Source organism: Brevundimonas poindexterae, from assembly GCF_020524625.1.
GTDB lineage: Bacteria > Pseudomonadota > Alphaproteobacteria > Caulobacterales > Caulobacteraceae > Brevundimonas > Brevundimonas poindexterae_A.
On the sequence record NZ_JAIVLL010000002.1, the window covers coordinates 1 to 56,523 of the forward strand.

Annotated in this window: 52 protein-coding genes and 1 other RNA gene (1 of these 53 only partly in view); 28 read left to right on the plus strand and 25 right to left on the minus strand. The window is 66.8% G+C overall.

From position 1 onward, the window contains the following. The 6 genes from LC068_RS06190 to LC068_RS06215 all read right to left on the minus strand — a co-directional run. On the minus strand, positions 1-213 hold a 213-nt coding region (locus LC068_RS06190; RefSeq protein WP_226635490.1), incomplete at its 3' end, for a hypothetical protein. A 235-nt stretch (positions 214-448) separates the two neighbouring features. After that, on the minus strand, positions 449-1,156 hold the full coding sequence (locus LC068_RS06195; RefSeq protein ID WP_226635492.1) for a response regulator transcription factor: 708 nt from the start codon (positions 1,154-1,156) through the stop codon (positions 449-451). Between the two features lie 250 nt (positions 1,157-1,406). Then, positions 1,407-2,144 (minus strand): ubiquinone biosynthesis protein COQ4, encoded by a 738-nt coding sequence (locus LC068_RS06200; protein WP_226635494.1) that lies wholly within the window; start codon positions 2,142-2,144, stop codon positions 1,407-1,409. 103 nt (positions 2,145-2,247) lie between these two features. Beyond that, positions 2,248-2,694: an aspartyl protease family protein gene (locus tag LC068_RS06205; protein ID WP_226635497.1), complete on the minus strand. Its 447-nt coding sequence runs from the start codon at positions 2,692-2,694 to the stop codon at positions 2,248-2,250. Then, positions 2,676-2,936, minus strand: a complete 261-nt coding sequence (locus LC068_RS06210; RefSeq protein WP_226635499.1) for a hypothetical protein — start codon at positions 2,934-2,936, stop codon at positions 2,676-2,678. Before LC068_RS06210 ends, LC068_RS06205 begins: the two co-directional genes overlap by 19 nt. A gap of 124 nt (positions 2,937-3,060) precedes the next feature. Beyond that, positions 3,061-3,933 carry an IS1 family transposase gene (locus LC068_RS06215; RefSeq protein WP_226635502.1) on the minus strand — a complete coding sequence of 291 codons (873 nt, stop codon included), beginning with the start codon at positions 3,931-3,933 and terminating at the stop codon, positions 3,061-3,063. Positions 3,934-4,062: 129 nt separating this feature from the next. Between LC068_RS06215 and LC068_RS06220 the strand changes: the two genes are divergently transcribed. Next, positions 4,063-4,632 (plus strand): hypothetical protein, encoded by a 570-nt coding sequence (locus LC068_RS06220; protein ID WP_226635504.1) that lies wholly within the window; start codon positions 4,063-4,065, stop codon positions 4,630-4,632. A 78-nt stretch (positions 4,633-4,710) separates the two neighbouring features. On the opposite strand, the gene LC068_RS06225 is transcribed toward LC068_RS06220, so the two are convergent. Further along, entirely contained in the window at positions 4,711-4,935 is a 225-nt protein-coding gene (locus LC068_RS06225) for a hypothetical protein (RefSeq protein WP_226635506.1), read from the minus strand. Continuing rightward, positions 4,928-5,128, minus strand: coding sequence for a hypothetical protein (locus tag LC068_RS06230; RefSeq protein ID WP_226635508.1), 201 nt, complete (start codon positions 5,126-5,128; stop codon positions 4,928-4,930). Before LC068_RS06230 ends, LC068_RS06225 begins: the two co-directional genes overlap by 8 nt. Before the next feature lie 222 nt (positions 5,129-5,350). On the opposite strand from LC068_RS06230, the gene LC068_RS06235 reads away from it, so the two are divergent. The 5 genes from LC068_RS06235 (at position 5,351) to LC068_RS06255 (ending at position 8,791) form a co-directional block, all read left to right on the plus strand. Then, complete coding sequence (locus tag LC068_RS06235) at positions 5,351-5,902, plus strand: TetR/AcrR family transcriptional regulator (protein ID WP_404825198.1); 552 nt, start codon at positions 5,351-5,353, stop codon at positions 5,900-5,902. 190 nt (positions 5,903-6,092) lie between these two features. Beyond that, positions 6,093-6,362, plus strand: a complete 270-nt coding sequence (locus tag LC068_RS06240) for a hypothetical protein (RefSeq protein ID WP_226635512.1) — start codon at positions 6,093-6,095, stop codon at positions 6,360-6,362. Between the two features lie 82 nt (positions 6,363-6,444). After that, entirely contained in the window at positions 6,445-6,837 is a 393-nt protein-coding gene (locus LC068_RS06245) for a host attachment family protein (protein ID WP_226635514.1), read from the plus strand. 74 nt (positions 6,838-6,911) lie between these two features. Further along, positions 6,912-7,613 carry a ZIP family metal transporter gene (locus LC068_RS06250; RefSeq protein WP_226635516.1) on the plus strand — a complete coding sequence of 234 codons (702 nt, stop codon included), beginning with the start codon at positions 6,912-6,914 and terminating at the stop codon, positions 7,611-7,613. 128 nt (positions 7,614-7,741) lie between these two features. Further along, complete coding sequence (locus tag LC068_RS06255) at positions 7,742-8,791, plus strand: AI-2E family transporter (RefSeq protein WP_226635518.1); 1,050 nt, start codon at positions 7,742-7,744, stop codon at positions 8,789-8,791. A gap of 7 nt (positions 8,792-8,798) precedes the next feature. Here the strand turns inward: LC068_RS06255 and LC068_RS06260 are convergent, their stop codons facing one another. From LC068_RS06260 to iolG, 3 genes are all read right to left on the minus strand, one after another. Beyond that, a complete protein-coding gene (locus LC068_RS06260) occupies positions 8,799-10,589 on the minus strand; it encodes a hypothetical protein (RefSeq protein ID WP_226635520.1) in 1,791 nt (596 codons plus the stop codon). 107 nt (positions 10,590-10,696) lie between these two features. After that, positions 10,697-13,669 carry a TonB-dependent receptor gene (locus LC068_RS06265; protein ID WP_226635522.1) on the minus strand — a complete coding sequence of 991 codons (2,973 nt, stop codon included), beginning with the start codon at positions 13,667-13,669 and terminating at the stop codon, positions 10,697-10,699. A gap of 153 nt (positions 13,670-13,822) precedes the next feature. Continuing rightward, positions 13,823-14,803 (minus strand): inositol 2-dehydrogenase, encoded by a 981-nt coding sequence (gene iolG, locus LC068_RS06270; RefSeq protein WP_226635524.1) that lies wholly within the window; start codon positions 14,801-14,803, stop codon positions 13,823-13,825. A gap of 138 nt (positions 14,804-14,941) precedes the next feature. On the opposite strand from iolG, the gene LC068_RS06275 reads away from it, so the two are divergent. From LC068_RS06275 to bglB, 8 genes are all read left to right on the plus strand, one after another. Next, positions 14,942-15,820 (plus strand): MurR/RpiR family transcriptional regulator, encoded by an 879-nt coding sequence (locus LC068_RS06275; RefSeq protein ID WP_209118548.1) that lies wholly within the window; start codon positions 14,942-14,944, stop codon positions 15,818-15,820. A 93-nt stretch (positions 15,821-15,913) separates the two neighbouring features. Next, complete coding sequence (locus LC068_RS06280) at positions 15,914-17,854, plus strand: bifunctional 5-dehydro-2-deoxygluconokinase/5-dehydro-2-deoxyphosphogluconate aldolase (RefSeq protein ID WP_226635526.1); 1,941 nt, start codon at positions 15,914-15,916, stop codon at positions 17,852-17,854. Then, positions 17,851-19,686 (plus strand): 3D-(3,5/4)-trihydroxycyclohexane-1,2-dione acylhydrolase (decyclizing), encoded by a 1,836-nt coding sequence (gene iolD / locus LC068_RS06285; RefSeq protein ID WP_226635528.1) that lies wholly within the window; start codon positions 17,851-17,853, stop codon positions 19,684-19,686. Before LC068_RS06280 ends, iolD begins: the two co-directional genes overlap by 4 nt. After that, positions 19,683-20,576, plus strand: coding sequence for a myo-inosose-2 dehydratase (iolE, locus tag LC068_RS06290; protein WP_226635530.1), 894 nt, complete (start codon positions 19,683-19,685; stop codon positions 20,574-20,576). Before iolD ends, iolE begins: the two co-directional genes overlap by 4 nt. Continuing rightward, a complete protein-coding gene (gene iolB / locus LC068_RS06295) occupies positions 20,573-21,367 on the plus strand; it encodes a 5-deoxy-glucuronate isomerase (protein ID WP_264182323.1) in 795 nt (264 codons plus the stop codon). The genes iolE and iolB overlap by 4 nt, the downstream gene beginning before the upstream one ends. A gap of 11 nt (positions 21,368-21,378) precedes the next feature. Continuing rightward, on the plus strand, positions 21,379-22,881 hold the full coding sequence (locus LC068_RS06300) for a CoA-acylating methylmalonate-semialdehyde dehydrogenase (RefSeq protein ID WP_226635535.1): 1,503 nt from the start codon (positions 21,379-21,381) through the stop codon (positions 22,879-22,881). A 79-nt stretch (positions 22,882-22,960) separates the two neighbouring features. Then, the gene (locus tag LC068_RS06305) at positions 22,961-24,496 is read left to right on the plus strand and encodes an MFS transporter (RefSeq protein WP_226635538.1); all 1,536 of its coding nucleotides are present in this window, start codon (positions 22,961-22,963) and stop codon (positions 24,494-24,496) included. A 25-nt stretch (positions 24,497-24,521) separates the two neighbouring features. After that, positions 24,522-25,634 (plus strand): beta-galactosidase BglB, encoded by a 1,113-nt coding sequence (gene bglB, locus LC068_RS06310; protein ID WP_226635540.1) that lies wholly within the window; start codon positions 24,522-24,524, stop codon positions 25,632-25,634. A gap of 38 nt (positions 25,635-25,672) precedes the next feature. On the opposite strand, the gene LC068_RS06315 is transcribed toward bglB, so the two are convergent. The 3 genes from LC068_RS06315 to LC068_RS06325 form a co-directional block, all read right to left on the minus strand. Beyond that, positions 25,673-28,756, minus strand: a complete 3,084-nt coding sequence (locus LC068_RS06315) for a tetratricopeptide repeat protein (protein WP_226635542.1) — start codon at positions 28,754-28,756, stop codon at positions 25,673-25,675. Positions 28,757-28,882: 126 nt separating this feature from the next. Then, a complete protein-coding gene (locus tag LC068_RS06320; protein ID WP_226635544.1) occupies positions 28,883-30,379 on the minus strand; it encodes a right-handed parallel beta-helix repeat-containing protein in 1,497 nt (498 codons plus the stop codon). A gap of 15 nt (positions 30,380-30,394) precedes the next feature. Then, positions 30,395-31,843 (minus strand): tetratricopeptide repeat protein, encoded by a 1,449-nt coding sequence (locus LC068_RS06325; protein ID WP_226635546.1) that lies wholly within the window; start codon positions 31,841-31,843, stop codon positions 30,395-30,397. Positions 31,844-32,103: 260 nt separating this feature from the next. On the opposite strand from LC068_RS06325, the gene LC068_RS06330 reads away from it, so the two are divergent. From LC068_RS06330 to LC068_RS06355, 6 genes are all read left to right on the plus strand, one after another. Continuing rightward, the gene (locus LC068_RS06330) at positions 32,104-32,610 is read left to right on the plus strand and encodes a GAF domain-containing protein (protein ID WP_226635548.1); all 507 of its coding nucleotides are present in this window, start codon (positions 32,104-32,106) and stop codon (positions 32,608-32,610) included. 54 nt (positions 32,611-32,664) lie between these two features. Continuing rightward, the gene (locus LC068_RS06335) at positions 32,665-33,345 is read left to right on the plus strand and encodes an SDR family NAD(P)-dependent oxidoreductase (protein WP_226635550.1); all 681 of its coding nucleotides are present in this window, start codon (positions 32,665-32,667) and stop codon (positions 33,343-33,345) included. 5 nt (positions 33,346-33,350) lie between these two features. Further along, positions 33,351-34,208 (plus strand): HpcH/HpaI aldolase/citrate lyase family protein, encoded by an 858-nt coding sequence (locus LC068_RS06340; protein WP_226635552.1) that lies wholly within the window; start codon positions 33,351-33,353, stop codon positions 34,206-34,208. Then, positions 34,205-36,244, plus strand: a complete 2,040-nt coding sequence (locus tag LC068_RS06345; protein WP_226635553.1) for a capsular polysaccharide biosynthesis protein — start codon at positions 34,205-34,207, stop codon at positions 36,242-36,244. Before LC068_RS06340 ends, LC068_RS06345 begins: the two co-directional genes overlap by 4 nt. Positions 36,245-36,272: 28 nt before the next feature. Continuing rightward, a complete protein-coding gene (locus LC068_RS06350; protein WP_226635554.1) occupies positions 36,273-37,406 on the plus strand; it encodes a beta-ketoacyl-ACP synthase III in 1,134 nt (377 codons plus the stop codon). Positions 37,407-37,507: 101 nt separating this feature from the next. Further along, on the plus strand, positions 37,508-37,789 hold the full coding sequence (locus LC068_RS06355) for a hypothetical protein (RefSeq protein WP_209118521.1): 282 nt from the start codon (positions 37,508-37,510) through the stop codon (positions 37,787-37,789). Positions 37,790-37,860: 71 nt separating this feature from the next. On the opposite strand, the gene LC068_RS06360 is transcribed toward LC068_RS06355, so the two are convergent. From LC068_RS06360 to LC068_RS06375, 4 genes are all read right to left on the minus strand, one after another. Then, a complete protein-coding gene (locus tag LC068_RS06360) occupies positions 37,861-38,385 on the minus strand; it encodes an outer membrane beta-barrel protein (protein WP_226635555.1) in 525 nt (174 codons plus the stop codon). Between the two features lie 206 nt (positions 38,386-38,591). Then, entirely contained in the window at positions 38,592-39,113 is a 522-nt protein-coding gene (locus LC068_RS06365) for a porin family protein (protein WP_226635556.1), read from the minus strand. A gap of 264 nt (positions 39,114-39,377) precedes the next feature. Further along, positions 39,378-41,342 carry a M1 family metallopeptidase gene (locus LC068_RS06370; protein ID WP_226635558.1) on the minus strand — a complete coding sequence of 655 codons (1,965 nt, stop codon included), beginning with the start codon at positions 41,340-41,342 and terminating at the stop codon, positions 39,378-39,380. Between the two features lie 112 nt (positions 41,343-41,454). After that, on the minus strand, positions 41,455-42,705 hold the full coding sequence (locus tag LC068_RS06375) for a multidrug effflux MFS transporter (protein WP_226635560.1): 1,251 nt from the start codon (positions 42,703-42,705) through the stop codon (positions 41,455-41,457). A gap of 101 nt (positions 42,706-42,806) precedes the next feature. Between LC068_RS06375 and LC068_RS06380 the strand changes: the two genes are divergently transcribed. Then, the gene (locus LC068_RS06380) at positions 42,807-43,766 is read left to right on the plus strand and encodes a class I SAM-dependent methyltransferase (protein WP_226635562.1); all 960 of its coding nucleotides are present in this window, start codon (positions 42,807-42,809) and stop codon (positions 43,764-43,766) included. A 93-nt stretch (positions 43,767-43,859) separates the two neighbouring features. Then, positions 43,860-46,067, plus strand: a complete 2,208-nt coding sequence (katG, locus tag LC068_RS06385) for a catalase/peroxidase HPI (protein WP_226635564.1) — start codon at positions 43,860-43,862, stop codon at positions 46,065-46,067. Positions 46,068-46,126: 59 nt separating this feature from the next. Here katG and LC068_RS06390 read toward each other — a convergent pair whose 3' ends face one another. Further along, the gene (locus LC068_RS06390) at positions 46,127-47,269 is read right to left on the minus strand and encodes a cupin domain-containing protein (protein WP_226635566.1); all 1,143 of its coding nucleotides are present in this window, start codon (positions 47,267-47,269) and stop codon (positions 46,127-46,129) included. A gap of 75 nt (positions 47,270-47,344) precedes the next feature. Between LC068_RS06390 and LC068_RS06395 the strand changes: the two genes are divergently transcribed. Beyond that, positions 47,345-47,701: a nuclear transport factor 2 family protein gene (locus tag LC068_RS06395; RefSeq protein WP_226635568.1), complete on the plus strand. Its 357-nt coding sequence runs from the start codon at positions 47,345-47,347 to the stop codon at positions 47,699-47,701. 60 nt (positions 47,702-47,761) lie between these two features. Next, complete coding sequence (locus LC068_RS06400) at positions 47,762-48,136, plus strand: hypothetical protein (RefSeq protein ID WP_226635570.1); 375 nt, start codon at positions 47,762-47,764, stop codon at positions 48,134-48,136. A 6-nt stretch (positions 48,137-48,142) separates the two neighbouring features. Here LC068_RS06400 and LC068_RS06405 read toward each other — a convergent pair whose 3' ends face one another. The 5 genes from LC068_RS06405 to LC068_RS06425 all read right to left on the minus strand — a co-directional run bounded on the left by LC068_RS06405 (position 48,143) and on the right by LC068_RS06425 (position 50,478). Further along, on the minus strand, positions 48,143-48,964 hold the full coding sequence (locus tag LC068_RS06405; RefSeq protein WP_226635573.1) for a TIGR00282 family metallophosphoesterase: 822 nt from the start codon (positions 48,962-48,964) through the stop codon (positions 48,143-48,145). Between the two features lie 28 nt (positions 48,965-48,992). Next, positions 48,993-49,538 (minus strand): 5-formyltetrahydrofolate cyclo-ligase, encoded by a 546-nt coding sequence (locus LC068_RS06410; protein WP_226635576.1) that lies wholly within the window; start codon positions 49,536-49,538, stop codon positions 48,993-48,995. 121 nt (positions 49,539-49,659) lie between these two features. Next, positions 49,660-49,819, minus strand: a non-coding RNA gene (ssrS, locus tag LC068_RS06415) — 6S RNA. A gap of 87 nt (positions 49,820-49,906) precedes the next feature. Continuing rightward, on the minus strand, positions 49,907-50,221 hold the full coding sequence (locus LC068_RS06420; protein ID WP_226635578.1) for a cell division protein ZapA: 315 nt from the start codon (positions 50,219-50,221) through the stop codon (positions 49,907-49,909). Beyond that, positions 50,221-50,478, minus strand: coding sequence for a hypothetical protein (locus LC068_RS06425; protein WP_226635580.1), 258 nt, complete (start codon positions 50,476-50,478; stop codon positions 50,221-50,223). The genes LC068_RS06420 and LC068_RS06425 overlap by 1 nt, the downstream gene beginning before the upstream one ends. Before the next feature lie 144 nt (positions 50,479-50,622). On the opposite strand from LC068_RS06425, the gene tkt reads away from it, so the two are divergent. Together tkt and purT are read left to right on the plus strand one after the other, a co-directional pair. After that, complete coding sequence (tkt, locus tag LC068_RS06430; protein ID WP_226637035.1) at positions 50,623-52,572, plus strand: transketolase; 1,950 nt, start codon at positions 50,623-50,625, stop codon at positions 52,570-52,572. Between the two features lie 144 nt (positions 52,573-52,716). Beyond that, the gene (gene purT, locus LC068_RS06435) at positions 52,717-53,910 is read left to right on the plus strand and encodes a formate-dependent phosphoribosylglycinamide formyltransferase (protein ID WP_226635582.1); all 1,194 of its coding nucleotides are present in this window, start codon (positions 52,717-52,719) and stop codon (positions 53,908-53,910) included. Positions 53,911-53,922: 12 nt separating this feature from the next. Here purT and LC068_RS06440 read toward each other — a convergent pair whose 3' ends face one another. Beyond that, a complete protein-coding gene (locus tag LC068_RS06440; RefSeq protein ID WP_226635585.1) occupies positions 53,923-54,639 on the minus strand; it encodes an EF-hand domain-containing protein in 717 nt (238 codons plus the stop codon). A gap of 126 nt (positions 54,640-54,765) precedes the next feature. On the opposite strand from LC068_RS06440, the gene LC068_RS06445 reads away from it, so the two are divergent. Further along, entirely contained in the window at positions 54,766-55,524 is a 759-nt protein-coding gene (locus LC068_RS06445; RefSeq protein WP_226635586.1) for a response regulator, read from the plus strand. Further along, positions 55,521-56,523, plus strand: the 5' portion of a protein-coding gene (locus LC068_RS06450) for an ATP-binding protein (RefSeq protein ID WP_226635588.1). 527 nt of this gene lie beyond the right edge of the window; only the first 1,003 of its 1,530 coding nucleotides appear in the window; the start codon lies at positions 55,521-55,523; its stop codon lies off the right edge, out of view. The genes LC068_RS06445 and LC068_RS06450 overlap by 4 nt, the downstream gene beginning before the upstream one ends.

Here is a 56,523-nt window from a genome sequence, read left to right on the forward strand (position 1 = left end):
GTAGCTGCGGGTGAAGCCCTGCGACACCGATTGCAGCGTCACGGTGGCGCCGGCGATCGGCGTCTGCGCCTGCGTTTCAACCGTGCCGGAGACAGCGCCCTGCACCAGGTCCTGGGCCACTGCCACGGTCGGGGTCACCAGGGTCAGGGCCGGTGCAACCGCCAATGCGGCGAGCACCGTCGAGGCCAATAGTGTCGTCTTTGTATGCTTCATAGTTCAGCTCCCTCTCGGGCCAGGGATGGGGATCCGATATCCGCACACCCGGCACCTCTACAGGGCAACCGGTACAGTCGAGATCGAGCCCACTGAAGCGCAAACTTACTACGATACTTTCATTGGCAATTTTTATTGGTTTTTTGACACATCATTATTGTAATATATTTCATTTGTTACTTTATTTCGACTTACTTACAGACACACGGGGACGCACAAGGAACGGCGTCGATTGCTAGTCGACCTCGATCGGGCAGTCGAAATAGTAGCCGCCGCCCCGCAGGGTGCGGACGAGCTCGGGGCTGTAGCGCGACAGCTTTTTACGGAGGCGGCACAGGAGTGTGTCCGCGCTGCGCGTCCTGATCATCCGGCTATCGTAGAGTTCCTCGATCATCTGCTCGCGGGTGACGACGCCCCCCCGTGCCCGGGCAAGCACCATCGCTGCCTGGACTTCTGTATTGGTCAGCGAAACCGAGCGGCCATCGGGCGCGATGATGCGACGCATCGCCGGACGCAAGACCCATCCTCCGCTACCGCCCGCCGCAGCCCGCGCCTGTGTCAGATCCACGCGACGCGCGATGGCCCTCAATCGGGCGATCATTTCGCGGGGATTCTGGTTCATGCCGAAGACGTCGTCCGCGCCGATTTCCAGGGCCAGAATGCGGTCGATCTCTTCCACCTCATCGCAGAGGAGGACGATGGGCCGCCGCAGCCCTTCGTTCAGCACAGAGTGGATCGCGTCTCCCTGTACCGTCTGGCAGCACAGAAGATTGACCGATGCGGCGCTGCCCGCATCGATAGACGCGGCCCGCTCGCACAAGAGACCGGCCCCGAGGAAACGCTCTGCCAGTTGCTCATGGCGGGGATCAGGGGCGCGGGATACCATTTTGACCATCACCGGCGCCTGGCCGGCCTGAAAGGTGTTCGGGGTAGCGGTCTGCATGTCGGGCACCTCACTTTGATAGTGCGGTTAGCACTATCGTGAGATCCATGTTTCGCAGCTCTCTTTCGGCAGACCGACAGTTCGGACACACAAGAAGGACAGTCTGCGACCAACGCAGGGCGGGGCAAGACGAACATGCGTGCAGCTTGGCAGCGGCGGCCCGCCCCTCCCTGCGAGGATCAAGGGGTCTCCGTCGGGGCGAGGCTGCCTCGCTGCCAGGTCAGCGCCGGAAGAGGGGCCGCCCGATGTGTCAGGCGGCGTCGCGATAGGCGTTGCGGGCCTCGACCGGTACCTGATCGTACAGCGTGGGTCCCGCGAGGCCGAGGCGCGCCCGGGCCTTGTCGAGCGGTTCGGCCAGTAGCGCCTCATAGTCGACGCCGGGCAGCCACGCTGCGCGTCGCCCCCTTTGAAAGGCCTGCAGGATCGCCCGCGCGCACGGGTGGCCGGTGCGGGCGCGCATGAACTCCAGCGCAACGCCCGCGGCGATCAGGCCAAAGCCCGTGCTGCGGGTCTGGGGATACGAAAAGGCGACGACGCAGGCTTCACCCAGGGCGTCCGTCTGATAGCCCGTCAGCACGTGCCAGATGTCATGGACGTCCCGCAGGCGGCGCGCGTACCAGGCATAGGGATGGGCGGCGTCGATCTCGGTGTCGGCCACCTTGCGGCTCTCTTCGGCAAGCCCATAGGCCGAGAAATCCCGCTCCTCGATCAGCGCCAGATAGGCCGCCCCGACCGAGTCGGCCGGCAGGGCGCGCAGCCAGGTCTTGTCCTGGAGCCGGTCGGCCAGCTCGGCCATGCGGAAGGCCTGATCCCCGCCCTCGGGCGTGCGGAGCATCTTCAGATATCCGCGGCGCGCAGAATCCCCGGCCAGGGCATTCATGATCTCGAAGACCTGGGCGGTGTCCTCCTTGTCGGCCAGCAGCCGCCGAAGGGCCCGGATCGCCCGGACAGGCTGGATCCGCCGCTGCCCTGCCCGCGAGACGGGCATGCGGGCGTTCGTGGGTCGGGTTGTGGTGGGGTCTGGCGACCCGATCGCGAGTGTTGGGTAGTGTCTCAGTTTGAAAATCAGGGCGGCCCCGATAGTCGCCCGGTCAGAACGAAAGCAGCAGAAGTCCATCCGGACCGCTGTAGCTCATGCGGCAGTGGCGTAGCACATCGCGCCCGATAAGGCCGTCAATGCCTTGAGCTGAGAAGTCCGAGCCGAGAATGGGGAGGTTGGGAACGTAATGGACCTGCGATCCCGTCGGCCCCTGTCCGTGGACGACTAGGCCGATGTCGTAGAGTTGCTGAAAGACCGGCGTCGCACCCGTTGATGGGGTGTGGACTGGCACGGACCCGGTCGGGTCCAGTTCAAGCTTCTTGACCAAGGCCAAGTCAAGGTTGGTGCACGTCGCTCCCGTATCGACCAAAAGTGTCGCGGTCACGGGGGCGGCAATCGTCTTGTTCGCTGCCGAAAGAGCCTGCTGACGCGCTTGGCTAACCAACACGGTCACCTGGAGCAGCGGGCCAGCAGGAGTGATCAGGCAGGTTGTGTGCATTGAGCCCCAAAATCACGGGTGAAATAAGCGACCGTCTCAACGGCGGCCACTTTCTTCACAAGGAATGGGGCAAGCCCTTTAGCCTGATAACCGGCGGTCAGGGCGTCACTGTAGCTGTCGTAAACGCCGAGCAGTTCGCTGCCCGCGATGAGCGCGTAACGACCCTCTTCCCCTGCCAGTTCTTTATGCAGAAGACGGTTGTAGGTTTCGAGTTCGCGTTCCAGAGCCATCAAAATCACCATTGACCCCTCCCCAAGGGAAGGTCTCCCCAGTAGCGCTATATACGCTCACTTGTTCCGGTTGACGAGTGCGCCATTTACACACAGTCGGATTGCCTCACCGGAAAGAGAGTCGGTTAATGCGAAGCTACCGCCCCTTCTTATAAGGCCCGCGCTTGCCGGGCACCGGCTTAGCCGCGTCGATCCGCTCCACAATGTCCTCCAGAGACCAAAGGCGATCCGTGATGCCAGCGGCCATTGCCGGGGTTACGCGCAGCGTCTTGTGGATACGGCAGAAGTTATAGAAGGCAAAATACAGGGCAAGCGCGTGGATATGGTTATCCAGCTTCTTTGAGAAGGCATTGGTCAGGCGGGTGAAGCGGCGGTTCTGCATCCGGATCGACAGGTTCATCCGCTCAACGTGCGAAGTCGAGACGTGTGCCTTGTCTGGCCTGCCCTCAACCCGGACCTTGCGGATGCCGGAAAGGGCGGCAGGGCTATACCGGCCCGGCGCAACCGTCGTCGGGCCGTAAAGCTTGACCAATTGGGCGTAATCCACATCGCCGCCGAAGGCCCCCTCTACGGCCTCCAGATAAGCCCGATGGCCGTCCGTGGTCAGTTGCACCCGGTTGGACAGGCGCGAGCGAAGGTCGTCCATAAGGCAGATAGCGGACTCGCTGCCCCTATCCCCGACGAAGTAACTGACCATCAGCTTCGTATCAGCGTCGATGGCTGTCCACGTCCACACATCGCCAGCACCCTCCGGGGCGGCTTTGGCGTTCGGGACGTTCTTCGCCTTGGCGTAGGTGAAGGACCAGATTTCGTCGCACTGGATGCGCGAGGCCTTCACGTTGCGGACCTGTTCATCGTGAAGGGCGAGGCAGGCTTCACCGGCATCGACCAGCAGCTTAGTCACCGTGTTGATCGACACGTCGGCCACCCGACTGATCGACCGCATGGACGAGCCCTCGCACAGCATGGCGAGGATTTGGGTGCGCTTGGCGAGAGGCAGCTTGTTCATGACGTGCACAATGCATGAACATCGGAGTCCAGTCAAGCATTTTGTTCAGTATGGAGTCGTTAACGGTTGGCTTGTGGATTTTTCGAGGCGGGCGCTTGCAACTCTGCCGGATTGCGTTAACTTAGTTGCGTGAAGACGACTCAAGACTTCTTGAAGGAACGCCGCGCCGAGGTGGAGCGCGCGAAACGTGCTGCTTTGGATGAGGCTGCGCGCCCGTTTGATGTCGAGCTGCAAAAGATCGACGCCGCCCTGAAGGCTGTCGGGTCATTCACCTTGCGTAGCGATGAGCCCTCATCCGTCGGGCCAACGGACGATGCCTCGCCGAGGGCAAAAACCAAGGCCATCGGCATGACGCTCAAAGAAATGATTATTGCCGTCCTGCGCGCCCATCGAGGCGGCATGGACGCGCTCTCTATTCTAGCGGCCATCAATGACCGCTGGGAGATCGGGCTGGCTCGCACCAGCCTGAGTCCGCAACTGTCCCGGCTAAAGGCTGAAGGCAAATTGCGGTTGGTGGGCAAGGACTGGAGCCTTGTCCAAAAAGACGAAGCCCCCGACGCTGACACGTCGGGGGCCTCTTCGGTGGGGGTAGCAGGTTCGCCGGGCGGCCGTGAGACAGTTGCACCGACGGGTTCGACCCCCGTTGCCTCCACCACACCCCTCTTCACGCACGATCAAGAACGAAAGGAGGAACCGTGATTTGGCAGATCACCAGTAGAATACCGGAGGCCCGCCGCAAGGCGGGCTTCTTTTATATGCGCCCGTTTTCGTTCGGAATCAAGCTTTTGACTTCCACCGGGCCTCGGCAGCGCGCTTCGCTATCTCAACCCTTTGTTCTGAATTGAGTTTTTCTCCGCGGGCTTTTCCGCCGGACTGCCCGCCGCGCTGGCGAGCCTCATTCGCGGTGGTCTCTTCGATCTCGCCTGTGGCGATCCGACCGACCATGACCGCCGCGCCGATGGCGTCCGCTGGTCTCTTCTGTCCTTGGGGGCCTTTAGGCATCAGGCGTCTCCTCATGAGCCTTGGTGGCGTCGTAGGCCTCGATCAATCCGTCAAGCCTAGCGTTCTCACCTTTGATCCCGGCAATCTCAGACGCTGAGTAGGATCGACGGGTTTTGCCCTCGGCAATCTCTTCCAAGAGCCGGTGGTTGATCTCGCGCATTTCACGCCAAGTTTGAGTCGGGTCGTGTTCCATGCCCAGAGCATAGCGTGAGCGACCTACGCTAGCCACGCCCGTCAACGGTGGTCAGATTTCAAACTGAGACACTACCGAGTGTTGCCGTCACTTGTCACCCCTTTCTGCAGAGCCTAACCGGACAGGCTAGCGATGTAGCCATAACTGACATCAATGTCAATAAAAAACACCTCACCCGTCCGCCGCCGCCGCCGCGCGCCCGAAGAAGCCCGCCGCGAAGCCGTGGCGTCGGCGCGTGTCCTGCTGCTGGAAGGGGGGCCCACCGCAGTCACCCTGGCCGCGGTCGCCCAGGACATCGGGGTCACGCACACCAACCTGATCCACCACTTCGGCTCTGCCGCCGGACTGCAGTCGGCCCTGATGGGCTCAATGGTCGAGGACCTGACTCGGGCGCTTGATCGCGCTGTCGCGAGGCTCCGCACGGACGAAGGGGCCCCGATGGAGCTGGTCAACGCCGTCTTTGACGCCTTCGACGCGGGCGGAGCCGGCAAGCTGGCGGCGTGGATCGTCATGTCGGGTGACCTGTCGCATCTGGACCCGGTGAGGGCTGCGGTGCGCGGCCTGGTCGAGGCCATTCAGGAGAAGCTGGGCGACATCGACCCTGCGGACGCGCCTCAGGTCAGGGACGCCGTGCTGTTCATCGCCCTGAGCGCCTTCGGCGATGCGCTCATCGGTCCGCCCCTGCGGGGCATGCTGGACCAGGATGCCGACGCTGGCCGACGGGTGGTGGCGGGGCTGCTGGCCCAGTCTCTTCCCCGCGCCGCAAAAGGCTGAGCGGACGCGCGGCGCCCGGCGTCCGCAGAATGACGTGCCCGGCCGGAACTCCCCCCGCTCTGGTTGATTAACACCACACACCCTGGCGGGCACGGCCCGCCTGTCAACGACATGTGCCCCTGAGCCGGCGCCGAAGACGGCGCCCGGTTGCCCCGCACCATGATCGACCCTCGAGATGTTCGGAGACTCCATGAGCCGCGACACGCCCCTCTATCTCAACCTCGCTCCCGCCGGGGATCTGGCCGGAGAAGAAACCATCGACGACAAGGCCGACGCCATCATCCGGCACCGCCCCTACCATGACTGGTCCGATCTCAAGCGCGCGGGTCTGGACCAGGACGCCATCGACCGCATCAAGGGCGCCGGTGCTGAACTCGGCGAGCCCGCCAGCGGCCCGATCGTCGAGCCCGGCAGCGGCGGCAGTGGCGCCACGCCCGGCGGAAACCTCGGCAAGGCCTGAGGGCCGTCCCGCACTCAACTCAAACCCCAATAAAGGCGCGCCTCGTAGCAGGCGCTCCGACCTCAATTTTGAAAGGACCGCCATGTCTAACCTCCGTCAGAAAGAAGGCACCCTCGTCGTCGTCGCCACCGGGGACGGCGCCAAGACCTTCCGCGTCAAGGGCGGCTCGCTTCAGCACGACGGCAACTGGGCCACCGGCGACCTCGCCGACCAGGGACCTTCCGGCAAGACCCCGCCGGACATGTCGGATCGCGACCTCAACGAAGCGACCTTTTCGAAGATGATCGCCGAGCGGCTCTTCAAGATGGCTCACGCGGGCCAGTTTGATCACCTGATCCTGATCGCCGACCCGGTGACGCTGGGCGAGATTCGCCCCCTGCTCCATTCGGAGGTCACCGACAAACTGGTGCTTGAGCAGGCCAAGACCCTGACCAAGGCCTCGGTCGAGGACATCGAGAAGTCGATCAGCGCGTAGGCAAAGGCCCCGGACCTGTCGGGGCCACCCCGGCATGAGGGGTGCGCCAGGGGCCATGCCACGGAGGACCTTCCATGCTCATGACAATTCTCGTGGTCTGCGTGGTATCGGGCGCTCTGGTTCTTGGAGCGGTCTGGGGGATTTTCGGCCCCTTGCCCAAAAAGGTTGAGGGCTTTCTGGTCGCCCTGGCCGGCGGCGCCCTTATCGTTTCGGCGATGTCCGAACTGATCGAACCGGCTTTGAAGCAGACGTCCCTGCTGCTTGTGGCCTTGTCCGTATTCGGCGGCGCCAGCCTGTTCGTCATGGCGGACATGCTGGTCGGAAAAACGCTCGGTCGCGACAGCGGTGGCGGCCTGCTGGCGTCCATCACGCTGGATGGCATCCCGGAGAACCTGGCTCTGGGCGTGGCCCTCATCGGCGCCGGCCCGCTTCAGGTGGCCGCCCTGGCCGGGTCGATTTTCCTGTCGAATCTGCCTGAAGCCGCCGGCGGCGCCAGGGAAATGGCCAAGGACCGCTCGAAGCTGCAGGTCATGGGACTGTGGGCAGCGACGGCCGCCCTCCTCTCAGCGGCTGCGGTGGCCGGAAACCTCCTGCTGGGGGGCGTTGGAGACACCTGGCTGGCGGTTCTCCGGTGCGTGGCGGCCGGCGCCGTCATCGCCTCTCTGGCAACCGCCGTATTCCCCAAGGCCTATCGGGAAGGCAGCTACAGTGCCGGCATTGCCACGGCAGTCGGCCTGCTCCTCGCATTGGGCCTCGGTCAACTCGGCGGCGGCTGACGCGTGCCTCTGCACCGCACGCTGCAAAACCTGACGACCGGTGTCGGCCCACTATGCCAGAGCCCGGCCAGCACTCGCCCCTCGCATGTGTTCGCTCCCAGTCCCTCTCACGGCCAAGGAGACTCCTCATGACCCGATCCTCCTCCAGGACCGATGTCGACCCCGGCTTCATCCGCAAGGTGCTGTTCATCGCGGCGGTCATCGTGGGTATGGCGCTGCTGTGGAAGCTGGCGACCGTCCTGCTGCTCGCCTTTGCGGCTGTCATCATTGCGGTGCTGGTCCGCAGTCTCGCCGATCCCATCCGGGACCGCACGGGGCTGTCGACCGGGCTGAGCATCGCGGTAGCGGCCGTGGCCATTCTGGCGGTCCTGAGCGGCTCGGCCTGGCTGTTCGGCTCAACGATCAGCAACCAGGTCGCCACACTGGCGGACCGGCTGCCGGCTTCCGTGGCAGAGCTCGAGACCCGGATCGCCACCCTGCCCTTCGGCGACCAGCTGGCCAGCCGGCTGGACGGCGCAGGGTCCACCTCCAGCCTCCAGGGCATGGTCGGCCAGGTAGGCGGCTATGTGATGACCATCGTGGGGGCCGGAGCCAATCTTCTGCTCGTGGTCTTTGCCGGCCTCTTCTTCGCGGCCCAGCCCGAGCGCATGCGTGACGGCCTGCTGATGCTGGCCCCTCGCGGCCCGCGTGAACCACTGCGCGAAGCCGCCAACGAGAGCGGCCGTGCCCTTCGGCTCTGGTTGCTGGGGACGCTGGCCGACATGACGGTCGTCGGCGTGCTGACCGGCATCGGCACCGCGCTGATCGGTCTGCCCTCCCCCGTCGCGCTTGGCCTGTTCGCCGGGCTTGCCGCTTTTGTGCCGATCGTCGGGCCGATCGTGTCGGTGGTCCCGGCGGTGCTGCTGGCCCTCGATCAGGGCCCGGAGATGATCCTGTGGGCGATCGTGGTCTATTTCGTCGTGCAGCAGATCGAAAGCAATCTGATCTACCCCTTCATCCAGAAGCGCGCCGTCAACCTGCCGCCGGTGCTGACCCTGTTCGGGGTGCTGGGGCTGGGCACGCTATTCGGGCCGCTGGGCGTGATGTTCGCCTCGCCCCTGCTGGTCGTCGGTCTGGTGTGGGTGAAGCTGCTCTATGTGCGCAACACCCTGGGCGAGGACGTGTCCTTGCCGGGATGAGGCTGCCTCAGCCGAACGCGAGTCGCAGGGTATGGGTGAAGGGCGTTTCGCCGGTGATGTAGACCTTGTCGCCCGCCAGATTCAGGCGTCCGCCCGCCCAGCTGTACTGTTCGCCGGAACTGAGACGCGGCACGACATCGCTGCCGCCCGGGCCGAAGCGCAGGCGCTGCCCCTCAACCGTGTAGGTGGCCTCGCCGCCAGTCAGCAAGCCGCCAACGCCGGCGACCTCCTGAACTCCGGTCAGCGTGCCGCCCGGGCGCAGGGTGATTTCGATGGCGATGCCCACCTCGGCCTCGCCGTCCGTGCTGAACTCCAGCGCATAGCCGTCGCTCTGGGGCCGGGCCACCATCTGGATGGCCAGCCGCCGGAAGTGGGCCGGGCGGTGGCTGAAGTCGAGCGAGCTGTTGAACCGCCCGTCCACCGACTTGCTGAGCGCATAGGCCCCGTCCGGATCCCGCCGCTCGGCCGGCATCGGCAGATAGTAGGGCACGTTCATTTCGCCGCTCAGGGTGACCGTGCCGTCGTCGGCCAGGGCGATGTCGGACGGGCGGAAATGGCCCATGCTGAAGAAGTCTGGGATCACCCGGATGGCGTCGATGACCAGCGGGCCCTTCCACAGGCGCATCAGGGTCGGATTGGTCGCCAGGCCCGAGCCGATGGTGTTGTAGAAGCGCGAGGGCTCGCCATCCTCGTACCAGTCGCTGCCGGCATAGAAGCTGGCCGTCATGTCGCCGCGCCGCTCCCGCACCAGATTGACGGTCCGGAAATAGCGCTGGAAGTCGACGAAGGGCTGCACCGGCGCCGGGATGGGTCCGGCCAGTTTCGGATGGTCGAGGAAGTCAGCCAGGGCGTCGCCCAGCTGGCTGCTGTCGTTCTGTTCGATCCAGCGGACGATGCCGGCGAAGCGACGGTCATCGAAATCCTGCGCCAACTCCCGGTACTGGAGGTAATAGGGGTGCAGGGTCTGCTTGCTCTGGGCCTGATCCTGACGCCGCGAATAGATGGTCTCGACGTCGCCGTAATGCGGCTCGGCCATCTCGATGGTGGTCTCGAGGTTGCGGCGCACCAGCTGCTTCAAGCCCCCAAGACCCGGCAGGCGGGACAGGCGTAGCAGGGACGGATTGCTGACCGCCTGGGCATAGTTGGAGCTGCGCTCGGAATAGATGCCCTCGGCATTGATATCGACGCCCTCGGCCAGCCATTCGTCGATCCGCGCGCGATAGGCGGGATTGGGATCGACGCGGTCGATCCGGGCCAGCGCCGCCGACAGTTCCCAGCGATGGTTCGGGGTGTGGATGCCGCCCGTACGCAGGGCGGGTCCCGCCTTGCGCATCATGGCCGCCAGACGGCTGGAGATGTCCCGCACCACCGGATGCCGGATTCCCTCGGCCGCCTCGGTCATGGCGCCCATGTCTTCCATCAGGAAGGCCGAGTCGGGCGGCGAGTGGCGGTTGCCCCCGCTGAAGGTGCCGTCGTCGTGCTGGGCCGCCTCGACCTGGCTGAGCAGGGTCTCCATCGGCGCCTCGAGCGCCGCGCTGTGGTGGTAGCGGGAGTCCGGCCAGATGTAGGGGGTAAACAGGCGGCGCAGTTGCCGGAGCGTGCCGCGCGCCCCGCCCCGACCTGATCCCGCCCCTTCCATGCCTTCCAGCACCTCGGCCGCCAGCCGGTCCGCAGCCTCGGTCAGCAGGGCCAGGGTGCCCGCGTCCTTCGCATCACTCCGGGCAAAGGCCCGCCCGGGCCCCGACAGCGCGAAGGCGGTAGACGCCGCCGTGCCGGTGAGGAAGGTGCGTCTGTGCATGATAAGCTCCGCTGTCCGGATTTACTGGGTCTTCGGGGTCTGCCCCCTCCTAGGCCCGGCCGACACCGCCCGAAGGCGAACATCGACCGGGCTTCCGGGGAGGAAGACTAGAAGGTTGCCCGCAGGGTCATGGTCACGGTGCGACCGTCATAGTCGGCGCGTCGCGGCATGTTTTCCTGATTCTCATACTCCACCCGGATCTCGTCGGTCAGGTTGTAGGCGTCCAGGCCCAGCGAGATGGTGTCGTTGATGTTGTACGAGGCCGACAGGTCGATCTGGCCGCGCGAGCGAACCTGACGCGCCGCGCCGGTGAAGCTGGCGGTCGAGGCCAGGTCGTATTCGCTGCGCAGGTTGTAGACCAGCCGGATGCCGTAACGCTCGGTCTCATAGTAGCCGATGACGTTCAGGTTATGCTCCGACACGCCTGGCAGGGTGGCGTCCTCGCCCGTCGTCGTCTTCCCGCTGACGGTTGTGTAGGCATAGTTGAAGCCGCCGCCCATGTTGGACCAGAAGCCCGGCAGGAAGTCGAACGACTGCTGCAGGTTGAACTCGGCCCCGCTGACGGTGATCGGATTGTCCTGGTTGGTGAAGCCCGAGATGTTCACCTGATACGGGAGGGTCACCCCGCCCTGGGTATAGGTCAGGCTGCTCAGGCACTGGTCACCGCTGACGGTAAAGGTCCCGATACCGAGACCGCCGCCATCCGCCGGACACAGCACATTGATGTCGGTGATCGGTCCGATCAGGCCGGTGATGCGCTTGGTGAACAGCGCCAGCGAGATGATGCTGTCGGGCCGGTTGTACCATTCCGCCGAGAAGTCGAACGACGTGGCGTCGTAGGGCTCCAGCTCCGGATTACCCAGGGTCACGGTGTAGGTGCCGTTCGTCGAGGGCGCGCTGACGACCGTGCTCGGCGAGAACTGCAGCGGCTGGGGCCGAACGTAGCTTTGATAGGCGGCCGCGCGCAGCACCACGTCGGGCGTCGGCTCGGCGATCACGATGAACGACGGCAGCCACTTGTCGTAGTCCTGCTGGTACCGCTGGGGTACGAAGTCGGACGGGGCACCGATATTGTTGGTGACCGTGACACGCGTCAGGGCATCGACGGTGTTCTCGGCGGCCTCGTAGCGCAGGCCGACATTGCCGTGGACCGGCATGGTGCCGATGTCGAACGCGTACTTCAGCTGGCCATAGGCCGCGAAGATGTCGGTGCCGTTGGTGAAGTTGTCCCGCGCATAGGCGTTGTTGGCGTAGTTGATGTTGTAGCCTGACGGCGACAGCTCGGCCCCTGGATAGACCGTCACCGGCCGCAGGGCCGTGATGGCGCGATCCAGATCGACGACCTGCCAGTTGTCGGTCGGCTGACCGCCCTGACCGTTGAAGAAGTCCGAAGCGAAGGGCGCGGTCACCAGGAAGTCGGAGGTGACGTTCTGGATCGGCAGGCCATAGGCCATGATCCGGTAGCCCTCGGCGATGAACTTGACGCTCTCGTAGACGCCGCCGAACTGGAATCCGCTCAGGATCCCGCCGTCGTACAGGTCGCGCTCGATGTCGATGCGGGCCGTCTCGGCTTCACTGGTCCCCATGGTCTGGGTGCCCTGGAAGTTGAAGCGGTTGGTGCGCAGCGCCGGGTTGGCGTTGTCGAACCAGGCTCCGGACGCGCCCACGCCGCCCCAGACGCCCGTGCTGATCCCCGCCGTGGTCACGGCCGGGGTCGGCTGAAGGATCTGGACGTGGTTGTCGATATTGTCGCCGCCGGTGACCAGACGACCGTTGATGCCGTTGCCGCCTGCGGTCTGGAGCGTCTCGAAGTCGACCGAAATCTCGATCGAGTCATTCTCGGCTCGCGACAGGGCGGCGGTACCGCTGACCGTCCAGCCGTCGTCGCTCTGCCATTCACCCGTCAGGTTGAAGCCCCAGACCTTCTGCGTCTGGCTGAAACCGCGGGTCGAGGAGGTGATGTCGGCGTTGGCGAAGCTGAAGTCCTCGACCACATAGCGGCCGTCGTCCATCTGCACCGGAGCGCTGTTGGCGGTCAGCACACTGGACGCGTTGTTCGAGGTGATCAGCAGATACTGCGTGGTCATCGGCAGATCGCGATCGGAGTAGAAGCCCGAAATCCCGATGCGGGTCTGATCGTTCAGCCGGTATTCGGCGCCGATAGCCCCCGTGACCAGATCACCCTCGTTCAGGCGCACATACTGACGGTGCTGGGCGTCATACAGAACGCCGGCGGTCGAGCTGCTGCCGGTGCACGACGGACAGGCCGCCGAGGTCGCATAGTACGGATACAGGGCCGGGTTGAGCTCGGCCTGGGCCGGCGTGAAGGCCGCGTAGCTGTTGAACAGGATGGTGTCGCGGCGGAAGTCTTCATGGCGCCAGGCCAGGGTGCCGAAGACCGCGAAGTCATCGCTGAAGTGGTGGTTGTACCCGATGGTTGCGGCCGGCGACCAGGTCTCGCCCAGCTCATTGTACTCGGACGCCACCTTCATGAAGCCGCCATCGGTGCGGCCGAGCGCCGGTGCGATGCGCAGGTCGACGTTGCCGGACAGGCCGCCACTCTGGGCGTCCGCCAGCGGCGACTTGTTGACCACAATGGCGCTGAAGATGTCGGAGTTGAAGGCCCCCAGCGGCGCAGATTCCCGCAGGATCGGTTCGGCAAAGGCCACGCCGTTCAGGGTCAGGCGCGAGAACTCGCCCGGCAGGCCGCGCAGGTTGATGGTGGCGTTGCGGCCTTCCGCCTCGCGATTGATCTGAACGCCCGGCACCCGCTGCAGGGCCTCACCGACGTTCAGGTCGGGGAAGCGACCCAGACCGTCCGACGAAATGCCGTCGGTGATGGAATCCTCATCGCGCTTGGACGCGATGGCATTGGCGTAGCTCTGGCGGAAGCCGGTGACGACGATCTCGTCGACCTGGGTCTCCTGCCGGGGCTGGGCGTCCTGTTGGCGGTCAGGGTCCTGCGACGACGACTCATTGGCCGGAGCGTCCTGCGCCATGGCCAGAGTGGGCAGTCCTGCGAGGGCGGTGGCCCCCAGCAGGACAGTAGCAAGCATGCGCATGTTCGGGCGATACGCCATTCGTTCATCCTCCCCGTTCGCCCTTTGCGGGCCTCTATGATTGCCCCAAGTTAGAATATGTATTTCAGAAAGTGTCAATCCTGTAGTTTCGATTTCATTTTATGGGGAGGGAGCGGTTGAAAGACCCGTTCTCTCTCGCGTCAGGGCAGCAGGCTAGAGACGGACCACTGCGCCTTCGGCAGCCGAGCGGGCAGCCGCCTCGGCGAGTTCGAGGGCCGCGACGCCGTCGTTGTGATCGATCAGCGGGTTGGCGCCGTCCAGCACATCGGCGAAATGATCCATCTCGCGCGCATAGGCCACGCGGTAGCGGTCGAGGAAGAAGTTCTGGAAACGGTCGGCGGCAGCGCCGTTTGCGGTCCAGGTCTCAACCGTCGTCTCAAGCTGATTCTGCGCGCGGATCATGCCGCCCGACCCATAGGCCTCGATCCGCTGGTCATAGCCATAGCCGCTGCGGCGGCTGCTGGAGATCACGCACAGGCGCCCGCCGGCGGTCTTGAGAATCGTCTTGGCCGTATCGACGTCCCCGGCCTCGCCGATCGCGGGGTCGACTAGCACGGAGGTGGTCGAAAACACTTCCACGACGGGCTCGCCCAGCAGCCAGCGGGCCATGTCGAAGTCATGGATGACCATGTCCTTGAACAGGCCGCCGGAGGTGCGGACGTAGTCGGCAGGAGGGGGAGCCGGATCGTGACTGATGATATGGAGAGTCTCGAGCTCACCCACGACACCCTCTACCAATCGCGCCTGCAAGGCGGCGAAATTGGCATCGAAACGCCGGTTGAAGGCCAGCAGGATCGGCTGCCCCAGCGAATCGAAGGCTGCCGCGGCCTCTTTCGCGCGGTCGAGATCCTGATCGAGGGGCTTTTCACAGAACACGGCCTTGCCTGCCCGGGCGGCGGCCAGGCTGTAGTCCAGATGGGTGTCGGTCGAGCTGGCGATGATCACGCCCCGGATCGATGGGTCGGCGAACACCTCTTCGACGCTGCGGGTGGCCGCGCCATACTGATTGGCCAGTTCGGCTCCGGCGGGCGTGGGATCGGTGACGCTGACCAGTTGCAGCCGGGCGTTGGCCGCCGCATTGGCCGCGTGAATTCGACCGATGCGCCCCGCGCCGATCAGTGCCACAGTGTGCATAGTCATTCCCTCGAACACGAATATCGCAGGGACGATCCCCTGGAAAAGTCGTGACATACCGGCTTCCTTCGCGACACGCGAGAGTTGCCAGTGAAAAATCGAACGGATATTCCGTCAGATGAAACTTGAGGTCGAGATATGGAACAGACGCCGCCCGCGCCCGCCTCGGCTGAAGAGCTCAGGGCCCAGATCGTCCTTCGCTATGAGGGGCTGAGCAAGCGACTCAAGCAGATCGCCCGGCACATTCTCGACGAGCCGAACGACTTTGCGCTCGAAACCCTGTCGGTCATCGCCTCGCGGTGCGGGGTCCAGCCCTCGACCATTGTCCGTTTCGCCAAGACGTTCGGTTTCGAGGGCGCCAGCCAGATGCAACGGCTGTTCCGCGATGGCCTGCTGAACAGCCACGCGGCGCTGGGATATTCCGAGCGAATCCGCCAGCTGAACGAGACGACCCACGACGAGGCGACCAAGCCGGCCGACCTGCTGTCGGAGTTCGTCGAGGGCAATATCCTGGCCCTGCAGAACCTGACCCAGACCGTCAGCCGCCAGGAGATCGAGGCGGCCGTCCAGATGATCTCGAAAGCCGCGACCGTGCATGTCACGGGATTCCGGCGTTCCTTCCCGGTGGCCTCCTACCTCGTCTATTCCTTGCTTCAGGCGGGCAAGCGGACCGTTTTCATCGACGGGGTGGCGGGCCTCGCCATGCCCCAGGTCAAGTCCATCGCCCCCGACGATCTGCTGATCGCCATCAGCTATCACCCCTATGCGGCCGAGACCGTGGCCGTGGTCGAGGCCGCACGGGAGGGTGGCGCGCGGGTTCTGGCCATCAGCGACAGCGCCGTCAGTCCGATCTCGGCGCCGGCCGATCTGGCCCTGCTGACCCGCGAATCGGAGGTGCGGTCGTTCCGGTCGCTGTCGGCCTCCATGTGCCTGGCCCAGGCCCTGGTGATCAACTTTGCGTTTGCCGCCACCCAGCCTGACGAAAAGCCCGCGCGCAAGCGCCGGAGCGCGTCCTGAAATACCCGTTCCGTTCGCCGGAATTGTGAAACGGGTATTGCGATTTTGGAATTGATGAAATAGTCGTTTTGGACACCGGGGCGTCTGAAACGAATGATCACAAGCACTTCCAGAAACGAAAAACGCCGCCCGCTCGACCTGCTGACGCTGGGTCGGGCCGGCATTGATCTGTATGGCGAACAGATCGGCGGACGCCTGGAAGACATGGCGACCTTCGCGAAATATGTGGGCGGCAGCCCGACCAACACCGCCGTCGGCGCGGCCCGGCTGGGCCTGAACGCCGGCCTGATCACGCGGGTTGGCGACGATCATTTCGGCCGTTTCCTGCGCGAGGAACTGGGCCGCGAGGGGGTCGATACGTCCGGCATGACGACCGATCCGGACCGGCTGACGGCGCTGGCCGTGCTGGGCATCCGCGACCCCGACACCTTTCCGCTGATCTTCTTCCGCGAGAACTGTGCCGACATGGCCCTGTCGGTGGACGACATCGACCCGGCCCTGATCGGTCGGGCCGGGGCCCTGCTGGTCAACGGCACCCATCTGTCCCAGCCCGGCGTGTTCGACGCCAGCCTCAAGGCCGCGAAGCTGATGAAGGCCCAGGGTGGTCGCGTCGTGTTCGATATCGACTATCGCCCGGTGCTGTGGGGGCTGACGTCCAAGGCCAATGGCGAGGACCGGTTTGTCGCCAGTGCGCGGGTGACCGAGCGCCTGCAGCAGGTGCTGCCGCTCTGCGACCTGATCGTCGGCACCGAAGAGGAAATTCATATTCTTGGCGGCACGGACGACACCCTGGCCGCCCTGCGCGCCATCCGTGACCAAAGCCCGGCGCTGCTGATCTGCAAGCGCGGCCCCGACGGCTGTGTCGCCTTCCCGGGCGCCATCCCCGACTCGCTCGACGACGGCGTGGCCAGCCGGGGCTTTCCTATCGAGGTCTTCAATGTTCTGGGGGCGGGTGACGCCTTCATGGCCGGTTTCCTGCGCGGATGGCTGCGCGACATGCCGCTGGAAAGCTGCTGCGAGATGGCGAATGCCTGCGGGGCGCTGGTCGTGTCGCGCCACGGCTGCGCGCCGGCCATGGCGTCATGGGACGAGCTCCAGACCTTCCTTGCAGGCCAGTGGCCGCACCGCCTGCGCGAAAGCGCCATGCTGGAACAGATCCACTGGTCGACCAACCGTCACGGAGACCATGCCGACCTGACCGTGCTGGCCATCGATCACCGCAGCCAGTTCGACGACCTGATCAAGGACCTGGGCGTCGGCGACGAACAGGCGGTTGCCCATTTCAAGGGGTTGGCGCTCAAGGCCGTGGATCGGCTGGCACAGGGCGACGGCCGCTATGGCATGCTGCTGGATGGCCGATTCGGCGCCCGTGCGCTTGAGGCCGCTGCCGACCTTCCCTACTGGATCGGACGTCCGATCGAGTATCCGGGCTCGCGGCCGCTGGCCTTCGAGGGCGGTCCCGATGTCGCGGCCACCCTGCGGGAATGGCCGATCAATCACGTGGTCAAATGTCTGGTCTTCTACCACCCCGATGACGACGCCGAGCTTCGCGCCAGACAGGACCGCCAGATCCTGCGCCTGTACGACGCCTGCCGCTCGACCCGGCATGAACTGCTGCTTGAAATCATTGCCTCCAAGCATGGTCCCGTCACCGGCGACACGGTGGCGCGGGTGATCAACCACGTCTACGACCTCGGCGTCTATCCGGACTGGTGGAAGCTGGAACCCACCAGCGACGCGGCGGCATGGGCAGCCAGCGAGGCCGCCATTCTGGAGCACGATCCGCGGTGCCGGGGCATTGTCCTGCTGGGCCTGTCGCAGACCCAGGACCAGGTGCTGGCCGGGATTTCCGCCGCCGCCCCCTTCCCGCTGGTCAAGGGCTTTGCCGTCGGGCGGACGATCTTCCACGACGTCGCTGCCCAGTGGCTGAAGGGCAAGCTGGACGACGAAGGCGCCATTGCCCAGCTGACCGAGAACCTGCGGGTGCTGGCCGAGGCCTGGCGCCAGGCGCGACGCGCACGGGCCGCAGCATGAGCCACACTGTGCGCCTGACCATGTCCCAGGCCCTGACGCGCTGGTTGTCGGTCCAGCACGTCGAGATCGACGGACAGGTCCTGCCCTATTTCGCGGGTGTCTGGGCCATCTTCGGGCACGGCAATGTCGCGGGCATGGGCGAGGCCCTGGCCTGGATGGAAGACACCCTGCCGACCTTCCGGGCGCACAACGAACAGGGCATGGCCCACGCCGCCATCGCCTTTGCCAAACAAGCCCGGCGCCGCCGCGCCATGGCCTGCACCACCTCGATCGGGCCCGGTGCGACCAATATGGTGACGGCGGCCGCCCTGGCACACGTCAATCGCCTGCCGGTGCTGTTCCTGCCGGGCGACATCTATGCCTCGCGCCGTCCCGACCCCGTGCTGCAGCAGATCGAGGACTTCGCCGACGCCACCGTCAGCGCCAATGACTGTTTCCGGCCGGTGTCGCGATGGTTCGACCGCATCACCCGGCCCGAACAGATTCTGGACGCCCTGCCCCGCGCCATGGCGACCCTAATCGACCCGGCGACCTGCGGTCCGGTCACCCTGGCCCTGTGCCAGGACGTTCAGGCCGAGGCCTATGACTATCCCGCAGCCTTCTTCGCGCCGCGCACCTGGCGCACGCCGCGCCCGCGTCCCGACACGCAGGATCTGGCCGATCTGGTCGCGGCAATCCGGTCGGCGAAGGCGCCGCTGATCGTGGCTGGCGGCGGGGTTCTGTATTCCGGGGCCGAAGAGACCCTGTCGGCGCTTGCGGCCGCGACCGGCCTTCCGGTCGGCGAGACCCAGGCCGGCAAGGGCAGCCTGCCGTGGGATCATCCACAGGCGCTTGGCTCGATCGGGGTGACCGGCACCAGCGCGGCCAATGACGCCGCCGAGGCTGCCGATCTGATCGTCGCGGTCGGCACCCGGCTACAGGACTTCACCACCGGCTCGCGGACGATGTTCGCGGGCAAGCGGTTGTTCCAGATCAATGTCGCGGGCTTTGATGCGACCAAGCATGGCGCCCACCGGGTGCAGGGGGATGCCCGCGAAGTCCTGACCGAGCTGTCGGAGGCGCTGGGCGATTGGACGGTGTCAGCTGACTGGCGCGGGCGCTGCGCCGACGGCGTCGCGGACTGGAACACGGCGTGGGAGACGGCCACCGCCGCTTCGGACGCCCTGCCGTCGGACGGTCAGGTGATCGGGGCCGTCTGGCGTCAGGCGAATGAGGATGCGGTCGTGGTGTGCGCCGCCGGTGGCCTGCCGGGTGAGTTGCACAAGCTGTGGCGGACGCACCGGTCCGGCGGTTACCACGTGGAGTACGGCTTCTCGTGCATGGGCTATGAGATCGCCGGCGGCGTCGGCGTGAAGCTGGCCGAGCCGGACCGCGAGGTCTTCGTCATGGTTGGCGACGGCAGCTATCTGATGATGAATTCCGAGCTGGCGACAGCGGTGATGCTGGGCCAGAAGCTGACCGTCGTGCTGCTGGATAACCGCGGCTATGGCTGCATCAACCGGCTGCAGCAGGCCACGGGCGGACGGCCCTTCAACAATCTGCTGGACGATGCGCGCCACGCCGCGCCGGCCGACATCGACTTCGCCGCCCACGCCCGCGCTCTGGGCGCGGAGGCCGAAAAGGTCAACGGCATTGCTGAACTGGAACAGGCGCTCGCGCGGGCCGCGGCCAGCGACCGCACCCATGTCATCGTCATCGACACCGACCCGGTGGTGACCACAGAGGCCGGCGGCCACTGGTGGGACGTCGCCGTGCCGGAAGTCTCAACCCGCGCCGAGGTCCGCGAGGCCCGGCGCATCTACGAAGCCCGGATCAAGGGAGAGGGTGAATGACCATCCGCTGGGGGGTCAGCCCCATTGCCTGGGCGAACGACGACATGCCCGAACTGGGCGGCGACATCACGCTGGATGCGCTGCTGACCGATGTGAAGGAGATCGGGTTCGAGGGCGTCGAGCTGGGCAACAAGTTTCCGCGCGATCCGGAGTCGTTGAAGCCGATCATGGGGCGCTACGGGCTCGACATCGTCGGCGGCTGGTATTCGTCAAATCTGCTGGTGCAGGACGCCGAGGCCGAGATCGCCGCCATGGAATCCCATATGGCGCTGTTGCAGGCCATGGGCTCCAGCGTCTTCATCCTGGCCGAGACCTCGAACGCCGTGCATGGCGACCGGGAGGGCGGTCGGCTGGATTCTCCGCCTCGCCTCGCGCCCGGCGACTGGGCCATGTTCGGCCAGAGACTGAACCGGGTAGCCGCCCACGCCAACGATCAGGGCATGCGGTTCGCCTACCACCACCATCTGGGCACAGTGGTCGAGACCCGTGAGGACCTGAACCGCTTCTTCGGCGCGACCGGGGATCACGTGGGTCTGGTGCTGGACACCGGCCACGCCGTCTATGGCGGCATCGACCCGATCGAGGTGGCCACTACCCGGCCTGAGCGCATCAGCCACGTCCACTGCAAGGACGTCCGCACCGAGCGGCACGCCAAGTTCCGGGCGGCCGGCGACAGCTTCCTGAACGGGGTGGTCGGCGGCATGTTCACCACGCCCGGCGACGGCGACTATGACTATCCGGCCTTCATGGCCGCGCTGAAGGCCGTCAACTATTCCGGCTGGATCGTCATCGAGGCCGAGCAGGACCCGGCGGTCGCTGACCCGCGCGAATACGGCCAGCTGGGTCTGGATACGCTGAAGCGTCTGGCCGGCGATGTGGGGCTGGTCTGATGACCCTGCTGGTCCGCCCCCATGCCGCCGATGACGCCGGAACCGTACTTGAGGTCACGCCGGAGAGCGCGGGCTGGCGCCATGTCGGCTTTCGCGTGGTGAAGCTGTCGGCGGGACAGTCTCACAGCGGGGGCGAGGCCGGGCGCGAGGCCTGTCTGGTGGTGCTTTCCGGCACGGTCACGGTCGCCGCGGATGGCGAGACCCACGCCGGACTGGGCGAAAGGGCCGATGTCTTTTCCGGGGCTCCGGCCTCGGTCTATCTGCCGGCGGGCGTGGACTGGTCGATCACGGCCGAAAGCGAGGCCGAAGTCGCCGTCTGTTCGGCCCCCGGGACCGGCAAGGGCGCCGTGCGTGTGCTGCGCCCGGAGGCGGTCGAGGTGCGCGGCAAGGGCACCAACACCCGCCATGTCCGCAACATTCTGTCTGACGCCGACGATGTGGCCGAGAGCCTGCTGGTGGTCGAGGTGATCACCCCGGGCGGCAACTGGTCCAGCTATCCGCCGCACAAGCACGACCGCGATGCCGCGCCGGACGAGACCCTGCTGGAAGAGACCTATTACCACCGGCTGTCGCCGCCACAGGGCTTCGCCTTCCAGCGCGTCTATACCGAGGACGGGTCGATCGACGAGACCATGGCGGTCCACGACGGCGACGTCGTCATGGTGCCGCGCGGCTACCACCCGGTCGGGGCTCCGCACGGGTACGACCTCTACTACCTGAATGTCATGGCCGGACCGGTGCGCAAATGGGTCTTCCAGAACGACCCGGCGCACGACTGGATCGTGCGGTGACGGAGACTTCCATGCGACAGATTTCCCACGTCATTGCCGGCGAGACCGGCCCCGCTGGCACGCGCACGGGCGAGGTGTTCGACCCCGGTTCCGGTCAGGTGCAGGCTCACGTCAGCCTGGGCGTCGCGGCCGATCTGGAGCGGGCCATCGTGGCCGCACGGGCCGCCCAGCCGGCCTGGGCACGGGTCAATCCGCAGCGCCGTGCCCGCGTCCTGTTCCGGTTCAAGGAACCGGTCGAGGCGAACATGGACGCGCTCGCCGAACTGCTGTCGTCCGAGCACGGCAAGGTCGTGGCCGATGCGCGCGGCGACATCCAGCGCGGTCTGGACGTGATTGAATTCTCGTGCGGCATCCCGCATGCGCTGAAGGGCGAATACACTCAAGGAGCCGGCCCGGGCATCGACGTCTATTCGATGCGTCAGCCGGTCGGCATCGGGGCGGGCATCACCCCGTTCAACTTCCCGGCCATGATCCCGATGTGGATGTTCGGGCCGGCCATCGCCTGCGGCAACGCCTTCATCCTCAAGCCCTCCGAGCGCGATCCGTCGGTGCCCAACCGGCTGGCTGAATTGATGCTCGAGGCCGGCCTGCCGGAGGGAATCCTGCAGGTCGTGCACGGCGACAAGGAGATGGTCGACGCCATCCTCGACCATCCCGCCATCAGCGCCGTCAGCTTCGTCGGCTCGTCCGACATCGCCCAGTACGTCTATGCCCGGGGCGCCGCCGCCGGAAAGCGGGTGCAGGCCATGGGCGGCGCCAAGAACCACGGCGTGGTCATGCCTGACGCCGATCTGGACCAGGTCGTCGCCGACCTGTGCGGGGCCGCCTTCGGCTCGGCCGGCGAACGGTGCATGGCCCTGCCGGTCGTGGTGCCGGTCGGCGACCGGACGGCCGACGCCCTCCGCGAGCGTCTGATCCCCGCCATCGATGCCCTGCGCGTCGGCGTACCCGGCGATCCGGACGCCCACTATGGCCCTGTCGTCACGGCCATCCACAAGAAGCGCATCGAGAACTGGATCCGCATCGGCGTCGAGGAAGGCGCCGAACTGGTCGTCGACGGTCGCGACTTCACCCTGCAGGGGCATGAGAACGGCTTCTTCGTCGGGCCGTCGCTGTTCGATCATGTGACGCCCGCGATGGAATCCTATCGCGAGGAGATCTTCGGCCCCGTCCTGCAGATGGTCCGGGCGCCCGATTTTGAGAGCGCCCTCGCCCTCGCCGACCACCACCAGTACGGCAACGGCGTCGCCATCTTCACGCGCAACGGCCACGCGGCGCGCGAGTTCGCCAGCCGTGTCCAGGTCGGCATGGTGGGCATCAATGTGCCGATCCCGGTGCCCGTCGCCTACCACAGCTTTGGCGGCTGGAAGCGCTCCGGTTTCGGCGACCACAACCAGCACGGCATGGAGGGCGTCCGCTTCTGGACCCGCATGAAGACCGTGACCCAGCGCTGGCCCGACGGCATGGCGCCGGGCGCCGCCGCTGATGCCTTTGTGATTCCGACCATGGACTGAGCGTGCCGCGCGCCACGCGAGTCCGGCGCGCACAAGAACGACTTCCCCGGCACTGACCGGGGCAGCAGGAGGACAAGCCGTGACCGACCCCATCGCCGCCCGGCCCGCGATGCCGACGCACCCGACCCGTCCGGTGCGCTGGTACAATATGACCGCCTACGGGCTGAACGATGTGCTCGGCGGCGGCTCCATGACCGTCATCGGCACGTGGATCCTGTTCTTCTACACCACCTTCTGCGGGCTCTCGGTGGCCCAGGCGACGCTGATCTTCGGAGTGGCGCGCATTCTGGATGCGGTGGCCAGCCCGGTCATCGGCCACCTGTCCGACAGCCTCGGCCGTGGGTGGATCGCGCGCACCTTCGGACGGCGCCGGTTCTTCATCCTGGCCGCCATCCCCCTGCTGCCGTCGTTCGCCCTCATGTGGCTGCCGGGCCAGACGTTCTGGTACTACCTGATCACCTACGTCCTGTTCGAGCTGGTCTATGCGATGGAGATCATCCCGTACGAGACCCTCGCCTCGGAAATGGCCACCGACTACAAGACCAAGGCCCAGATGGCGGGCGCCCGCATCCTGTGCGGACAGCTGGCCTCGGCCGGGGCCGCCTTCCTGCCGGGCTGGCTGATCACCCAGCTGGGGCCGGATGATCCCAACACCTATTTCTACATGGGCATCATCTTCGCGGTGCTGTTCATGATCGTGGCCGGCCTGCTGTACGCCTTCAGCTGGGAACGCCAGCGTCCGCCGGGCCTGGAAGAGGCCGAGCGCAAGGGGCGGCCCACCCTGCTGAACTCGATGGGATCGCTGTACCGCAACCTGTTCTCGACCCTGCGCATCCGGGCCTTCCGGCTGCATCTCGGCATGTATCTGGGCGGCTATATCAGCCAGGACATCTACAACGCCGCCTTCACCTATTTCGTGGTGTTCGCCCTGAGCGGCTCGGCCGCCATCGTGGCCGGTCTTGTCGGCGTGACCTCTCTGGTGCAGCTGGTCTCGGTGACGCTGGCGATCAACTTCGCCATCCGCCTGTCGCCGGCGTCCGCCTATCGCTTTGCCGCCCTGTGCTTCGGTGCCGGGGTGGTGATCTTCATCGGCATGTATTTCGCCGGCCTCAACGCCGCCTCGGTGCTGCTGTGGCTGCCGGTCGTGGTGGCCGGCCTGGGCCGCGGCGCCCTCTATTATGTGCCGTGGGCGACCTATAACTACATGGCCGACGTCGACGAGATCGTCACGGGTCGCCGCCGCGAGGGTGCCTTTGCCGGCGTCATGACCTTCGTCCGCAAGATGAGCCAGGCCGCCGCCGTCATGCTGGTCGGTCAGGTCATGCAGGCTGCAGGCTTCGTCTCCGGTCAGGACATCCAGAGCCCGCAGGCCATTATCGCCATCGTCGCGGTTCTGGGTGCCGGCACCCTCGCCGTCCTGCTGTTCGGCGTGTTCGTCTCGACCCGTTTCAAGCTGAACCCGGCCAGCCACGTTATCCTGCTGGAAGAGATCGAGCGCTTCCGCTCGGGCGAGCGCACGCCGTCCGATCCGAAACACCAGGAGATCGTCGAGGATCTGTCCGGCTGGAAGTACGACCGCCTGTGGGGCAACAACCCCGTCGGCAACACGCGCTGACGCCCCGAGTGTTCAAGGAGTAACCATGGTCGCCCTTACCCATGACGTGCCGCGCGATCAGGTGGTCGAGACCATCGGCCGCCTGATCGACAACCTGGTCAACATCAAGGATGAGACCGGCGAGTTCCTGATGACCCTGGAGGATGGCCGGGTCATCGACACCAAGGGCTGGAACGACTGGGAGTGGACCCACGGCGTCGGCCTGTTCGGCCTGTGGCGACTTTACGAGCAGACCGGCGACGCCGAGGCCCTGCGGGTGATGACCCAGTGGTTCGAGGACCGGTTCGCCATCGGCACCCCGACCAAGAACATCAACACCATGTCGCCCATGCTGGCGCTGGCCTATCTCTACGAAGAGACGGGTGAGCCGCGTTACCGGCCCTATCTGGAGAGCTGGGCCGAATTCCTGATGGCCGACGATGGCCTGCCGAAGACCGAGGAAGGCGGCTTTCAGCACATCACCTATGACACGGTGAACTATCAGCAGCTGTGGGACGACACCCTGATGATGTCGGTCCTGCCGCTGGCCAAGATCGGCCTGTTGCTGGATCGCCCGGCCTATATCGAGGAAGCCAAGCGGCAGTATCTGCTGCACATCAAATATCTGGCGGATCGCAAGACCGGTCTCTGGTACCACGGCTGGACTTTCGATGGCCGGCACAACTTCGCCGGCGCCCTGTGGGCCCGGGGGAATTGCTGGGTCACCATCGCGATTCCCGAGTTCATCGAGATGCTGGACCTTGCGCCCGGCGACGCCCTGCGGACCTTCCTGACCGATGCCCTGCTCGCCCAGGTCGAGGCGCTGGCCCGGCATCAGGATGACAGCGGTCTGTGGCACACCCTGATCGACGACCCGACCAGCTATCTGGAGGCCTCGGCCACCGCCGGCTTCGCCTACGGCATCCTCAAGGGCGTGCGGAAGGGCTATCTGCCGCGCCGGTTCGAGTCCGTCGGGATCAAGGCCGTAAAGGCCGTGCTGGCCAATATCGATGACGCGGGGGAGCTGAAACAGGTCAGCTTCGGCACCCCGATGGGCCACGATATGCAGTTCTACAAGGACATCCCGCTGACCTCGATGCCCTATGGCCAGAGCCTGGCCATCGTCGCCCTGACGGAATTCCTCAGAACCTATCTCTAGGCGGTGCGGGCGGGCCGACAGGGCCCGCCTGCTCTTTCCTAGTCTTCGGACGGGGACGGCATGTCGGCGATGACGACCGTGGTTGCCGTCTCGAACGAACGGGCCACATCGGGATCGATGGACAGGGCCCTGGCGACGTCCTCCTGCCAGTCCTCCCGGTCCAGCGCCCATTTGGCGACGCCGCGGCCATAAAGAGAGGGCGCGAGCGTGGGGGCGATCTCCAGCGCCCGGTCATACTGGGCCAGCGCCTCCTCGAAGCGTCCCATGCGCAGCAGCACCATGGCGCGGCTGTCCATGACGTGGGCCCCTTCCGGTTCCGCAGCCAGCGCGGCGTCGCAGTCGGCCAGGGCCTGTTCCAGTTCGATGTTGTCGAGGGCAGCGTTCCAGCACACGCTGTTGAGCAGGTCCGGATCGTCCCCCGCCGCTTCCCTCGCCCTGGCAAAGTCGTCAGCACCCTGGACCGGGTCGCCGAGACGATAGTAGGCGGTACCGCGCATCGAGAGCAGCAAGGCGTCCGTCTCAGGCATTGTGCCGATCAGCTCATCGATGGTCGCGATGGCGGCCTCGTTCCGGCCCGCCGACAGCTGCAGATCTGCCAGACCCCAGCGGAGCCCCGTATCGTCGGGACTGGCCGCGATGACCTCTTCCAGAAGGGCGAGGGCTTCGTCCTCCTGATCCATGCGGCGCATCAAGCCGATCTTGGTGAACAGGACCGACTGGTTGTCAGGCTGGGTCGCCAGGATCGAATCCAGATCGGCGATCGCCTTGTCGTACTGCTCGAGCCTCGCATAGGCCTCGGCCCGCTGCCACAGCGCCCAGACGTTGTTCCGCGAGTATCGGATGGATCGCGAGAACTGGATGACCGCATCCTCATAGTCCTCGGCCCGCATGGCCAGGAGGCCCCGGCCATTCATGGCGACGACTTCGGAGGGATCGAGGTCGGCAGCCCGCTCGAAGTCGGCGGCCGCCTCGGTCAGATTGCCGGCATCGATGTGGGCGATGCCCCGGTTGGCGTAGGCGTTGGCATTCTCGGGCTCGAGCTCGACCGCGCGCTCGAACTCGACCAGGGCCCCTTCCACGTCCCCGCCCCGCAGAAGAATATCGCCCCGGGTGACGTGCTCGCGCGCCGTCATATCGTCAGCCGGCTGGCGAAGTGCCATATCCGCCTCGGTCGGTTGATAACCGCGAGGCGCCTGAACGACGGCCTTGTCGGCCATCACGGCCTGAAGGTCCTCGCGCCCTTCCTCGGCCTCGACGTAGTCAAGCTCAGACACCAGAGCCCGCACGACCAGGTCGACGACTACGGTGTCGCCCGTCATCTCGACGCTCCGGAAAATCTGATGGCCGGCCACGGTCTGGTCCAGCGCACCCGACTTGATCGTATAGCCGGCCCCGTCTTCCGGCAGGATTACGGTGGTGTGGGTGCGGGTGTAGTAAGGAAACTCGGTGGCAAGCGGGGCTTCTGCCAGCGGCCCTTCATCCCGCTGCGTTACGATGTACAGCTGCGGCTGGCTTCCAGGAACGGTCAGGGCATAGGGCGTCCCGCCCCCCCGCCCCCAGTCGAGAACGCTGGTGCCTTTCACCCGGAACGTCAGCTCGGCGGCGTCCGCGTCGAAGACAACGTCCGTTTCGGTGTAGTCCACGCCTCCGACATCTCCGAACCAGAGCAGCTGGACCATCTGATCGCGCTCGTCGATCGCGAGCGTGTCGAGACCCGCGCTCCACACGGCGACTTCGGGGCCCCGAACGACCAGCTCGCCCTCGATCTTTGCCGGCGCGTAGATGCCCGCCGAAGCGTCGATGCGCAGGGTGCGATTTGACAGGGGGCGAGACAGATAGCGGATACCGATGGGCTCCAGCCCGGCGCCTTCCGGCGCAAGCGGAAGGGTCCAGACGAAGGGCAGGACCGAGGCATCGGAGATGTTGCGGTCGCCGTTGCGGGTGCCGTCCAGCCAGTAGACCTCGCCGTCGATCTCGGACCGGACGATGACGTGATCGAAAAGGCTGAGCATGGGCAGCCGTTGATCAAGCCCGTCCCCATACTGGAAGCTGGCCAGCGCCGGTCGGGCGTCGATTCCCAGTTCGCGCAGAATGGCGATCAGCAGGACGGTCTTGGCCTTGCAGTCGCCGTAGCGGTTCCGCCAGGTCTCATCGGCCGAGGTGGGCACCAGCCCGCCGCTGCCCATCACCAGAGCGACATAGCGCACCTCGTCCTGGACCAGTCTCAGGGCGGCGGCCGCCTGCTCGGCGGGTGACCCCCCGGCGGCCCGGATCTTGTCGATCTCGGCCATCAGCGGCGAATCCGGTTCAATGACGGACGCCGCCTCGAAGATCGGGTACATGAGGGCCGAAACATCCGCCCAGGATTGATAGTCCGTCAGTTCGATCTGGCGCACATGGGCGAAGCGCGCAGGGGCCCCCTCGGGCACCTTGACGGGCTGCAGGTCGCGCTCTTCCAGCTCGACGACATACCGATCGCCGACCCGCCGGGGTGTGGGCAGGTCCAGAAAGCGGCTGCCGCGCGTCCGCATGTCCAGCTCTGCGGGCCAGCTTGCCCGGAAGCGCACCCGGTCGATGGGCACCGGAAAGTTGATGGCGGCCATCTGCTCGACGTGGCCCTGGACCAGCGGATCGTGGGTCGTGATCGTGTAGCTGAACTCGATCGTGTCCCCGACGCGCAGACCGCGGGGCTGCAGCACGGCGGTAAGCACGCCGTCCAGCATGGAGCGCTCGATGTTCTCCTCGCGGCGCAGGATCTCGAACTCCTGATCCGCCAGAACGTCGATCTTCTCGTCGCCGCGCCAGATAATGGCCTCGTGCACGGTGACGGTCTGGAAGGCCGGGTTCCAGGCCACCGAGACAGTACCCAATCCCAGCGACTGGGAGGAGCTGAGGGTATAGGCCGCCCGAATGGAGGCATGCGAACGCCCGTCCTCGAACCAGATCTGCTGGTCCAGCAGCCGGATCTGAATGGGGCCGCGCCCGCGCTCGGCGGGGCCGGTCACGGGGGACCCGGCTTCCCTCTGGACCCAGGCGGGGACCGGGCCTCTGTCCGGCGCATCCTGGGCCGCGACCGGGGCCGCAAACAGGAAGAGCCCGATCACGAGCAGAATTCTGAGCATGTCGCCCCCCGGCGTCTGGATACAGAGCCTACCGCTAGCAGAAAACAACCGCGCCACAAAAGGCAGACGCCTTATACGTGCGTACAGGCCACGGACTTTGCTCGTCTTTCAGCAGGCGTAAGGGCTCTACCAGAAGCCGCGACGGCGGGGTTCGGCCCAGCGGTCGTCGCCGTAGTAGTCGCGGTCCTGGATGTAGCGTCCGTCCCGGTCGTACCAGCCGTAGCCGTCCTGGTAGGTGTCATAGCCCTGCAAGGAATAGCCGTCGTCATAGTAGTCGAAGCCGAGCAGGCCATCCTCTTCCTCCCACCAGTCGCGCGGGTAGGAGCCATAGACGCACTCCCAGCCCTGACCGCCTGACCAGTAGGGCTCATACCGGCCGCGGGTGCGTTCGCGGAAGCGGGCGCGGCAGACGTGCTGCGACCAGACGCGGTTGCCGCTGGCCTCTACGCTGGCGCGGTTCTCGGCATAGATGACTTCGTGAACGCCGGCGAAGACGTTGTTGGTGATCACGGCCCGGCCGGACGCCACGGCCACGCCGACGCTGTCGGCCCGCACGCGGGTGTCATTGAGGGTCAGCTCGCCGTTGTAGACGACGACACCTTTGTCGGAGCGGCAGATCCGGCTGCCCTGGATGTCGACCGAGGCGCCCTCGACGGCTACACCCTCGACATAGCCGCAGATGGCGGTGTTGGTGACCTCGACCCGGCCATAGTCCCGGCCGGAGCGGATGATCATGCCGATCGAACGCGGCCCGAAGGCATTGGGGGCGCCGATGCCCTTCAGCGTGGTCGAGTCGACGCGGGCGGTCTGGCCCGCGCCCGGGATCAGCTCCATGCCGACATGGGCGCCGGTCACGACCACTTCCCAGGCCGTTAGCGAGGCGCCGTCGGCCACGATGGCCGGGGCGACCGTCTGGGTCTCCAGAACGGCATTGCGGATGTCGAGAAGACCGCCGTCCATATAGATGGCGGCCTCGTCCCCCACGTGGCGCATGCCGACGCGGTTCAGCAGGACCTGGGCGCCATAGCCGATGATGCAGGCGGCATCGCCTGCGCGCTGGGACGAGAAGACGACGTCGCGCACCTCGACACGCACGCCCTGGGCCACAGTCATGCAGGGCAGGCCGTCCGGCGCCTGCAGGGTCGCGGCGGGCTGCCGGTTCCAGTCGCGGGGATCGAAGCCCGCCTCGCCGATGATGGTCAGGGGCTTGTCGATGTTCAGCCAGCCGACGCAGGCCCCGCCCCGCGCCCGCAGGATCAGGGTGCCGCCCGGGGCGACCCGGCGAACGGCGTCCTCGATCGCGCCCGATCCCGGATTGCCGCCGCAGTCGACCAGAACGATCTGCTCGCCGCCCGGGGGATAGGGGCGTCCGTCATGCGGTCCCGGATGATAGTCCCGGCGATAGTCTCGGCCCGTCCAGCGGCGGTGGGTCGTCGCGCGGCTGCGGCGCGGCGCCGGCGGGTCCAGCAGGATGCCGAAATTGGGCCGCGTCTCGCTCTCGACGCGGGCGGCCTCCTGGGCCTTGGCCTGCGGGGCCAGAGACAGGGCGGATGCAGCGACCGCGAGACCCAGCGCGGGGGCGATCAGGGAACGGAGCCGGAGGGCAGTGCGGAACGTGATCATGTCTCAACGCCCTCCTTAACGGCGCTGCTGGGAACGGGAGACCTGGGACAGGACGGCCTGCAGGCGGGCGACGGACGGCGCGAACCCGGCGAGCGCCGAGTCGATGCGCATGACCACGGCCTCGGCCTTGTCCTGATCGGCGACGCCGGCGACGCCCAGGGCGAAGAAGGTCGACAGGGCGAACTTGGCCTCGGGGCTGCCCTGGCGGGCCGCCTCCTCGTACCAGAAATAGGCCCGGGCATAGTCGGGCGGCACGCCGATGCCCTCGGAGTACATGACCGCAAGGACCAGCTGGGCCTCGGACGAGCCATTGACCGCCGCCAGCTGGATGGCGCGCACCCGCTCCAGATAGGACAGGCGCCCTTCCATGGGATGGCCCAGCACGGCCTCCAGCGATTCGATCTCACGTTTGGACAGGTCTTCGGGGCGCGTGGCGGCACGGTCGGCGATGCCGAGATAGCGGATGGCGCGGCCGACGTGGACGAAGGGCAGTTCGGTCACCCGCGACAGGGCATATTCATAGGCGTCGCCGCGCGGGCGGCTTTCGTCAGAGAAGGGCACACCCGAGGCCGGGGCGTCATTGGGATAGAATTCAAAGGGCGGGACCCACTGACGGGCCTTGGTCTCGACGAATCCGCTGTACTGGGCGCGGCCTGGCGAGGAGCTCTCGAAGTCCTTCATCAGGACAAAGGCTCCGACATCGCCGGTCTGTACCGCCAGATAGTTGTAGAGATAGGCGTCGACCTCATTCCTCTGGAACAGGTTCAGCGCAGCGGGGTAGCCGCCCCGACGGCGGTCGCGACCCGAGCCGCGGCCGATGGCCTCGCGGGCCTGGAGGTTGTCCTGCGGCTCGCCGAAGGGGCCGTAGAGGGCGTCATGCAGACGGGCCAGGGTGCGATAGCCGTCCGCGCCTTGCGTCGACAGGACGTAGATCACGCGATCGCGCACCTCTTCCTGTTCCGTCAGGGTCATGCGCGACAGCTGGACGTTCAGCCGCTGATAGGCGTTTTGACGCTCCCACGCCCGGCAGTCGTCGTATTTGGAAAGGGGGCGCCAGCCGCCGAACATGCCGCGCTCGACGCGGTTGATGGGGGCAAAGCCGTCCTCATTGGCCAGCGCCATGGCCAGCCAGACCGAGCTTTCGATCGGATCCTCGAGGTTCTTGTCGGTGGCCCGGAGCGCCGCATATCGCCCGCCTAGTTCCAGCTGGGCGAAGAAGTCACCCCGGAAGGCCGCGCGGCGCAGCGCGCGAATGCCGGTCTCCTGGGCGTTGAATTCCGATCCGGTTAGATTGGCGGGACGGGGACAGGGGTTGGCGGTGTCGGCACGGCGGAACACGGCAGGCGCCCGCTCACCGCAGGCAGCCATCGACAGCAGGGCGAGAATCAACAGCACGGCCACAGCCGCGATCGCGACCGGTCCCGCTCCGCCCCGCATGCCCTTGCGCCCGCTGTTATCGCTCATCTTCCCCCACACCCCTCGCAGCGCCCGAAGGCTGCGCGACGTTAACCTTTTCCCAATCTGGACGATCGGTCCAGTGAACATCGCGATATGGTTAACGCGCTTGGCGCCATACCGTTGCCGTACAGTGACCACATTGTGTCCAAGCTGGACTTTTCCCCAGACAGTTGCCTGCGGATTCCCCTTTCGGGCGAGAGATTTGCCCCTCCCCGGCCGCGGCCGCGCGCCCTATATGAGCGGCTTCAACCTCTGAGGATCGCGCCATGGCCTATGTCGCCCGCAACGACCGCCCCGCAGACAAGACGGCCCGCTATGCCGAGGTCACTGCCGAAATCATGGCGGTGCTGGAGGGGGAGCCGAATCGGACGGCCCGCATGGCGACGGTGGCCTCGATGCTGCACGACGCCTTCGACAGCTTTTTCTGGACCGGCTTCTACGTCGTGGACGAGGACAAGCGGGCGGCCGGTACCGATGAACTGGTGGTCGGCCCCTATCAGGGCACGCTGGGCTGTCTGCGCATTCCGTTCGGGCGGGGCGTGTGCGGTGCGGCGGCGGCGACGGGCCACACCCAGGTGGTCGAGGACGTCCACGCCTTTCCGGGCCACATCGCCTGCGACAGCCGCTCGGCCAGCGAGATCGTGGTGCCGGTACGGGACGGCGCGGGCCAGCTGATCGCGGTGCTGGATGTCGACTCCACCGACAAGGCGGCGTTCGATTCCGTGGATCAGGCCGCCCTCGAGGATCTGCTCGCCCGGGCCTTCGCGGTTTGATCGACGGGCCGGGGGCCCTATGGTCCGGGTCCGGCAAACGAGGAGACTGAAGGCATGAGCGACAGGGTCGTGGTGATCACGGGCGGACAGGGCCAACTCGGCCAGGCCGTTATTCGCGCGGCTCTGGACCGGGGCTTGAAGGTCGCAGCCATCGACCATGCCGATGTGAAGCCGATGGGGTCGGATGCCTGTCTTGAGATCAGCGGGGTCGACCTGACCGACGCCGATGCCACCCGGGCCGCCATGGACCGGGCACAGGCCCATTTCGGACGGATCGATGCCCTGCTGAACATCGCCGGGGGCTTTGTCTGGCAGACCGTGGATGACGCCGACCCCGCCTGGGACCGGATGTACCGGATGAACCTTGTCACCGCGCTGAACGCCAGCCGGGCCGCCCTGCCCCATCTGAAGGCCTCGGATCAGGGCCGGATCGTGAATGTGGGCGCGGCCGGTGCGCTGAAGAGCGGCATGGGCATGGGCGCCTATGCGGGCTCCAAGTCCGCCGTCCACCGGCTGACGGAAAGCCTGGCCGAGGAAACGAAGTCGACCTCGGTCACGGTCAATGCCGTCCTCCCGTCCATTCTGGACACTCCCCAGAACCGCAAGGACATGCCCGACGCCGACCCGGGCACCTGGGTGAAGGTCGAGGATCTGGCCGAGGTCATGCTGTTCCTCGCCTCGCCGGCCTCGAAGGCGATGACCGGGGCGCTGGTGCCCGTGACAGGCCGGGTCTGAGACCCATGACGCCCAGCCCCTGCCGCAGCGTCCTGTTCGTACCGGCCTCGAACCCGCGCGCCATCGCCAAGGCCCGGGGGCTGAACTGCGACATCGTCATTCTGGATCTGGAAGACGCCGTGGCGCCCGATGCCAAGGAGGCCGCGCGCGAGGCCGCCTGTGAAGCCCTGCGGGAAGGCGGATTCCGGCCAAGGGTCGGGGTCAGGATCAATCCGCATGACAGTGACTGGGGCGAGGCGGACACCCGCGCCCTGGCCGAGGTCGAGCCCAAATTGATCGTGCTGCCCAAGGTCGAGCGGGCCACCCAGATCAAGGCCGTCTCGCGCGCGATGGGGGGGCACACCTCCCTCTGGGCCATGATCGAAACGCCCCGCGCCCTGTTCAATCTGGAAGAGATCGCCCAGTGCGAAGCGCCGATCGACGCCCTTATGCCCGGGGTCAACGACCTTGCCGTGGCGCTGGGGGCGACGCTGGGCCCGGACCGCGAACCGATCAAATCCTGGCTGGCGATGATCGTGGCGGCGGCGCGCGTGTCGAACAATCTGGCCATCGACGGCGTCTACAACAGCATCGACAACCTCGACGGCCTTGCGGCCGAATGTGCGCAGGGCGCGGCCTTCGGCTTTGACGGCAAGAGCCTGATCCATCCGTCACAGATCGACACCGCCAATGCCGCCTTCGCGCCCGATGCGGCCGCCGTGGCCCACGCGCGCGAGATCGTCGAGGCCTTTTCGTCGCCGGACGCCGAGGCCCTTGGCGTGGTGCGGATCGACGACCGGATGGTCGAGCGGCTGCATCTGGAGCAGGCCAAACGCCTGCTGGCGCGCCATGACGCCCTGGTGGAGGCCCAGTCGCGCGAATGAGCGACGACAGGCCCCTTGCCTGGGTTTCGGCGCCGGGGCTCTGGAAGATCCGGGGGCTGGCGGCCTTCCTGCCCGACTACCGGCTGCAGGTCGTCCCAACACCGGGCACGCGGGCCGTCGTCGGATGGGGCCGGAAGGGGACATCGCTGGTCGGTCGGACCTGGGCGGAGCAGACCGGGGTGCCGCATCTGGCGCTCGAGGACGGCTTCCTGCGGTCCGTCGGACTGGGCGAGGCGGGGGCCGCGCCGCACAGCCTTCTGGTCGACGACATGGGGGTGCATCACGACGCGCGTCGACCTTCGCGCATTGAGACCCTGATCCGCGAACCCGAGTCCTGGTTCGATTCCGACATGGAGGCCCGCGCCCGCCGGCTGATCGAGCGGCTGCGCGAGACCGGCCTGTCCAAGACGAGTCTTGGGCGCACCGACCGGACTTTGCCGGCCACACGGGGACCGCGCATTCTGGTGGTGGACCAGACGGAGGGGGATGCCTCCATCGCGGGCGGGCTGGCGACCCGGGACAGCTTCCCGGACATGCTGGAGGCCGCGCGACAGGCCGTCGGGACCGGGCAGTTGCTGGTGCGGCGCCACCCCGCGACGGTCGCGGGACTGAAGGCCGGGTGCCTGCCAGAGGCCGCCATGACCGACGCCATTGCGGTCGACGACATGGCGCTGGACACCCTGCTGCCGCAGGTGGATGCCGTCTTCACCGTGTCGAGCGGGCTGGGCTTCGAGGCCCTGATCAGGGGCCTGCCGGTGCAGTGCTTCGGCCTGCCCTTCCACGCCGGTTGGGGCCTGACCACCGACCATGTGTCGGTGCCGCGCCGAGGCGTGGCGCGGTCGCTGGAGGTGCTGGTGGCCGCCGCCCTGATCGTTCAGGCCCGCTATGTCGATCCGGTCACCGGCACGCCGACGACGGCCGAGGCCGCGATTGAGCGTCTGGTCACCCAGAGAGACCGGGCGCGCCGGCTGGCGGGCTATTCGGCCTGCGTGGGCTTCTCGCCGGCCAAGCGGGGGGCTGTGCAGCGGCTGCTGCAGTCGCCGCTGGGCCAGACCGCGTTCTTTTCGTCCACCGACCGCGCCGTCGAGGCCGCCAGGGCCCGGGGCGGGCGCCTGGTCGTCTGGGCGGGCAAGGAGACGCGCGAGGTCGCCTCGACCGCCAAGGCGGCGGGCGTGCCGCTGTGGCGGATGGAGGATGGCTTCCTGCGCTCGAAGGGGCTGGGATCCGATTTTCAACCGGCCCTGTCCGCGGTGCTCGACCCGTTGGGCATCCATTTCGACGGGAGCCAGCCCTCGGCTCTCGAGGCGGCGCTTGAGGCCGGACAGACCCCTGCCGCCGACCGGGTGCGGGCCCAGGCCTTGCGTCGGGCGCTGATCGAAGGGGGGCTCAGCAAATACAATCTGGGTGGAGAAGCCCCGCCGACCGACTGGCCGACCGACCGCCCACGCGTGCTGATCGTAGGCCAGGTCGAGAACGACCGCTCGATCCTGCTGGGCTGCGAGGACACTCGCACCAACGCCGGGCTGGTCCGGGAAGTGCGGGAGCGGTTGCCGGACGCCTTCCTCATCTATCGCGATCATCCGGACACGGTGGCCGGCAACCGCCCCGGACGACTGGACGCTCGGACCGCCAGGCTGGTGGACGCGCGGGCCGAGGGGCTGTCGATCACCGCCTGTCTCGACGCGTGCGACGTGCTGGCCACCCTGACCTCGCTGACGGGGTTTGAGGCCCTGTTGCGGGGCAAGCGGGTCCTGACCTTCGGGCGGCCCTTTTATGCGGGGTGGGGGCTGACCGAGGACGCCCTGACCTTCCCGCGCCGGACGCGCAGGGTCGACCTGGACACGCTGATCGCCGAGGCCCTGATCCGCTATCCGCTGTATGTGACCGGCGACGGCTACCCCTGCGAGGCCGAGGACCTGGCCCGCGAACTGGCGGGCGCGCGGCCGGTTTCCGGGGCTGCCCGGCTCGGCGGCATGCAGCGCTGGATCACCGGACTGCTGACCAGCCTCGACCGCGGGCGTCCCCCGGCCTATTGAGGACCAGCATCAGAATACGGACATGCCTGTGAGCGCTTCTTCCCCGACCGCCGTCATCGCTGCGACCGGCCTTTTTACCCCCGACCAGTCCATTTCGAACGCCGAGTTGGTGGAGGCCTACAACACCTGGGCCGAGCGTGAAAACGCCCGCCACGCGGACGAAATCGCCGCTGGCACGCGCGAGGCGCTGACGCCGTCTTCGGTCGAGTTCATCGAGAAGGCCTCGGGTATCAAGAGCCGCTTCGTGCTGGACAAGACCGGGGTGCTGGACCCCGAGCGGATGGTCCCCCATCTGCCCGAGCGGTCCAACGACGAACTGTCGATCCTGGCGGAAATGGCGGTCAAGGCGGCGCAGGAGGCCCTTGCGGCCTGGGGCAAGCCGGCCAGCGAGATCGGCGCCGTGCTGTGCGCCGCCTCGAACATGCAGCGCCCCTACCCGGCCATGGCCATCGAGGTTCAGCAGGCCCTGGGCATCGAGGGCTTTGCCTTTGACATGAACGTTGCCTGTTCGTCGGCGACCTTCGGGCTGAAGACGGCGGCCGACTTCATCGCCTCGGGCTCGGTCAAGGCGGTGCTGATGGTCAATCCGGAGGTCTGCTCGGCCCATCTGAACTTCAAGGACCGCGACAGCCACTTCATCTTCGGGGACGTGGCGACCGCCGTGATCATCGAGGCCGGCGATCAGGCCGGTCCGGGCGGCTGGGAGATTCTGGGCACGCGGCTGAAGACCGTCTTCTCGAACAACATCCGCAACAATTTCGGCTTCCTGAACAATGCCGCGCCCGAGGGCATCGGCAAGCCGGACAAGCTGTTCGTCCAGCAGGGCCGCAAGGTGTTCAAGGACGTGGTGCCCATGGTCTCGGAGATGATCGTGGACCATGCCGGCGAGCTGGGCCTGGACCCCAAGGGCCTGAAGCGTCTGTGGCTGCACCAGGCCAACATCAACATGAACGAGATGATCGGCCGCAAGGTGCTGGGCCGCGATCCGGAGCCCGGCGAGAACGTCATCATCCTGGACGACTACGCCAATACATCCTCGGCGGGATCCGTGATTGCCTTCCACCTGCATCAGGAGGAGATGGCGCCGGGCGATGTAGGCCTGATCTGCAGCTTCGGGGCCGGCTACTCGGCGGGAACGGTGTTCGTGCGCAAACGCGCCTGACACACGTTTTTCGATCACTTTTTACGGCGCCGCTTGCACGTGCCGGGTGTTTTTGCGAACGGGTATCTCAAGTCTTGGCGTCGTGACGGGAGCCCAGATCCATGACCCAATTTGCCGCCCCTGAATTCGAAGGCCCCTGGATGGCCCGGATCGAGGAACCGCTTGCGCGCGATGTGGCCGCCGTTCTCAAGAGTATGGGCGGGTCCTGTCATCAGACCCAGGTCGTGCAGTGTGTCGCGGCGCTCAAGCGCCAGCGCGGGGAAACCGTCGCCCAGGACTTGGCCCAGAAGATCATCGAGGTGTTCGAGCGCTATCGCGACCTGTTCTTCCGCCCGTTCGGCGAAGGCTCGATGCGCTGGGCGCTGAAGCCCGAACTGGCCTGAGACATCACGGAATGCAAAAACGGCGCGCCACCGCAAGGTGACGCGCCATTGTGCTGTCCGGATAGCCGGTATCAGAAGCGACGGACGTAGGTGATGCCGACCGAGTCGAGGCCACCGTCGATGTCGTTGTACTCGTGACGGGTCACGTCGAAGCGCACGCCATTGTGCTCGTCGAAATAGTACTGGGCGCCGACGCCGAAGGCCATGCCGTCGAAGCTCTCGGTCACGGTCGTGCCGCCGCCGAAATCGAACTCGAACTCGGTCGAGCCGTAGCCCACGCGGGCGGTCAGATCGAGGTTCGGGTCGACCGGCCAGTAGGCGACGACGTAGCCGGCGATGTTGGAGTTCATGGTGACGTCGACGCCGGCGATATCCGACGAGCCGAGGCCGACCGCGAAGTCACCCTCGACGCCGACATAGCGGTGCAGGCGCGCGGTGATGCGACCGGTGGCGGTGTGACCGTCCCAGTCCTCGCTGCCGTCCACGTAACGGGCGTAGCCAGCCGACACCGAAATCTGCGGGTCGAAGCTGGATTGAGCCGCGGCAGGAGCGGCAACGGCAGAAGCGGCCGCAGCCGCGATAATAAACAGACGCATGGGACCCCCCAAAACATTGCCGGAATGGCAACGCGGGTCCTCTTCCCGATTTCGGAAACCACGGGAAGTCGAAATCGTCAGCGTACGTCGGATGACTGAAACAGAACGGTTCCCCTGTGTCAGGAAAAGCACAACCTTCTGATCCAACTGTAGAAAAGGCCCCGGCAAGACGCCGGGGCCCTTTCGAGGTCGGGATAGGCCGATCCTTAGAACTTGCGGACGTAGTTCAGCGACCAGGCATCGGCTTCGCCGTCGTCACCAAAATCGCGGCGGGTCCAGTCGGCGCGAATGCCGTTCTGGCCGTCGAACGAATATTGGGCGCCGACACCATAGTTCCAGCTTTCGTCGCTGTCCGAGGCCGAGGTCGGGCCGCTGGACAGTTTCACCTTGGTGGTGCCGTAGCCGACGCGGCCGAACAGTTCGAAGTTCGGGCTGAGCGGCACATAGCCGACGCCATAGAGGGCGGCGTCATATTCCAGCTCGGCGGTGACCGAGGTGGCGCCGACCATGAAATCCTCGTCCTTCACGCCGACCGAGGCTTCACCTTCGATGCCGAAGTTCGGAGTGAATCGGGTGCCGAGGCGGGCCGTGATGGCGCCCACGTCCACGCCATCGGCGTCGAGTTGGGTGTAGCCGACGGTGCCGTAAACGTTCGAGGCGGGGTCCTGGGCCATGGCCGGCGCGGCCATCAGCGACAGGGCGGCGGCAGAGAGCAGAAGACTACGCATGGAGGTAGTTCCTTTTTATCGTTGATCAGTTACCAGCCATCCCGACTGGCAGAGAGGCAAGTATGCACGGGTTCGGGCAGTTCCAAGGCCGAACGATTACATCACCGTAACCGTTGGATTCTTGCCACATACGGCGTTCGGCTAATTGCGACAGAAATGCGTATACTTGTGGCCGCATCCGCCGCATTGATGGACGAACCGTAGGAAAACGGCGGCTGCCCCCGGGACAGCCGCCGTCAAACTTTCGCCTTGCTGACCCGGAGGTCAGTCGGGGATGCCGACCACCGCATCGACCGAGCCCGTGGTCACCGGGTGGTACAGGGGCCGTGCCTTGGCATAGATCCGCGTCGCGATCGGACGGCCCCAGTCGCCTTCGTTCCAGAGCGTGGTGAACAGGGGCAGGACGAATTTGCGCCGACCCATGCCCATCAGGAACTCCTCGGCGCTGGCGACAGCCGGTTCATACCGATGCGCCAAGGCGATCTGCAGCCAGCCGAAGCGCACCTCGGCATTGCCCTCCTGCGACAGGTCCAGAGTCTCGTCCAGCGCGGCCAGCTGCGCGGGCGTCAGCCAGTCCTGGCCGGCCTCCAGACCTTCGGGCCGCCATGCCAGGAAGCGCTGGCGCTGCTGGGTGTTCCAGCCGTCCCACAGGGCGCGCGGCGGCGGCGCCCCGTCGACGAACACCGCCCGGGCTGCGGTATCGACCGGCACGAAGGCATCCGATTGCGGGGCGACCGCATTCGACGGCAGGCCGGGCTGATAAATCCAGGCATCCATCATCAGGCGATCTTCCAGCGCCTGGTCGCCCTGGACCAGGTGCGTCCGGATGTCCTCGAGGAAGCGTTCGGTCGTCATCGGTCGGAAGGCGTTCCGCTCGAAATAGCCGCGCAGCCAGGCGTCGAACCGGTCACGACCGACGATGCGCTCGATCGTGCGCAGGAACAGGGCACCCTTTTCATAGGCGATGTCGGTCATGCCCTCGTCAGGGTCGCGCCCCGCGAGGTTCAGCTTCAGCCGGGTGTCTTCAGGCGGCAGGTCGGCGATGGTGTCCAGCAGATCGCCATAACCCAGCACCTGCTCCTGCATGGCGCGGTCCGGGCCGTAGACCGCCTCCATGATCCGGTTCTCGAAATAGACGGTGAAACCCTCGTTCAGCCAGAAGTCGTCCCAGGTGGCGTTGGTCACCAGATTGCCGGACCAGCTGTGGGCCAGTTCGTGCGCCACCAGCGACACCAGCGAGCGGTCACCGGCGATGATGGTCGGGGTGGCAAAGGTCAGGCGCGGATTTTCCATGCCGCCGAACGGGAAGGACGGCGGCAGGACCAGCAGGTCATAGCGGCCCCAGCGGTACGGTCCGTAGAGGTCCTCGGCCACATCGACCATGTCGGCGGTCGGCACCAGCTCATCATGCGCGGCGCGGAGTTTGGACGGCTCGGTCCAGACACCCGTGCGCTCGTCGATATCGGCAAAGGCCACGTCCCCGACGCCCAGGGCGATCAGATAGGGCGGGACCGGATTGGTCATGCGGAAGCGGTAGGCCGTCATGCCCGCTCCGGCCGGTTCGCCGTTCGGCGTCAGGCTTTCGGCGCTCATGACCGCCTTGAGGTCGGACGGCACGACGATGCGGGCGGAATAGGTCTGGCGGATGCCGGGGCTGTCCTGGGTGGGCACCCAGGTCCGCGTGAGGATCGCCTGGCCCTGGCTGAACAGATAGGGCTTCTCACCGCCGGCCGTCTGGGAGGGCGTCAGCCACTGCAGGGCCGCCGCGTCCGGCCGGGTGGCATAGGAGATCACCAGCTTGCGGGTCTCATCGGCCCGAAGAGGGGGAAGGTCGATCGTCAGGGGCTGGCCGAGGATCGGATCGTCCGCGCCCAGCCGCCACGGCAGGGCGCGCCCGGCGCCGTCGGTCACCGAGGCGATGTCGAGATTGCGCACATCGAGGATGATCTGGTCGGCGCCCGCCTGACCGCTGATGTCGAGGGTCGCCTCGCCCGACAGGACCTTGCGGTCGAAGTCCGCCGTCAGGTCCAGGTCGACATGGCCGACCCGCGCGATCTGCGGGCGGGCATAGGAGTGCACATCCTGAACCCACTCCACCCCGGACGGCGCCACGACAGCGCCGTCAACCGGCATCGCCGGCGACCCGGTCAGGGTCGAGCAGCCGGCCAGGGTCAGCCCCATGGCCGCCGCGAGGGCAAGGGTGGATGCAGACGCGAGCTTGAAGGCCATCGGGGTTTCCTCATGATTATGATCCGGGGGCGCAGGCGGACAATGGACCATCCGCGCGCTTCGTTCCGGCGAACCCAACCCCTCCGGTCGCCCGAGGTCAAGCGCGCCGGGTTCAGGCCGGGGCGCTTTCGGCTTCCTGCGTGCTGAACAGCCGCCCCCGCTCGGCCACCAGCACGGCGGTCAGGGCCAGGGTGCCGCACAGGGTGATGCCGATCGTCATGGGCGCGGCCGTACCGTTGAACTGCTGGCCGATCAGGAAACCGGTCAGCGACCCGAAGGTCGTCGAGACAAAGCCCTGCACCGACGAGGCTGTGCCGGCGATGCGGCCCATATTGTTCATGGCCAGGGCACCGAAATTGCCCGCGATGAAGCCGAAGCAGAACATGGTCAGGCCCTGCAGCACCGCGAAGCTGATCAGGCTCTCGTGCCCCGACAGGGCGACACCCGCATGGATGCCGGCGAAGCTGATGAAGCCGATCAGGGCGATATGCGACAGGCGCCGCGAGCCCAGCCGCTCGACCAGCCGGGCGTTCGTCAGCGACGCAACGGCGATGCCCCCGGCCATCAAGCCGAAGACGGTGGTGAACAGCTCGGGTTCGCCGAACACGTCGAAAAAGATCTGCTGGCTGGAATTGATGAAGGCGAACAGGGCGCCGGTGATGGCGGTCATGGCCAGGGTGTAGCCGACCGACAGCCGGTCGCTGACCACCGCGCGAAAGGCCTCGGTGATGCGGCTGACCTGGATCGGCAGGCGGTTCTCGGGTGCCAGGGTCTCGGGCAGACGGATCAGGGCCCACAGCATGAAGCCCGACCCCGCCAGCGCCAGCACGCCGAAGATCCACCGCCAGGGCGCGACCAGCAGGATCAGCTGTCCCAGGGTCGGTGCGAGGATCGGCACGCCGAGGAAGACCAGGAAGCTCAGGGACATGACCCGCGCCATGGTCCGCCCCTGGTAGCGGTCGCGCACGATCGACACCGCCAGTACACGCAGGGCGGCGGCGCCGAGGCCCGTGCCCAGCCGCGCCAAAATCAGGGCCTCAAAGGTGGTGGTAAAGGCCGCCGCCACGCTGAACAGCACATAGAGGGCGAGGCCAGCCATGAGGACGGGCTTCCGCCCATACCGGTCTGCCAGTGGCCCGTAGATCAGCTGGGCTACGCCGAACCCCAGCAGATAGGCCGTGATCACCCACTGACGCGAGTTCTCGGAGGCCACATTCAGCGCATCCCCGATGGCCGGAAGCGCCGGCAGCATGGAGTCGATCGCCAGCGCGTTCAGCGCCATCATCATGGCGATCAGGGCGACGAATTCGGGAAAGCCCGGGCCCCGGCGAGGCGCGGCATGCGGGAGGTCGGGCGTTTGCATTCAGGCCAGATGTGGCGCGGACGCCCCTTTTGCAACTGCGAACGTGCGCGCTCGGCGATTTGTCGGCTCGACCCGCCCTCCCCGTCTGCTAATCCTGACACATGACGATCGCAGACGAACCGGATCAGCAGCGGCGCGAACTCGAGGCGCTCCGGCGCCGCGTTGACCAGCTGGAACAGCAGGTCCGCGCGATGGCGGCCCTCCGGCTGCCCGAGGATGGCCTGTGGCTGGGCAAGCCCGAGCTGCGCGAAGACCGCAAGCCTGGCACGGACGTCTTCGACCAGTCGCGACCCTGTCGGCAGGCCGACTTCGAGACGCCCTGGTTCTCTTACTGGAGCGATCGCCTCGGGGAGCGGCTTCGCTATCACCGGAAGCTGTGGGAGTTCGTCTACATCGCCCAGGCTCTTCATGAACGGCGACTGCTGCGTGCCGGCGCCCGGGGACTCGGATTCGGCGTGGGGCGCGAGCCGCTGACGGCGTATTTCGTATCGCGGGGCTGCCGGATCACCGCGACCGACCTTGCCCCCGAAGCGGCTGCCGACGCCGGCTGGACGGCCACGGACCAGCACGCCGAGGGCAAGGCTGCCCTGGCCCGGCCGGATCTGTGCGATCCGGAAGTCTTCGAACAGGCCGTCGATTTCGAGGTTGTCGACATGAACGCCATCCCCTCCAGCCTTGCGGGCTACGATTTCTGCTGGTCCGCGTGCGCCCTCGAGCATCTGGGCAGCCTGGAGGCCGGCATGACCTTCATCGAACGATCGCTGGATACCCTCAAACCCGGAGGTTTCGCCGTCCACACGACCGAGCTGAACCTGACGTCCGACGTACGGACACTGGAGAGCGGTGGGACTGTCCTTTACCGCCGCAAGGATTTGCTGGCGCTGGCCGGGAGGCTCACCGATGCGGGGCATGAAGTGGCTCCGCTCGACTTCGACGCGGGAGGCGGCCCCGTCGACACCTTCGTCGATGTACCGCCCTACCTGCCCGAGCCGCACCTGAGGCTGGCGCTGGCCGGATTTGCCACGACCTCCTTCGGGATCATCGCGCGACGAAAGGAATAAGTCTTCCTTATGACGGCGATCAATAAAATAGACTAAGCCTATTTCCAGACCTTTGTTAGGGTGGACCTCCGGACAAGAAAAAGGAGGAACCCGATGGACGGCAACGCAGGCGATCCGCTCAGCAATCCGAAGAAGGAAGGCGCAGCGAAGCGTTCGCTGCTGGGGCGAACCAACCGGGACTGGTGGCCCAACCATCTGGCCATCGACATCCTCCACCAGCAGGGCAAGTCGGGCGACCCGATGGGCGACGACTTCAACTATGCCGAGGCGTTCAAGAAGCTCGACTATGCGGCGGTCAAGCGCGACCTGCATGCCCTGATGACCGACAGCCAGCCGTGGTGGCCGGCGGACTATGGCCACTATGGGCCCTTCTTCATCCGCATGGCCTGGCACTCGGCCGGCACCTATCGGACCGCCGACGGACGCGGCGGGGCCGGAGCCGGTCAACAGCGCTTTGCTCCGCTGAACAGCTGGCCGGACAACGGCAACCTCGACAAGGCCCGGCGCCTGCTGTGGCCGATCAAGCAGAAATACGGGGCCAGCCTGTCGTGGGCGGACCTGATGATCCTGGCCGGCAATGTCGCCATCGAGTCCATGGGCGGACCGGTGTTCGGCTTCGGCGGCGGTCGCGCTGACGTGTGGGAGCCGGAGAAGGACGTCTACTGGGGCACCGAGGAACAGTGGGTCGGCGAGGAGGGCAATGAGACCCGCATCCAGCCCGACAAGGACATGGCGCTGGAGGAGCCCCTCGCCGCCATCCAGATGGGCCTGATCTACGTCAATCCGGAAGGCCCCGGCGGGGTGCCCGACGCGCTCCAGTCGGCCCGTGACATCCGCGAGACCTTCCGCCGGATGGGCATGAACGATGTGGAGACGGCGGCCCTGACGGTCGGCGGCCACACCTTTGGCAAGGCCCACGGCGCGGGCGATGCGTCCAAGGTCGGGGTCAGCCCCGAAGGCGCGGACATCGCCCAGCAGGGCATGGGCTGGGTTTCGGGCCACGAGAGCGGGATGGGCGACCACACCATCACCTCCGGCATCGAGGGTGCCTGGACTCCGACGCCCATCACCTGGGACATGACCTATTTCGACATGCTGCTGGACCACGACTACGAACTGGTCCGCAGCCCCGCCGGAGCCAAGCAGTGGCAGCCGGTCGGCAATCCGGACGACACCCTGGCGCCGGCTGCTCACACGCCCGGCAAGCGCGTGCCGACCATGATGACCACCGCCGATATGGCGTTCAAATTCGACCCCGACTACCGCAAGATCATGGAGAAGTTCCGGGCCGACCCGGCCTACTTCGCGGACCAGTTCGCGCGCGCATGGTTCAAGCTGTGCCACCGCGACATGGGGCCCAAGGCCCGTTACCTCGGGCCGGAAGTGCCCGCTGAAGACCTGATCTGGCAGGATCCGATCCCGGCCCATGAGGGCCCGACGCTGAGCGATGCCGATATCCGGGACCTGAAGGGCGCCATCGCGTCGTCGGACCTGTCGATCGCCGACATGGTCCGCACAGCATGGGCCTCGGCCTCGACCTACCGCGGGTCGGACCACCGGGGCGGGGCGAATGGGGCTCGCATCCGTCTGGCGCCGCAGAAGGACTGGGACGTCAACGAGCCTGAGAAGCTGGCGCGCGTGCTCAAGGTCTATGAGGACATCAAGGCCAGCTCGGGCAAGACTGTCTCGATCGCCGACCTGATCGTCCTGGGCGGCTCGGTGGGAATCGAGAAGGCCGCGAAAGCCGCCGGCCACGACATCGAGGTGCCCTTCACGCCGGGCCGCACCGACGCCTCGCAGGAGCAGACCGAGGTCGAGGGCTTCCACTGGCTGGAGCCCCGCGCCGACGGATTCCGCAACTATCTGCAGGTCCGGTTCAATGTGCCGACCGAAGAGCTGCTGATCGACCGCTCGCAACTGCTGGGGCTGACCGCGCCGCAGATGACGGTGCTGGTGGGCGGCCTGCGGGTGCTGGGCATCAACCACAAGGACTCGAAGGACGGCGTCTTCACCGACCGCCCGGGTCAGCTGACGAACGACTTCTTCGTCAATCTGCTCGACATGGGCACGGCCTGGAAACAGGTCGACGATCACTCGGACGAGACCTTCGTCGGCACCGACCGCGACACCCACGAACAGCGCTGGACCGCCACCCGGACCGATCTGGTGTTCGGCTCCAACTCGCAGCTGCGTGCCCTGGCCGAGGTCTATGCCTCTGCCGACGCAGGCGAGAAGTTCGTGCGGGACTTCGTGGCGGCCTGGGTTCAGGTGATGAATGCGGACCGCTTCGATCTGGTCTGACCTTCGGACCAGATCATCCTTTCGGCACCCGGATGCAGGCTCTGCATCCGGGTGTTCGTCTACTGAACAGGCTTCAGAGCACCGGCCCTGACGCCCGCCTCGATTGCCGCGCGCATGTCCGTCTCCGGCACGAAATCGAACTGGGCGATCATGTCCTCGAGCGCAAACCGGGGCTGGGCCATGGCCCATTCCATGGCGACCGCAGCGGGTCCCCGTACCGCAGGCGGCAGAAGCCCCGTCGGCGCATAGGTGGTCAGCGCCGGACGCTCCGGCAGGCGATAGTCGGCGCCCCGCCCCATCAGGCGCTCCTGGGTCATGGCGATTTCCTGGGCGAAAGCCGGGCTGGCGGCCAGACGGGCCAGGCGCTGGCCCAGATCGGTCAGCTGATCCGAAAGCGGCTTACCCCCCTCCCGGCTGGCCGGAGGCAGCCATGCCCGGAAGGCCGGGTCCTGCATGGCTGCCGATTCCAGCAGGCGGAACAGGATCCGTCCATAGAGCGGCGTGATCGACAGGGTGACGTGCAGCGAGGGACCATCCACCGCCAGAGCGTCGTGATACCAGCCGCGCGGCACATAGAGGACATCGCCCGGCCGCATGCGGACCTCCTGCATCAAGGGACCGCAGGCCGAGGCGAGATATCGCCGAACCTCCTCCCCCTCCCCCGGATAGTCGACCGGATCGGGCTCGCGATTGCGGTACAGGCGCCAGACCTTTTCGCCCTCGGTCTGGACCGCAAAAACGTCGTGCGTGTCGTAGTGGGGGCCGAAGCCCTGCACCCCCTTGAACGAGCAATAGATGTTGGCCGCGACCGACGCCGCCCAGGCATGGCGCAGGGTCGCGCAGATGTCCCTGAGCGCGGGGGTCAGGGCACCGACGTCATTGGCAACAATCGTCGCCCCCATGGCAGCCATCACCTGCACACGGGCCGGTGACGGCCGGAACACCGGCCCCGACATGGACTGGACTTCCGAGCAATAGGTTTCGGGGTCGAGCGGTTGTCCGCTGTGGACCAGCTTGAGGGTCGAGTGGGTCCAGATCGAGCTCTGGTTCAACAGTCCGTTGAAGGTGTCCCAGTCCAACAGCCCTCGCCGCGCCTCCGCTGCCGCCCCCTCGGCCGGAATATGCAGGGGGACACGCCCCTCGATTTCGTTCCGGAAACGATCAGGGCTGACGGGATGGATCAGGTCGGCAAGACTGGGCATACCTGACGCTAGCGCCGCTCACTGCGCCTGTCAGCAGGATCATGGCGACGCACAGATCTCACTGGAGGCTGCCCCATGACGCTCAAGGCCCGAACCATTGTCGAGCGGTCGCTGGCGGCTATCGAGATGGGCGACCACGACGTGCTGGAAGCCTGCCTTCATCCGCAGGTGATCTACCGCCGCCCGGGCCAACCCGTTCTCTCGGGGCGCGAGGCGGTCGTCGACTATTATCGCCGTCATCGCAGCGCCAAGACCTCGCAGATCCTGATCGATGACATGGTGTGCGAGGGGGATCGGGTGGTCGCCATGGGTCTGGTCGAGGGCCGAGGGCATGACGGGGCGCCGATCCACGAGCGCTTTGCCGACGCCTATCGCCTCGAAGGTGGCCTGATCCGTGAGCGGACGACCTATTTTTTCCGGCAGGGTTTCTAGGACGGATTGCCACGGGCGCAACCGGGAGTCAGAGTGAGCCGAATATTGCGGGAGGACCCCATGCGACTGTCCCTGACCCTGACCGGCGTGCTGTGTGCCGCCGCCACCCTCGCCGTCGCCTCACCGACGCTGGCCCAAGCCGGGGGAGGCACCCCCGGCCAATCTGCCCAGCAGGCCGCTGGCGGAGCGATCGGTCGCCTCTCCGGAGCCGATCAGGACCGCCGCTATGAAAGCGAGGCCTTCCGTCGCGGGGCTCCCGAGGAAATGACCGTCGAGGAAGCCGAGGAAGCCTATGGCGCCGAACGGGTGGCCCTGGCCGAGCGGGTTCAGGCCCTCATGGACGCCGGTGAGTGCCGCGAGGCCCGCCGCGTGGCGTCGGAAGCCGGCGAGCGCGCCATGGCCCTGCGCGTCCGCCAGACCTGCCGCCGGCGCTGATCCCGCTCAGATCGCCGGCACGGCCTGGCTGAGGCGTCCGCCGACGCGGATCGGCTCGACACGCGTCGCCAGCCCGGTGCGGTCATCCGTCTCGACATAGACACCGCAAACGGTCGCGGGGCCTGACGCCGGCTGGTAGCGGCCACCGCTCAGCCGGGTGGTGAAGCGGCGCAGGGGCTCTTCCTTGTCGTTGCCGATCACCGAGTCATAGTTGCAGCAGCCGCCCGCATCGGTCTGATAGGCCGTGCCGCCCGGCAGGATCTGGCAGTCGGCGGTCGGCACATGGGTGTGGGTGCCGACGACCAGGCTGGCGCGCCCGTCGCAGAAATGGCCCATGGCCATCTTCTCGCTGGTCGCCTCGCAGTGGATGTCGACGATGGCGGCGTCCGCGACGACGCCCAGAGGGGCGGCCTCCAGCTCTCGTTCGACTGCGCTGAACGGGTCATCCATCGGGTCCATATGCACCCGGCCCAGCACATTGATCACCAGCACGCGGCGGCCATCCGATGTGGTGAACACGTCGGCGCCCCGCCCCGGAGCATCCATCAGCCGGGGATAGTTGACCGGCCGGATCAGGCGCGGCTCGCGCACGATATAGGTCAGGGCCTCGCGCTGGTCCCAGCTGTGGTTGCCGAGCGTCAGCACATCGGCCCCGGCGTCGAACAGGTCGCGGGCCGTGTTCTCGGTGATGCCGAAGCCCCCTGCGGCGTTCTCGGCATTGATGGCCACGAAGTCGAGCTTCAGGTCACGCCTGAGGCCGGGCAGATGATCGGACAGGCCGTCGCGGCCGGACTTTCCGACCACATCGCCGAAGAATGCCAGCCTCATGCGGCCGACCGGGAGGAACAGGTGCGCGTCATGGGAAGGCGGTATAGCCCGTCTCGGTCAGAACGCCATGCAGCGGAATGTCGTGATCCAGCAGCGTCAGGCGCTCGACCCGCTGCCCCGCATAGGCCACGCCCACCCGCAGGGCCTCGGGCCGGGCTGCAAACGTCCGGTCATAATAGCCGCCGCCCTGCCCCAGTCGCCCGCCCAAACTGTCGAAAGCCAGAAGCGGCGTCAGGATCAGTTCTGGCTGCATCTCGCGCGCCGACGGCAAGGGGGCCGGTATGCCGGCCGCGTCGGGCGCGAGGTCATCTCCGGGGCGCCACCAGCGGAACATCAGGGGCGTGTCGGGGGCGGTGACCACGGGCAGGCAGAGGTCATAGCCTTCATAGGCCAGCCGCGCCGCCAGCGGGCGCGGGTCAATCTCGGCCCCGATCGGGAGGTAGAGCGCATGGACCACCGCGCCCGGCAGGTCATCGGCAAACCCGGCCAGCCGGTCGGCGGCATCGGGGGCCGCAAGCGCCAGGGCCTTTCGCCGCGCGCGCATCCCGGATCGCAGAGCCTGTTTGTCGGTCATGGATTGTCCGGATGCGAACTGCCAACCCGATCCTCGGATCAAGTCCGAGGATGACGGGGATCAGCCTCGCCCTCAAGCAGTGAGCCACCGCGCGGCGAGCGATAGGACGGAGAACAAGGTTGGCGGCGCCGCAAGAACCGTGAGGAGCTTTCAATCCTCTCGACCTGGCTTACCAGGTGGGCGCCGTGTGCCCAGGCCCTCGAGCCCGAACAGGGACAGCTCCCTATGAGAGAATTAAGGTCGCAAGGATTAGTCGCCCTCGACGTGAGCCACAGCATGACCCGCCGGGGTCCAAGATAGGCGTGCCGGTGTGGCCGGACAATGGCCGCCCTCAATCTTCACTCGGGGCGCCATCAGGACGAAATCGGTCAGGTGATCGACTGGGCGATCTTCTCGATGCGGGCGGCCACCGCGTTCAGGGCCTCGGCCACGCCGGCATCAGAGGGCGCCGCCTCGGCGGGACGGGCCGGAGCCTCGCCGGAGCGGGCCTCCTGCAATTCGTCGGCGAGGATCAGCCCGGCCATCAGGAACAGGCGCAATTCCCCCACATGGCCGACCTCTGCGGCGACATTGCTGACGTGTCCCGCGAACTGGGCCGCCAGTTGCTTGACGCGGTCTTCCTGCCCGTCGGCGCATCCGACGGCATAGGGGCGTCCATTGATCTCGACGGTCACGGTGGCCATCAGGCGTCCCCCCCGCCCGCGTCATCCGCAAGGATGGCCCGGATGGCCTCGGCCGAAGCCGCCAGGGCGGCCCGGGCCTCGCGGCCGGCGTCCTCCAGCTCGGCCAGACGTCCGGCATCGGCCCGCGGCGCGAACAGGTCGTCGTCCCCGATCGGAGGGGCCGAGGCGGGGCGCGCCTTGAGATCCTGCATACGGCGTTCCAGCAGGGCGAGAGCCTTGTCGATACGGGCTTTCGCAGCCGTGGTGGCGTCGGCCATCGGTGTCACATCCTCCGGAATCCCTATAGAACCCGTCCGCGCGTCGGGGTAAAGCGGCCCCGCCCCCCTTTTTCTTCCCCGCGTCCCGAGAGGTTGCCCGTGGCCAAAGCCGATTCCACCCCGCCGAAGGCTACCCAGAAGCAGATGGCCGATGCCATCCGTATGCTGGCCATGGACGCCGTGCAAAAGGCCAACAGCGGCCACCCCGGCATGCCGATGGGCATGGCCGATGTGGCGACTGTCCTGTTCTCGAAATATCTGAAGTTCGATGCGAGCCGCCCCGACTGGGCCGACCGCGACCGGTTCATCCTGTCGGCCGGCCACGGCTCGATGCTGATCTATGCCCTGCTACACCTGACCGGCTATGAGGCGGCCACCCGCGAGGAGCTGTCCAACTTCCGCCAGTGGGGATCGAAGACCGCCGGTCACCCTGAGTACGGCCATATGCCAGGGGTGGAGACCACCACCGGCCCGCTGGGGCAGGGCCTGGCCAATGCGGTCGGCTTTGCCATGGCCGAGCGCCATCTGGCCGCGCATTTCGGCGAGGATCTGGTCGACCACCGCACCTGGGTGATCGCCGGCGACGGCTGTCTGATGGAGGGGATTTCGCAGGAGGCCATTGCGCTGGCCGGCCGCTATCGCCTGAACAAGCTGACCGTGCTGTGGGACGACAACTCGATCACCATCGACGGCGCCGTCAGCCTGTCGGATGCCACCGACCAGAAGGCCCGCTTCAAGGCCGTCGGCTGGGCGGTGAAGGCTATCGACGGGCATGACACGGCTGCCATCAAGTCGGCTTTGAAGTGGGCGACCCGTCAGGACAAGCCAACCCTGATCGCCTGCAAGACCAAGATCGGGCGCGGCGCCGCCACCATGGAAGGCAGCCACAAGACCCACGGCGCCGCCCTGGGGGACACCGAGATCGCTGCGACCCGCAAGGCACTGGACTGGCCGCACGCGCCGTTCGAAATCCCCGAGACCGTCTTGCAGGCCTGGCGCAAGGTCGGCCGCCGGGGCGCCGAAGCCCGTCAGGCCTGGGAAGAGCGGCTGGAGGACTCCGAGTTCTACGACGACTTCGTGCGCGCCATGGCCGGTGGCCTGCCCGACGATGCCTTTGACGACCTGGACGCCGCCATTGCCAAAACCATCGAGTCCAAGCCAGCCCAGGCCACGCGCCAGTCCTCGGGCGCGGCGCTCGCCGCCCTGTTCGAGCCCATTCCCGAACTGATCGGCGGCTCGGCCGACCTGACCGGTTCCAACAACACCCTGGTCGCGGGGACCGAGACCTTTGACGCCCCCGACTATGCCGGGCGCTACATCAACTGGGGCATCCGTGAGCACGGCATGGCCGCGGCCATGAACGGCATGGCGCTGCACGGCGGCGTCATCCCCTATGGCGGCACCTTCATGGTGTTCTCGGACTACAGCCGCCCGTCGATCCGGCTGGCTGCCCTCATGGGTATCCGGGTGATCCACGTCCTGACCCATGACTCGATCGGTCTGGGAGAGGACGGTCCGACCCACCAGCCGGTCGAGCATCTGGCGGCGCTTCGGGCCATTCCGAACCTGCAGGTCTTCCGCCCCGCCGATACGGTCGAGGCGATGGAGTGCTGGCGTCTGGCGCTGGAGAAGGCCGACGGCCCCTCGGCGCTCGCCCTGTCGCGCCAGAAGACCCCGGCCGTGCGGACCGAGGCTGCAACCGAGAACCTGTCGGCCAAGGGCGCCTATGAACTGCGCGCCGCCTCGGCCAAGGCCAAGGCCACCCTGTTCGCCACCGGCACCGAGGTCGCCCTGGCGCTCAAGGCCGCCGAACAGCTCGAGGCCGACGGGGTCCCGACCCGCGTGGTCTCGGTGCCCTCGTTCGAGCGCTTCAACCAACAGACCAAGGCCTATCAGACCAAGGTGATCGGCAAGGGCACGGCCCGCGTCGCCATCGAGGCCGGCATCCGCCAGGGCTGGGACCGCTTTATCGGCGAGGACGGCGGCTTCGTCGGCATGTCGAGCTTCGGCGCCAGCGCCCCGGCCGAAGTGCTCTACGACAAGTTCGGCATCACCGCCGAGGCCGTGGTCGCCGAGGTGAAGGCGCGGCTGTAATTTGATCCTCCCCTGCATCGCGGGGGAGGGGGACCACGCGTAGCGTGGTGGAGGGGGCGACCTCACGTGCGGTGCCTGGGGCTTGCCCCCTCCACCGCTTCGCGGTCCCCCTCCCCCGTCGCGATGCGACAAGGGAGGATTACAATGAAGCTCGGCACGCCCCTCTCCGACTCTGCAGTCCGGGTCATGCTTCTCGGCGCCGGTGAGCTGGGCAAGGAAGTGGCCATTGAGTTGCAGCGTCTGGGCGTCGAGGTGATCGCGGTCGATCGCTATCCGAACGCTCCGGCCATGCAGGTCGCACACCGCAGCCACGTCATTCCGATGACCGATGCGCAGGTGCTGAACGGCGTCATCCTGGCCGAGGCGCCGCATATCATCGTGCCGGAGATCGAGGCCATCGCCACGGACGTTCTGGCCCAGATCGAGGCGGCCGGGCTGGCGACCGTCATCCCGACCGCGCGCGCAACGCAGCTGACCATGAACCGCGAGGGCATCCGCCGGCTGGCCGCCGAAGAGCTGGGTTTGCCGACCAGCCCCTATGCCTTTGCCGGATCAGCCGCCGAACTGGCCGAGGCCGCCCACACCATCGGCCTGCCGGTGTTCATCAAGCCGGTCATGTCGTCCTCGGGCAAGGGTCAGTCGATGATCGACGCCATCGAGGATGCCGCCAATGCCTGGGCCTATGCCCAATCGGGCGGGCGGGTCGATACGGCCCGGGTGATCGTCGAGGGGCGGATCAACTTTGACTATGAAATCACCCTGCTGACTGTCCGGTCGATGAAGGACGGGAAGGTCGTCACCGACTTTTGCGCGCCGATCGGCCACCGTCAGGTCAAGGGCGACTATGTCGAGAGCTGGCAGCCGCAGGCCATGAGCGAGGCCGCCCTGGCCTCGGCACAGGACATCGCGGGCAAGGTGACCGCAGCGCTGGGCGGCCTTGGAGTTTTCGGGGTCGAGTTGTTCGTGAAGGGCGATCAGGTCTGGTTCTCGGAAGTCTCGCCCCGGCCCCACGATACGGGCCTGGTGACCCTGGCCAGCCAGGTGATGAGCGAGTTCGCCCTCCATGCCCGGGCCATCCTGGGCCTGCCGGTCGATGTCACCCAGCGGGAGCCCGCCGCGAGCGCCGTCATCTATGGCGGCATGGACGCGCAAGGGATCGCCTTTGAGGGTGTGGCCGAGGCCCTGTCGGTGCCGACCGCCGACCTGCGCCTGTTCGGCAAGCCCGAGGCCTTCGAGCGCCGTCGCATGGGCGTCGCCACCGCGCGCGGCGCCGACACCGATCAGGCTCGCGAACGCGCCCGTGAGGCAGCGGGCCGGGTCAGACCCGTCCGGGCCTGACCCACAGAGGCGCTAGTTCCCGTCGCTCACCTCGACGGTGCGGGTGATGATGTGAGCGCCATTGCCCCCGCGTTCGCCCTCTTCCAGAACGCCCGAGCCGTCGGCGTCCATCTGCCGGAAGATCTGGCGCAGGGGCGCCAGGAACTCGGCCTCGGTGACACGGCCGTCGCCGTCGGCATCCATGTCGGCCCCCTCGCCCTGGCCGATCCATTCGAAATGCGCTCCCCCGGCCATGGTCGGACCCTCGCCGCGGCGGATGAAGACCTGCATCGGACCTTCGCCATCAGAGGTGATCTCGCCGTCCTCGCCGACGATGACAAAGCTGTGGGCCTCGACTTCCACATTATCACCACCCACGCGGCGCACCTCGATCCGATGGGGACCAGAGCCTTCGGCGGCAGATGTCCATGTCATGGCCGGGCCGCCGGTGATGATGCGCACATCGTGGTCCATGCCCGGCCCCCCGGCGCGATGCTGCAGTTCTTCGGTCGACAGACGGCCGTCGCCGTCGGCATCCATGCGAGCAAAGGCGTCATCCATCGGCCGGGCGAACTCGGCGCGGGAAACGAACCCGTCTCCATCCCGGTCCAGACCGTTCTCGCCCTCCGGGTCTGCGGCCATGAAGACGACCCGGCTTTCGGTGCGGACCACCGGCGGCGCGGGCGGACGCGCAGGGTCCTGGGCACCCGGGTGGGTCAAGGCAAGGGCGAGCGACAGGGAAATCAGCATCGGAAAGTCCTCGAGTGGATGACGCGCCCCTTGGACCACGCCGGCCTTGCACCCGTGTTTCAGACGCAGCCCGAATTGTTTCACGCGTGAAATGACGAGGCCACCCGTCCGCGTCACAATGGGCGGATGATCCCCGCCCCCGCCCCTTCTTCCGGCAATGCAGCGCCCCGCATCCTGGTGGTCGACGACGATCCGGGCCTGCGCGAGGTTCTGGTCGAGTATCTGGGTCAGCATGGCTTCGAGACCCATGGCGCCGCCTCGACGACCGAGATGGACCGGCAACTGGAGGACGCGCCGCCCGATCTGGTCGTCCTGGACCTGATGATGCCGGGCGAGGACGGACTGTCGGCCTGTCGCCGCCTGATCGCGCGCGGTGGGCCGCCGGTCGTCATGCTGAGCGCCATGGGCGAGGAGACCGATCGCATCGTCGGGCTGGAGCTGGGCGCGGATGACTATCTGCCCAAGCCGTGCAATCCGCGAGAACTGCTGGCGCGCATCCGGGCAGTCCTGCGCCGCCGGGCCGGATCGGAGTGCCCCGGTGCCCCGCCGTCCGAGCCCGTGCTGGTGTTCGAGGGGCGCACCCTGAACCTGTTGCGGCGCGAGCTGACGCGCCCGGACGGCACCGTCACCCTCCTGTCCGCCGGAGAGTTCGCCCTGCTCAAGGCCTTTGCCGACGCCCCGCGGCGGGTGCTGAGCCGCGACCAGCTGCTGGAGAGGGCGCGGGGGGCGGACACCGAGGTCTTCGACCGGGCCATGGATGTGCAGATCAGCCGCCTGCGCAAGAAACTTGCCGATGCCGACGGGGGCGACCCGATCCGCACCCTGCGGGGCGAGGGGTATATGTTCGACGCCACGGTCGAGCGGCGGACGGAGCGGCCGGCGTGAAGCGGCTGACCTCTCCCTCCATTCTGGTTCAGGTCGCCCTCTTGGTCGCCCTGTCCATCGGACTGTCGCAGGCTGTGACCGCCGCTGCCATCCTGCTGATGCCCGAGCCCCGCCCCTCGGGCTTTGATCTGGCGGCCGCCTCGGCGGCGCTGAAGGGAGAGGCCGCCCGGACGGCGGATGAACGGCCGCTCACCCGACACATCACCGACCAGCCTGTCGCCGCCGAGAGTTCGGCCGGGGATCCGATGGCGATGGCGTTGTCGCTTGCCCTCGCCCGCGTCCTCGAGGTCGAGCCCGGCGACGTACGAGTGAGGGTGCTCCAGCCGAACGCCCCACCGGACTCTCACATCGGCGAAGAGGCCTCCGCCAGCTATGTCATCACCCGGCCACCGACCGCGCGCGGATCGACGGACGACGCGCCTGTTCTTACCTGGACCGCCCCGACCGTCACCTGGACCGAGAAGCACACCATCGAGCGGGCCGCGCCTCCGGCAGCCGGCCCAACCGGGGTCGGCTCGCCCGAGACCAACTCGGCCACCATCACCGTCGATCGCGACACGCAGCAGGTCTTCGTCGTCGCCGACAAGCTGACCTTTGCGCCCTTCGCCGCCTCGCTCCGGCTGGAAGACGGGCGTTGGGCGACGGTCGAGCCGCCGCGCGACTGGCTGTCGCCCTGGCAGGCCCGGCTGTTGCTGGCGCTGCTGGTCAGCCTGCTGCTGGTCGCGCCCGTCGTGTGGCTGATGGCGCGGCGGCTGACGCGGCCCATCCGGCTGTTTGCCGATGCCGCCCAGCGCCTGGGCGCCAACCCTGAGGCCGAGCCCCTCGCCGTATCCGGCCCCAGCGAACTGCGCCGGGCCATCGGGGCCTTCAACGACATGCAGGCCTCCCTGCGTGCCCATATTGCCAATCGGACCCAGACGGTCGCGGCCATCGCCCACGACCTGCGGACCCCCCTGACTCGCCTGCGCTTTAGGGCCGAGCAGGCTCCGGACGCCCTGC

What these genes read in the sequence shown, in the direction of transcription:
- LC068_RS06195 (WP_226635492.1), bottom strand. Translation starts at nt 1,156, where the DNA reads ATGCAGACCGCTACCCCGAACACCTTTCAGGCCGGCCAGGCGCCGGTG.
- LC068_RS06200 (WP_226635494.1), bottom strand. Translation starts at nt 2,144, where the DNA reads ATGCCCGTCTCGCGGGCAGGGCAGCGGCGGATCCAGCCTGTCCGGGCG.
- LC068_RS06205 (WP_226635497.1), bottom strand. Translation starts at nt 2,694, where the DNA reads ATGCACACAACCTGCCTGATCACTCCTGCTGGCCCGCTGCTCCAGGTG.
- LC068_RS06210 (WP_226635499.1), bottom strand. Translation starts at nt 2,936, where the DNA reads ATGGTGATTTTGATGGCTCTGGAACGCGAACTCGAAACCTACAACCGT.
- LC068_RS06215 (WP_226635502.1), bottom strand. Translation starts at nt 3,933, where the DNA reads ATGAACAAGCTGCCTCTCGCCAAGCGCACCCAAATCCTCGCCATGCTG.
- LC068_RS06225 (WP_226635506.1), bottom strand. Translation starts at nt 4,935, where the DNA reads ATGCCTAAAGGCCCCCAAGGACAGAAGAGACCAGCGGACGCCATCGGC.
- LC068_RS06230 (WP_226635508.1), bottom strand. Translation starts at nt 5,128, where the DNA reads ATGGAACACGACCCGACTCAAACTTGGCGTGAAATGCGCGAGATCAAC.
- LC068_RS06240 (WP_226635512.1), top strand. Translation starts at nt 6,093, where the DNA reads ATGAGCCGCGACACGCCCCTCTATCTCAACCTCGCTCCCGCCGGGGAT.
- LC068_RS06245 (WP_226635514.1), top strand. Translation starts at nt 6,445, where the DNA reads ATGTCTAACCTCCGTCAGAAAGAAGGCACCCTCGTCGTCGTCGCCACC.
- LC068_RS06250 (WP_226635516.1), top strand. Translation starts at nt 6,912, where the DNA reads ATGCTCATGACAATTCTCGTGGTCTGCGTGGTATCGGGCGCTCTGGTT.
- LC068_RS06255 (WP_226635518.1), top strand. Translation starts at nt 7,742, where the DNA reads ATGACCCGATCCTCCTCCAGGACCGATGTCGACCCCGGCTTCATCCGC.
- LC068_RS06260 (WP_226635520.1), bottom strand. Translation starts at nt 10,589, where the DNA reads ATGCACAGACGCACCTTCCTCACCGGCACGGCGGCGTCTACCGCCTTC.
- LC068_RS06265 (WP_226635522.1), bottom strand. Translation starts at nt 13,669, where the DNA reads ATGGCGTATCGCCCGAACATGCGCATGCTTGCTACTGTCCTGCTGGGG.
- iolG (WP_226635524.1), bottom strand. Translation starts at nt 14,803, where the DNA reads ATGCACACTGTGGCACTGATCGGCGCGGGGCGCATCGGTCGAATTCAC.
- LC068_RS06275 (WP_209118548.1), top strand. Translation starts at nt 14,942, where the DNA reads ATGGAACAGACGCCGCCCGCGCCCGCCTCGGCTGAAGAGCTCAGGGCC.
- LC068_RS06280 (WP_226635526.1), top strand. Translation starts at nt 15,914, where the DNA reads ATGATCACAAGCACTTCCAGAAACGAAAAACGCCGCCCGCTCGACCTG.
- iolD (WP_226635528.1), top strand. Translation starts at nt 17,851, where the DNA reads ATGAGCCACACTGTGCGCCTGACCATGTCCCAGGCCCTGACGCGCTGG.
- iolE (WP_226635530.1), top strand. Translation starts at nt 19,683, where the DNA reads ATGACCATCCGCTGGGGGGTCAGCCCCATTGCCTGGGCGAACGACGAC.
- LC068_RS06300 (WP_226635535.1), top strand. Translation starts at nt 21,379, where the DNA reads ATGCGACAGATTTCCCACGTCATTGCCGGCGAGACCGGCCCCGCTGGC.
- bglB (WP_226635540.1), top strand. Translation starts at nt 24,522, where the DNA reads ATGGTCGCCCTTACCCATGACGTGCCGCGCGATCAGGTGGTCGAGACC.
- LC068_RS06315 (WP_226635542.1), bottom strand. Translation starts at nt 28,756, where the DNA reads ATGCTCAGAATTCTGCTCGTGATCGGGCTCTTCCTGTTTGCGGCCCCG.
- LC068_RS06320 (WP_226635544.1), bottom strand. Translation starts at nt 30,379, where the DNA reads ATGATCACGTTCCGCACTGCCCTCCGGCTCCGTTCCCTGATCGCCCCC.
- LC068_RS06325 (WP_226635546.1), bottom strand. Translation starts at nt 31,843, where the DNA reads ATGAGCGATAACAGCGGGCGCAAGGGCATGCGGGGCGGAGCGGGACCG.
- LC068_RS06330 (WP_226635548.1), top strand. Translation starts at nt 32,104, where the DNA reads ATGGCCTATGTCGCCCGCAACGACCGCCCCGCAGACAAGACGGCCCGC.
- LC068_RS06335 (WP_226635550.1), top strand. Translation starts at nt 32,665, where the DNA reads ATGAGCGACAGGGTCGTGGTGATCACGGGCGGACAGGGCCAACTCGGC.
- LC068_RS06340 (WP_226635552.1), top strand. Translation starts at nt 33,351, where the DNA reads ATGACGCCCAGCCCCTGCCGCAGCGTCCTGTTCGTACCGGCCTCGAAC.
- LC068_RS06345 (WP_226635553.1), top strand. Translation starts at nt 34,205, where the DNA reads ATGAGCGACGACAGGCCCCTTGCCTGGGTTTCGGCGCCGGGGCTCTGG.
- LC068_RS06355 (WP_209118521.1), top strand. Translation starts at nt 37,508, where the DNA reads ATGACCCAATTTGCCGCCCCTGAATTCGAAGGCCCCTGGATGGCCCGG.
- LC068_RS06360 (WP_226635555.1), bottom strand. Translation starts at nt 38,385, where the DNA reads ATGCGTCTGTTTATTATCGCGGCTGCGGCCGCTTCTGCCGTTGCCGCT.
- LC068_RS06365 (WP_226635556.1), bottom strand. Translation starts at nt 39,113, where the DNA reads ATGCGTAGTCTTCTGCTCTCTGCCGCCGCCCTGTCGCTGATGGCCGCG.
- LC068_RS06370 (WP_226635558.1), bottom strand. Translation starts at nt 41,342, where the DNA reads ATGGCCTTCAAGCTCGCGTCTGCATCCACCCTTGCCCTCGCGGCGGCC.
- LC068_RS06375 (WP_226635560.1), bottom strand. Translation starts at nt 42,705, where the DNA reads ATGCAAACGCCCGACCTCCCGCATGCCGCGCCTCGCCGGGGCCCGGGC.
- LC068_RS06380 (WP_226635562.1), top strand. Translation starts at nt 42,807, where the DNA reads ATGACGATCGCAGACGAACCGGATCAGCAGCGGCGCGAACTCGAGGCG.
- katG (WP_226635564.1), top strand. Translation starts at nt 43,860, where the DNA reads ATGGACGGCAACGCAGGCGATCCGCTCAGCAATCCGAAGAAGGAAGGC.
- LC068_RS06390 (WP_226635566.1), bottom strand. Translation starts at nt 47,269, where the DNA reads ATGCCCAGTCTTGCCGACCTGATCCATCCCGTCAGCCCTGATCGTTTC.
- LC068_RS06395 (WP_226635568.1), top strand. Translation starts at nt 47,345, where the DNA reads ATGACGCTCAAGGCCCGAACCATTGTCGAGCGGTCGCTGGCGGCTATC.
- LC068_RS06400 (WP_226635570.1), top strand. Translation starts at nt 47,762, where the DNA reads ATGCGACTGTCCCTGACCCTGACCGGCGTGCTGTGTGCCGCCGCCACC.
- LC068_RS06405 (WP_226635573.1), bottom strand. Translation starts at nt 48,964, where the DNA reads ATGAGGCTGGCATTCTTCGGCGATGTGGTCGGAAAGTCCGGCCGCGAC.
- LC068_RS06410 (WP_226635576.1), bottom strand. Translation starts at nt 49,538, where the DNA reads ATGACCGACAAACAGGCTCTGCGATCCGGGATGCGCGCGCGGCGAAAG.
- LC068_RS06420 (WP_226635578.1), bottom strand. Translation starts at nt 50,221, where the DNA reads ATGGCCACCGTGACCGTCGAGATCAATGGACGCCCCTATGCCGTCGGA.
- LC068_RS06425 (WP_226635580.1), bottom strand. Translation starts at nt 50,478, where the DNA reads ATGGCCGACGCCACCACGGCTGCGAAAGCCCGTATCGACAAGGCTCTC.
- tkt (WP_226637035.1), top strand. Translation starts at nt 50,623, where the DNA reads ATGGCCGATGCCATCCGTATGCTGGCCATGGACGCCGTGCAAAAGGCC.
- purT (WP_226635582.1), top strand. Translation starts at nt 52,717, where the DNA reads ATGAAGCTCGGCACGCCCCTCTCCGACTCTGCAGTCCGGGTCATGCTT.
- LC068_RS06440 (WP_226635585.1), bottom strand. Translation starts at nt 54,639, where the DNA reads ATGCTGATTTCCCTGTCGCTCGCCCTTGCCTTGACCCACCCGGGTGCC.
- LC068_RS06445 (WP_226635586.1), top strand. Translation starts at nt 54,766, where the DNA reads ATGATCCCCGCCCCCGCCCCTTCTTCCGGCAATGCAGCGCCCCGCATC.